A 57,671-nucleotide genomic window follows, 5' to 3' on the forward strand; every position below is an offset into this window, starting at 1 on the left:
ATGATGAGACATGCAGGCTCGAACCACTCCAAAACCCCTTCGGGCCAAAAGTGTTACCCATGTCTCCGATATAAACCGTAACCTATGTGTCCGGAATGGACCTCGATGTCTACGGTCAGGTGCTCAGGGTTCGCACCCGCGACAAGGACCCAGCCAATTGGGCCAAGACGGAATTCCGCCTCGGCTGCGCGTTGATGATGTCAGGCAAGCTGGCCTCTGACGATCAACTGCTGCAGCAATCGGTCGACGCGCTGCGGGCGGCGCTCGACGGGCAGACGAAAGGCGGTGATGTCACGGAGATCGGCCAGACGCGCCGCGTGCTCGGCCAGACCCTGTCGATCCTGGGCGACAATACATCCAACCTGGACTTGCTGGCGCAAGCAGCCGACATGCTGGAAGCCGCGCTCCCCGCCTACTCCAAGGACGCCGACCCGGAGGAGTGGGCCAATATCAATTACGACCTCGGCTTTGCCCTCTACAGCCAGGGCCGGATTGGTGGCGACGCCACGTTCTACGCCAAGGCCGTGGAGAGCTTCGAGACGGCAGCGCGGATCTACGACGGTTTTCCCGACCGCATGCAATGGGCGCGCACCAAGGGCGATATCGGCAATGCCTTGCTGATGGCCGCGGACGGCAAGGACGTCGAGTTGCTCACCCTCGCGATTGCCGCCTATGACGCAGCGCTCAGCGTGGTAACGCGCGAGAATGCGCTGGCTGTCTGGGAGAACAATCAGAACAATCTCGCCGGCGGGCTGTCGAGTCTTGGTTACTGGGCGAACGATGTCGGCAAGCTGAAACGAGCCGCTCAGATCTACCGCGACCTCGCCACGGTGCGAACGATCACCCGCGATCCCGGTCTCTGGATCACCAATCAGACCAGTCTCGCGCAGACGCTGAGCATGATCGCGGCCCGCGAGCCTTCGGCGGAATTGTATGAGGAGGCGGTTGCCGTCAACCGGGCGCTTGCCGAGCAGATCGGTCGCGAGCGCGATCCCGAACGTTGGGCCAATGCACGCAACGAGATGGGCTATGCCTTGACCATGGCCGGCCGCGCCGAAAACAATGTCGCGCATTTCGAGGAGGCGGTGTTGGTCCTGCGCGAGGCGATCGTGGTGCAAAAGAAGATCAATTCGGTGCCGGCCGTCGCCTTCACGCAGGACAGCCTGTGCGACGTGCTGGTCGATCTGGGCGCCGCCCACAAGGACAAGGCGATGGCACAGGAAGCGATCGCCGCATGCCAGGACGCGCTCGTTGTCTTCCGCGCGCGTAAGATGGACGATCTCGCCGCCGGTTCCGAAAAGAACCTCGCCGAGGCACAGGCGTTGCTGGCCGAGTTGCATTAATCCGAGCCCGCGCTCCCGGATGCGGGCGAATGGTGGGCACGCCAGCGTTCACGCTGTTGCGCAAGCAGATGTCACCGGCTCGCCATGGCATGACAGAGATGCGATGTGGCAGTATCGGCTTGTGCGCCGGTCGCCACCCGTCATTCAGGACGACAGGTAATCATATTCCGTTGGAGCGCCAGATGACCCTATTCACCCGCCGCGGGCTTCTGAAAACGGCTGCGGTTGCCGGCGGTGGCGGCGTCGGGCTGGCAGCAATGACCAGGCTCAGCGGTTGGGCAGCTGTCACACCTGAGCCGGTGGTGCTCAAGACGGCAAAGATCCAGGCCAGGTTCATGGATATCGGCCAGACCCGCGATGTGCTGACTTATGGAGAGGCCGGAATGCCGCCGGTGCTCAGGATGAAAAAGGGCGAGCCTTTCGCCGCCCGCCTCGTCAACGGCATCGACGATCCGACGACGATCCACTGGCACGGCATTCGCGTTCCAAACAAGATGGACGGCGTCCCCTTCCTGGTTCAGCCCTACGTCTACACCGGCGATCATTTCGACTACGCCTTCACCCCGCCCGACGCCGGCACCTTCTGGTATCACCCGCATTGCAACACGCTGGAGCAGATGGGCCATGGCCTCACCGGCGTGATCGTGGTCGAGAACCCCAACGATCCAAAATTCGACGCCGAAGCCGTCGTCAATCTGCGCGACTGGCGCCTCGGCGACGACGCGCAGTTCATCCAGCAATTCCGGCCGCGCGATGCCGCAAAAACCGGAACCTATGGCACGGTGCGCACCGCCAACTGGCTCGACCAGCCGCAATTCGACGCGCCGGCCGGCGGGTTGGTGCGGCTGCGGGTCGCCATCACCGATGTCACCCGCATCTACGCTTTTCGCGTCGAGGGTGGGGAGGCCGCGGTCATCGCGCTGGACGGCAATCCGGTGCCGCAGCGTTTTGCGCCCGATGCCTTGCTGCTCGGACCGGGGCAGCGCATGGAGCTCGCCATCCGCATGCCTGACCAGGAGGGCGCGATCGTCAGCCTGGGCGACATCAGGGGCACCAAACCCAAGGTCCTCGCCACCTTGCGCGCCACCGGAAGCTCGCTTAAGCGCGACCTGAGCGACCTCGCACCGCTGGAAGCGAACCCGGTGCCGGAGGTGGATCTCGCCAGCGCGAAACACATCGCGCTCTCGCTCAGCGCCACCGCGGAAAACGTGCCGAGCGACAGCATATGTGGCACGCTCGGCTACTCCTTCTGGGCCATCAACAAGGTGCCGTGGCCCGGCGACACGCCGGATCCGACCGCGCCTTTGGCCGAGCTGAAGCTCGGCCAAAGCTATGTCATCGACCTGGAAAACCTGACGCCGCAATCGCATCCCATGCATCTGCACGGCATGAGCTTCAAGGTGCTGTCGTCTTCGACGCGCCAGGTTCAGCCGGTCATCTCCGACACCTATCTCATGCAGCCCAACGAGAAGGTTCAGCTCGGTTTCGTCGCCGACAATCCCGGCGACTGGCTGCTGCACTGCCACATCATCGAACATCAGAAAACCGGCATGACGAGCTATATCAGGGTGGTTTGACGCCGAGGCGGGTCAATCAGCCTCTACCGGGGTTGGCCTCACCGGCCGGGCCTGTTGCCGGAGAAATTGCCGGTGTTCGCCGGTTTCGTTGGCAAAGCGGGGCCGTTCCCTGCTATTCCCGCCTGCAATCAAGAAGCCGTGGACACGCTTGCATGACCAATGTCGCCCTGACCGGACTGGCCCGCGATCTCGCCAGGCGCGCCGCCGAGGGCCGCCCGGTGCGCATCGGCGTCATCGGCTCCGGCGAAATGGGCACCGACCTGGTCACGCAAGGCATGCTGATGCCCGGCATCTCGGTCGCGGCCATCTCGACACGCCGCCCGCACACCGCCCGTGACGCCATCCGCATCGCCTATGGCGATGAGGCGATGGCGGTCGAGGCGGACAGGGGCTCGAAAGTCACCGCGGCGATCGAGGCGGGCAAAATCGCCATTACCACGAACGAGATGCTGGTCACCAATCCGCTGATCGACGTCGTCATAGACGCCACCGGCAAGCCTGGTGTCGCCGCCGATTTCGACTTGAAGGCGATGGAGCACGGCAAGCACCTGGTGATGATGAATGTCGAGGCCGACGTCACGATCGGCTGCTACCTCAAGCAGCAGGCAGACCGGCTCGGCGTCGTCTATTCGGTCGGCGCCGGCGACGAGCCGTCGAGCTGCATGGAGCTGATCGAGTTTGCCTCCGCGCTCGGCTACACCATCGTCTCGGCTGGCAAGGGCAAGAACAACCCGCTCAACCACGATGCCGTTCCGGATGACTATCGCGAGGAAGCCCTTCGCCGCAACATGAACCCGCGCATGCTGGTCGAGTTCGTAGACGGCTCGAAAACCATGGTCGAGATGTGCGCCATCGCCAACGCCACCGGGCTGGTGCCCGATGTGCCGGGCATGCACGGCCCAAAGGCCGACCGCGATCAGCTGGCCAAGGTGCTCATCCCGAAGGCGGATGGCGGCATCCTGTCGAAGAAGGGCGTTGTCGACTACACCATCGGCAAGGGCGTGGCGCCCGGCGTGTTCGTCATCGTCGAGGCGACGCATCCGCGCATCGTCGAGCGCATGGACGACCTGCACATAGGCCACGGCCCCTACTACAGCTTCTTCCGGCCGTATCATCTGACCTCGCTGGAAGTGCCGCTGACGGCGGCCCGTATCATGCTCTACGGCCGCCCCGACATGGTGCCGCTGCCGAAGCCGGTGGCCGAAGTCTGCGCGGTGGCCAAGCGCGATCTCGCCACGGGCGAGACCTTCGATGCCATCGGCGAGACTTGCTACCGCTCCTGGACCATGACCGTCGAAGAGGCGCGCGCCAATCTGGCAGTGCCGGTCGGCCTGCTCGAAGGCGGCAAGGTGCTGAAACCGGTGAGGAAGGGCGAACTGCTCACCGCCGACAATGCTACGCCCGACCGCACTACCAGGCTGTTCGCTTTGCGTAAGCTGCAGGATGATATGCTCTACGGGGCTGAGATGGCATGAACAGGCCAGCTCTCTGGCTTTGTCATGACAAGATCACTATATTGTAGTGACAGCGAACGGAGGCTTCCAGAATGAATCTCCAGATCAGAGACCCGCGCGCCCGTGACCTCGCCCGGCAGCTTGCCGAAAAGCGAAAGATTTCATTGACCGAAGCGGTGATCGAAGCGCTCGAATCCGAACTTCAGCGCGAACGTGAACAGGTTCCGCTGGCTGAGCGGCTGGCCGCCATATCGAACGATCTGAAGGCCAAGGCGGGAGGCGGCGGCAGGGATTTGACTAGGGATGAGATCGACGAGATGTGGGGACATTCCTGATGTTCATCGACACCTCGGTGGTGATCGCTGTCCTCGCCGGAGAGGAAGACGCCGCCGATTGGAGCCGCCGGATCGGGCAGGCCTCGATACGGATCACATCTCCGCTGGTCGTGCTCGAAGCGGCGATGCGGCTTTCATCGAAGTTGGTGGTGGAGCCGCTCTTCGCCGAAAAGGCGATAGAGGACTTCCTGCGTGAGGCCGAGATCGAGGTGGTTCCGATCGAAATCGGTGATGCCAAGCTCGCGATCCAGGCTTTTTCGAACTATGGCAAAGGTCGCGGCCACCCGGCTCAGCTCAATCTCGCTGACTGCCTGTCATATGCCTCGGCAAAAAGCTGTGGGATGCCCTTGCTCTACAAAGGGAAAGACTTTTCCCACACCGATCTGGCCTGATCCTACTGCCCCAGTTCCACGATTCGGCCAGCAGCTTCGTCAGCCGCTCCCGCCCAGCAGGCCAAATGCTGCCGCGCTCGCGCCATGGGCTGTTGACCTGCTCGCGCAACACGCCTGATCATTGCGCTCGTGCTGACGACGCAGACCATCGGCTGCCATTGTATGATCCATTCATATAGTCTGTCTTTTTGATCCGGGTTTTTCAAACGATGCCGAGATGCCAATCTCCGAACGATCAGTTGAACCCCATTGAGGTTGAAATCTTGCAAACCATTTGGACAAGACGCGAAACAATGAAAACCCTTCTGGCAACGGGCATGGTTGCCATGCTTCAGCCTCTGGCTTTTGCAGCCAAGGCCGTCGCCAAGCTGGAATGGACCTATTTTCAGGCTGACGAGAAGGGTTTCCGCCGCACGCCGGTGCTGCTGACCGGTGAGAAGGAAGCCATCCTCCTCGATGGCGGATTTACGCTGTCGGATGGCCGTGCGGTCGCGGATGCGATCAAGGCGACGGGCAAGACTCTGACCACGATCTACGTCAGCTGCAGCGACCCTGACTATTATTTCGGCCTGCGTCCCGTCGCGGATGAATTCCCCGGCGCCAAGATCATCGCGGCCGCTGCGACGGTGGCTGCCATCAAAGCCAATGTGCAAGCCAAGCTGGATGTCTGGGGCCCGCAGCTCAAGGACAATGGACCGAAGGTCCTGGCGGATGTCGTCATTCCCGAGGCATCCGATATCACCTCACTTGAAATCGAAGGAAACAAGATCGAGATCGTCACCGTCGCCGATCTGAAAGACCGGCGGTATCTCTGGGTGCCCAGCCTTGAAGCGGTGTTCGGCGGCGTGCTGATCTCGTCCGGCGTACATGTCTGGGTTGCCGACGAGCCAACCGTAGACGACCGCAAGAAATGGATTGCCGCGCTCAACGAAATCGCGTCCCGCAAACCCAACATCGTGGTGCCGTCCCATCAGGTAGCCGGTGCACCGGACGGTCTGGCGGCCGTGGAATTCACCCGCGCCTACCTCGAAGCTTTCAATAAGGAAGCCGAAAAAGCGAAATCCAGCGTCGAGCTGATTGCAGCGATGAAGCGGCGCTATCCCGATCTTCTTGACGTCTCGTCCCTGGAACTGGGCGCAAAGGTCGCCAAGGGTGAGATGAAGTGGGGCTGATACGGCCCCGCGAGCGTCTCGGCTACTTCCCCAATTCCACCGACCGCAGCCGCGCGGCTTCCACCGCCTCGGTCAGCAGCTTCGTCAGCCGGTCTTCGCCCATCAGCACGGCAAGGGCGGCTGCCGTGGTTCCGTTGGGGCTGGTCACCTGCTGGCGCAGGACGCCGGGCTCCTCGCCGCTTTCGGCAGCGAGTGCAGCAGCGCCATAGACGGTCTGCATGGCAAGCAGCCTGGCGGTCTCGGTCGGCAGCCCGGCCTTCTCGGCTGCAACCGTAAGCGCCTCGATGAAATGGAAGATGTAGGCCGGACCGGACCCCGAAACCGCCGTCACCGCGTCCATCAGGCCTTCGTCGTCGATCGTCGTCACCACACCGCTCGCCGACAGCAGCTCGGCAACGAAACGCCTGATGTCGTCGGTCACCAGCGGGTTGGAATAGACCACCATCATGCCCTTGCCGATCGCGGCCGGCGTGTTGGGCATGCAGCGGATAACAGGCGCGAGATGGCCGAGTATGTGCTCGAAGGTGGCGACCGGCGTGCCCGCGGCGATGCTGACGAAGGTAGTCCTGCCGTCGCCGAAGCGCTTATAGGCGGCGGTGACGTCGCGGATCACCTGCGGCTTGACGGCGATGACGACGAGGTCGGGCTCTGCGTCGGCGGGGATCCCGTTCGCGTCCGCGGCGACACTGCAACCGAGGTGCTCGGCGCGCTTGCGCAATTCGGCATTGGGCTCGACCACGAACACGGCTTGCGGGGCAAGCTTGCCGGATTTCAGCCAGCCCGCAAGCATGGCGTAACCCATATTGCCGCAACCGGCGAGAACAAGCCTGATCGTCATTGAGAGCCCTCCGAGACAAGGGTTCTCCTTAGACGCTAGCGGGCAGACGGGAAAGCCCCTCAAGGGGTGCTGGATCAGGCCAGCCGGTCAAGGTCGCCGGCGCACCGCGATCGGCCGCAGCGACACTTGCTGCAAGCCAAGCACGCCGAGCACGAAGAACAGCCACACCGGGTCGCCGCGATGGAAGAAGAAGCTTTCCAGGAACGCGTTCAGCGCCGTGAACAGCACCACCATCATGAAGAAGTCACCGAGATAGATGTTCTCCTTGCGCGGCGGGATGCGCATGTAGTCGCGCAGCGGCGCGATCAGGAAAGTGTAGACGGCAACGCACAGCGCCGGGATGCCCATCAGCACCGCAATGTCGAGATAGCCGTCATGGCCATGCACGATCGTCCGGATGTCCCAGGCCCGGTCGAAGGGCTGGTCCTGGCTGAGCAGCAGCGGCGTGCCCCAGAAGCTTTCATAGCCGTAGCCGGTCCAGGGCTTCTTCGCCAGCATCTCGCCGGAGAACTCCCACAGCGTCGCGCGCCCGGTATAGGTGAGGTCGGGGAAATAGGTGGCCGCCAGCTCCTTCACCGGCGGGATGAAGACGATGCCTAAGGTGCCGATGGCCGTCGCAATGATCGCCAGTGCAAACAGGATCGGCGTGCCGAACCGCATGCCGATCAGGCCCGGCAGCACGACGATCAGGATCGAGAACGGCACCAGGCCGGCCGTCGTCTTGGATCCGGTGTGCAGCATGAAGATCATCGCCGCGCCGAAGATCGCCACGCCCCAGAATTTCTGGCCGCGCCGGAAGAGATAGAGGCCGGCGAAGCTGAAGCAGGCCATGATTGGTCCGGCAATGTTCTTGTGGGCGAACACACCACGCCACAGGCCGGCATGTTCGGGCTCCTGCGAATCGGCCGTATGCAGGGCCTCATGCGGAAAGACGATGAGGCCGATATAGGACAGGCCGATAACGACGATCGCGCAGAATATGATGACTTTCGAAAAACTGTCGGCGTCGCGCGGCAGCACCAGCACCGTCGCTATCGTCAAAACGCCAAGCAGCGTGAAGAAGGCCGCGCGCATGGCCGAGGACGGGTCGGTCGCGTTGATGACCGAAAGCATGAAAAAGCCGAGCATCAGAATCCAGGACGGGCTGAGCAGCGAGCGCACCACCTTGGGGTCGGCGAACGTCAGCAGTGAGAAGATCGAAATGGCGCCGAGCGAACTGAAGCCGAGCTGGTTGACGATGTCGCCGCCGTCGCCGGTCAGTTCCGCGCCTGCCGGCTGAAACGGCCGGAACGACACGATGACGACGGCAAACAACAGCGCGGCAATCGCCGTCGCCACGCCGTCGCGGGTGACGATGCCGCCCAGCAGCAGCTCGTCAGTTCTTCTCAGGCTGCCTGTATTGCTCATTGGCGTATCCGAATTCGGCAAGCACGCGGCCGAGCGAGACATAGACGGGGTAAAGCGCCGTCGACAGCGATCCTGTCCGCGCCAATTTGATTGCGCCGCGCACGGGCGAGGCTATCAGCAGCGCCAGGCTTTTTGCAAACACCTTGGCGCCGGCGAATGGCGTGCCGGCGCGCTTCTTCTTTTCGACCAGCGTCGAGATTATACCGTTGCGTAAGGATCGGGCGCGGATCCAGTCAGCCTCGACGCGCCGGGCCGGAACGCCTTCGCGCACCTTTGCCTCGGCGCACCAGCCAAGCACGAAACCTTTCTGCGCCGAGCGGCTGAGGAAGTCGGAATCGCCGCCGCCCATGAAGTTGAACCGCAGGTCGAGGAAGGGTGGCCCCATGATGGTGAGCACATTGCGCCCGACCAGAAGGTTGCCCGAGGAATAGAGTGCGGCCACGCGCCCGGTCTGGCGATAGGGCGGCGCAAACACCGGGTGCTCGGCCCATTTGGCGTGAGCAGGATCGGTAAACACCGGCACTTGCGGGCCACCGACAATGTCGGCGCCAAGCGTCTCCGCCGTCCTGCACATGCGCTCCAGCCAGTCCGCGTCGGCGATCTCGTCATCGTCGATGACCAGCAAATGGCGGAAATCCGGAAAATGCAGGATCGCCGTCTGCCAGCCAGCATTGTAGGCACTGCAATTGCCCCGCTCATGCGCGATGATGACCATGCCCTTCATATCGTCGCGTTCGAACAGCGGCACGGCCGCCTGGGCGCCCTCACGCGCCTCGGCCTCGTTTTCGATGACGATGACGGCGAAGCGCCGGCTGGTTTGCTGTGCCTTGAGCGACGCCAGCGTTTCGAGCAGCAGTTGCGGCCGCTTGAAGGTCGGCAGCGTGACGACGGCTTCCATCGTCTCTGCGGCGAGCCCCGGAGAGCGTCCCGCAATCGATACCGAACCGTCCGATGGCAAAGGGATCATCCGCTCCAGCCGCATGTTTTGAATCTGGCTTTCGATAACACCGCGACGATAACGTTTCGTTAATCACCTTTCGCAGCGGCGCCTGCCGGTCCGCGCCTTTCAGCCGTTGCGTTGCGTGATTTAATCAAGGGTTCACCCAGCTTTGCTAGTGGCTGACGCCTGGATAGGTGAGATGCATCTGCTGTTCGCCACATCGATCGTGCCCGACGGCGCTCTCGCTTCGGGCTATGAGATCGCCAATGCTGCGATCATCGCCGCCTTGCGGCGCGCCGGCGTGCGCGTCACCGTCATCGGCTTCATCTGGCCGGGCAAGGCGCCCAGCGACCCCGAAAACACCATCGTGCTCGGCGCCGTCGACGTGCGCACGGAAAGCGCCTCGGCGCGGCAGAAGCTCGCCTGGCTTGGCAAGGCGGTGCTGTCAGGGCTCACCTTCGCTTCCGTGAAGCTGCGCGCGGTTTCCGACAGCGAAGTCCGTGCCGCGATCGAGCGCGCCGGTCCCTTCGACGGCTATGTCCTGAATTCGGTGCAGTTCGCCGGCGCCTTTGAAAAACTGTTCGCCGACCGTCCCTCGATTTTCGTCGCCCACAATGTCGAACATGGTTCGGCCAAAGAGAATGCGGCAGCAGCAAACAGTCGCTTCCAGCGCCTGCTGTTTGCCCGCGAGGCCAGGCTGCTCAAGACCATGGAGGAGCGGCTCTGCCGCCGGGCTCGCTTCGTCTTCACGCTGGCCGAGGAAGACCGCGCCGCACTCGGCGTTGCCAGCGACGACCGCTCGGCGGTGCTGCCGCTGGTGACCACTGCCACGGCGCCAAAGCCGGTCAAGCCGCGCCGCGTCGATTGCGACGCGGCGCTGATCGGCACTTGGACCTGGCAGCCGAACCGCATCGGCCTCGACTGGTTCCTGGAAAAAGTCGTGCCGCATCTTCGCCGGAGCTTTCGCATCAGGGTCGCCGGCAACATGCCGTCGGATATCACCTCTGCCCATCCCGGTGTCGAATTTGTCGGCCGCGTGCCCGACGCCCAGGATTTCGTGCGCGGCGCCGCCGTCATTCCACTGATCAGCACCGCAGGCAGCGGCGTTCAGCTCAAGACCATCGAAACCTTCGAACTCGGCCTGCCGTCGGTCGCCACCAGCCGTTCGCTGCGCGGCATCGATCATCGCCCGGCAAATTGTTTCATCACCGACGATCCGGCCGCCTTCGCCGGCGCGCTGGAGGCAGCGGCGGCCGATGTCAAGGATGTCGATGGCAGCGCCTTTCACCGCCGGCAGATCAAGGCACTGGATGCCGCCATCAGGCTCGGCCTGGAAAAGCTTGGGCCGGTGGGGAAGGAGGTGTTTGCATGAACATGCACACCGCCCGCGCCGCCTTCGGGCTCGATACGCTGAAGACGATCCTTGGCATTTCGGTCCTTGCCATCGGCTGGGATGACGCGATCGCGCTGCTCGCTCGTCTGATTGCCGAGCGGCGCTTCACCAAGGTCAGTTTTCTCAATGCTCACAACGCCAACATCGCCTCTACCGATCCGGTCTTTGCCGAGGCGCTCGACGATTTCCTCATCCTGCCTGACGGCGTTGGCGTCGATCTGGCGGCAAAGCTGCTCTACGGCGCGCCGTTCCCGGACAATCTCAACGGCACTGATCTCATTCCGGCCTTTCTGCAGGCATCGGCGAGGCCGCTGACCGTCGGGTTGCTTGGCGCCACCCGCGCCAACGCCGAGGCGGCGTCGGTCAGGCTAGCCGCTCTGGCGGTGCAGCACGAATTCGTCGTCATCCATGACGGCTATTTCTCCCCCGCCGAAGAGCAGGCGATCGTCGATCGCATCGAGGCATTGCGGCCCGACGTGCTGCTTGTGGCCATGGGCGTGCCGCGCCAGGAATTGTGGATCGCCCGTCATATCGATGCCCGCCACTGCACGCTGCCGATCGCCGTCGGCGCGCTGCTCGATTTTCTCTCCGGCACGGTGCCGCGGGCGCCTCTGTGGATGCGCCAGCTGAGGCTCGAATGGTTGTTCCGTCTGTGCATCGAGCCCGGCCGGCTGTGGCGCCGCTACGTCGTCGGCAATCCGGTGTTCCTGCTGCGTGTCGTCAGGCAGAAATTCTCGCGTCGGCCCGAGCCCGCCGGAGAGTTGCGGTGAACAGCCGCGTCGTGCCGAGCCCTGCAGCCGAGACCGGTGCCCTGCCGCAAACGCCGACGGCGGCGGTGGTGACCGCCAGCTATGCGCCGGATTTCGAACGCTGCCGCCTGTTGTGCGAGACCTTCGACCGCCATGTCTCCGGCGTGGCGCATCATTACATTCTGGTCGAGCACCGCGACGTGGCGCTGTTTCGCCAGTTGGAAAACGACCGCCGCAGCATTGTCGACGAGCGCGACCTGCTACCGCGCTGGCTGCGTGTGTTCGACGATCCGATGAGCCTCTTTCGCCGTCGCATCTGGCTCAGTCTCAAGACCCAGCCGCTGCGCGGCTGGCATGTGCAGCAGCTGCGCCGCATCGCCATCGCTGCGCATGCCGGAGAGGACGTGCTGGTCTTCTGCGATTCCGACGTCGCCTTCCTCAAGCCATTCGATCTGAGCGCCTTCTGGCGCGACGGCAAGGTGCGGCTGTTCCGGCGCGACGGCGTGCTGTCGAGCGACGGTCACGACGAGCATCGCATCTGGTCGCGCAATGCGGCCTCGGCGATTGGTATCGATGCATCCGAGGTTTCGAACCACGACTATATTTCGACGCTGATCGCCTGGCGCCGTCAGACCGTGACGGCGATGTGCGCCGAGATCGAGAAGGTGCACGCGCGCGGCTGGGTCGAGGTCATCGCTTCAGTGCGCCGGTTCTCCGAATGCATGATCTATGGCCGCTATGTCGACGATGTGCTGGGGGGCGCCGGCCATTTCCACGGCTCGGAGGAATTCTGCCGCGTGCATTGGACCGGGGAGGCGCTGTCGGATGACGAATTCCGCAGCTTCGTCGCCGCTATGGCACCGGGGCAGGTGGCGATCGGCATGCAATCCTTCATCGGCACCGATATCGGCCGCATCCGCCGCCTGATCGGATTGGCTTAGATTGCCTTGGCGGGCTTGCGCAGCGCCGAATAGGTCAGCAGCGCCGAGGCGAGATAGAGCAGCAGGAAGACGACATTGAGCGATACGACAAGCCTGGGCGTGTCGGCAATCGTGGTCAGCACATAGGTCAACAGCACCGCCTTCAGCCCCGCCAGCAGGCCGAGGTTGAGCGCCCTGAGCGCGGTCTGGCCGCGCGCGAACAGCAGCTCGGCCTGGTATTCGACCAGGTTGCGCAGTCCCGGCACGCCGATTGCCAATGCCACCAAGGGCGACGCCTCGGCGACATTCCGGCCAAGTGCATTGGGGAAGAAATGCAGCACGATGCCGAGTGCGGCCAGCGCCAATGTCGACACCAGGAACACGCCGGCTTCGATACCGCTCTTGACCCGCAGTCGCGACAACAGCTCCGGCGCCCGCATCATCCTCTGCACCAACATCATCGAGAAGGTGCGGATCGGTATTGCCGTCAGGTCGACCAGCCGCATGATGATGGCATAGATACCGGCCAGATGCGGCCCGCCGATCGCCAGCACGAGCAGCTTGTCGAATTCCGACTGCAGGTAGAACAGCACTTCGGCTCCGGCAACATAGATCGAATCGGCAAGCCGCCTGAGATAGAGCTCGGTGCGCAGCCTCAGCCGCTGGCGTGGATAATAGAAGCCGAAGGCCAGCAGCAGCGAGGCGGCGTTGGCGCCGATGTAGAACAACGACCAGATCCAGACGCTGTGCTGGCCCGACAGCATGAACAGCACGGCGCCCAGCGCGCGGAACGCCGTGGCCACGATCGACAGCACGGCGGCGCGGCCGAATTTGCCGAGCCCGTTGTTGACGATCAGCACCACCTCGACCGGCCGCCACAAAAGCGCCTCTGCAAAGACGATTGCGGCAAAGACGGCCAGCGGAACGGTGCTGGCGAAGAAGATCAGGTAGACGCCCCACGAGGCGGCCGCCAGCAGCGGCAGGGACACGGCGCCAAGCAAAAGGAAGCCGGCGGTGAAGGTGCCGATCAGATTGGGGCGGATGGTGGCTGTGCGGTAAAGCGCCGAGATGAAGCCGAAGGCGAGGATGCGCGACAGCATGACGCCGGCCGCCGAGGCGGTGGCGAACATGCCGAACTCGGCAATCGACAGCGTGTTCGCAAGTGCAATGAAATAGGCGAGCGAGAACACCAGCCGCCCGCCGGCGCCGCTGATCGCTGAAAGATAGTCGCGAACCAGCCCCCGTCTTTCGGCAAGGAAGGTGCCGATGCGGGCGAGTGTCCGCCTTTGCGGTATGTCGCTGGCCTGCGTCATATCTAGGAAAGCCGTAAGCCGGAAAGCTTAACGTGCGGTTCTGACGCCATTTTACAGATCCCGGCAATGCGTGGCGAAGCGAGAAACTTTCACTTGCAGACTTCGGAAATTAACCTTTTGTTTCCCATGCCTGTTTAGCGTGACTTAACGATTGGCCGACCGCCGCTCCCGCGCCGTCGAAGGTAAAGTTTCGAGACAATGGTCGACAGGGAAAACCGTGAAGACTGGAGGCGCGAGCGCTCCCTCCTGGCGCTCGGCAAAGCCGTGCGCGGCGATGAGGCGGCGGATGCGTCGGCGGTCTCCATCGGTGACCGGGCCGATCCGTCATGGCGCGATGATGCCGCCACGCGTCACCGCATAGCCCGCTCGCAACGCGAGGCGCGGTCGAATCCGGCGCCAACGTCACCGCCCGAGCCGCCGCAGTTCCAGGCCGACGGCGAACCCGTTTCGGCCGCCAGCGCGCGTGAGGAGCCTGTTTCCGGCCGGCGTCAGGAGCCTAGCTCCCGCGCGGCCTATGAGCCCCGCTCTTTCCACGAGCAGCGACCGGACCGCGACGACGATGACGGGCAGGAATGGAAGCCGCTGATCGATCCGCTCCAGGTCGTCCGCGGCATTACTCGTTCCAAGTTGCTGATCGTCTCGACGACGATATTGGGCACAGTGCTCGGCGTCGCCGTCGCCGTTTCGACACCGAAGAAATACGAAGCCACCACACAGATGGTCATCGAGCCAGGCGACCTGAAGCTTTCCGACAACGATCTCACCCAACCGGTCGGGCAGCCCGATGCGGCGCTGGCTGTTGTCGAAACCCGCATCAAGATGGTGACATCCGGCAGGGTCCTCGACAAGGTCGTGGCCGATCTCAATCTCGTCGACGATCCGGAATTCAACGGACAGGGCTCTGGCGGCCTTGGCGTCCTGTCGCTCATTCGCTCGATACTGTCGCGCCAGGATGGCCTTGGCGGCGGCGGTGAAGTGCGCCGCCAGGCGCTGGCGGTCGGCAATCTGGCCAAGAGCCTGTCGGTTGAGCGCAGCGGCAAGAGCTTTGTCGTTTCCATCAGCGCCACCACTCAAAGCGCCGACAAATCGGCGGAGATAGCCAATAGGACCAGGGACGTTTTCCAGCAGGAGGCGGCCCAATACCAGTTCGGGATGGCCGGGCGCGCGACGGACCAGCTGACGGCCAAGCTCGATGACCTGCGCAAGAATGTCGAGACAGCGGAGCGCAAGGTCGAGGATTTCAGGGCCACGCATGATCTCGTCGACGCGCAGGGCCATCTGATCAGCGACGACCAGATGCTGAAGCTCAACGAGCAGCTCTCAGTCACCCGGGCCCGTACGCTGGAACTCAATGCCCGGGCCGCGTCGGCGCGTTCGCTGGACGTCAATTCGGTCATCAACGGCACCTTGCCGGAAGAAATCAATTCCAACACGATGAGCGAACTGCGCGCGCAATATGCAGTTTTGAAGCAGGAGGCCGACCGCGCCGCCGTGCGTCTGGGACCGCGTCATCCCGAATACCAGGCGCTCAGTGCCCAGCTCGACGGCTCGCGCGAGCGCATCGCAGGCGAACTGCGCCGCATCGCCTCGTCGCTGCAGGTCGACTTGAAGCGCTCGGTCCAGCTTGAGCAGGATCTCGCTTCCCGCCTGGCTCAGGCAAAGGTCCAGAGCGGCGACGTCAACAGCGATCTGGTCAGCCTGCGCGAACTGGAGCGTGATGCCACGGCCAAACGCTCCGTCTACGAACAGTACCTTCTGCGCGCCAAGGAGATCGGCGAACAGCAAAACATCAACACCACCAACATCAATCTGATGACCCCCGCGCAACCGCCGCTCGACCCCAACGGACCGTCGCGGGCTGTAATAGCGATGGCCGGCCTGCTGCTCGGGCTTGCTTCGGGCATCGGTGTCGGCGCCATGCGCGGCGCCTTTGCCAGCCTGCGCGGCGCTGCCAATTCGCGTTCGCGCGGCAGAATGGACGAGCGCCGCCCTCCGGTCGAGGACAAGGTCTATCGCGCGCCGCTGCCTGTGGCGCCGCCACCGGCAGCACCTCCGGTGTTGCCGACCGCGGCCGCTCCCGCCCGGAGCCCAGGTCTGTTCGACGGACTGTTCTCGGCGATGCGCAAAGCCGCGCCGGGTAGCGGGACGTCAGGCGAACCCGTCGAGACCTACCGCGCCCAACCAGCCGCCGAATATACAAGGCCGGTGCAGGAGCCTGTGGGCTATCGCCAGCCGGACTTCCGGAACGAGGTTCCGCACGCCAATTCCCCTGCGCAGCAGCCTGGCTACGCGCAGCCTCGTCAGCCGGCTGACTATGCCTATTCGCAGGCTCAGCCGATGCCCGCGGCGTCCGGGCCGTGGTCTTCTCCGCAGCCCGCTGGGGCGGCGCCGGAAGACCAGCAGGCGCAAATCGACGATATCCGCGCCAGCCTGCGCGAATTTCGCGAAGCGGTGCGCGAACTCACCGAAAGCCGTTCGCACCGCCGCTATTTCTGAGCAATTCCAGGAAAAGTGTGAAACGGTTTTCCCGGGAAAAGCGCGTAGCGCGCTTTCCCTTGGGAATTGCGTCAAAACAAGAAATAGAGCGGTTCAGCCTTTCCGTGAAAGGATGAGTCGCTCTGAGCCCGTCAGCACAGAATAAAAGCTGCCGGTTTCGAGTTTACGGCATGTGACGGCGCTTTGACGGGATTGCTTAGGCCAAATTTCGTGACAATGCCGCGCAGCATGGCGCCCAAAAAGCGCTGCCGTCGGGCTTTACCCGAATGGGCGGAACGTTTGGAACAACGACATGCACGAAGCAACGTTCAAGGCGCGCGCCGCGCCTTGGCTGGAATGATGTCGAGGATGGTTCATGGCCGAAGTGATTGACGGAAAGATCGTCGCCGCAGACGTGGTTCAGAAGGTCAAGGCCTTGACCGAGGACCTGGTCGCCAAGGGAAAGGCCCAGCCCGGCTTAGCGGTGGTCATCGTCGGCGAGGATCCGGCAAGCCAGGTCTATGTCGCGTCGAAGTCGCGCACCGCCAAGGAATGCGGCTTTCATTCGCTGCAGCACACGCTGCCGGCCGACACGTCCGAAGCGGCACTGCTGAAGATCATCGGCGAACTCAACGCCGATCCGGCCATCAACGGCATTCTGGTGCAGCTGCCGCTTCCCGCCCATATCGATGCCGGCAAGATCATCCAGGCCATCGCACCGCAAAAGGATGTCGACGGCTTTCATTTCATCAATGTCGGCAAGCTCGGCACCGGCGAACTCGAAACAGCCTTCGTGCCCTGCACGCCGGCCGGCTCCATGCTTTTGATCGAACGCGTGCGCGGCAAGGATCTTTCCGGCCTCAACGCGGTCGTCGTCGGCCGCTCCAACATCGTCGGCAAGCCGATGGCAAATCTGTTGCTTGCCGCCAACTGCACCGTCACCATCGCCCACAGCCGCACCAAGGATCTGCCGGCACTGGCCCGCACAGCCGACATTCTGGTTGCCGCCGTCGGCCGGCCCGAAATGATCAAGGGCGACTGGGTCAAGCCCGGCGCCACCGTGATCGATGTCGGGATTAACCGCATTGCCGCACCCGAGAAGGGCGAAGGCAAAACCCGCCTCGTCGGCGATGTAGCCTATGCCGAAGCGGCCAAGGCCGCCGGCGCCATTACCCCCGTGCCCGGCGGTGTCGGACCGATGACCATTGCCATGCTGATGGCCAATACGTTAGCCTCAGCCTACCTTGCGGCCGGCTTGAAGCGGCCTTCCTTCTGACCCAGAAAGCAGCTTCTTTGCCGAACCTTACTATACCTTCTGAACGGCCGGTCGTGGATGATCCCGTTCAAGGGGGCCGGCAATTCGCGTTCCTGCTGGTCGACAAGTTTTCGATGTTTTCGTTGGCAGCGGCGATCGATACCTTCCGCTCGGCCAACCGCTTGCTCGGCCGCGATTTCTATGGTTGGACGACGGTCTCGGCCGACGGCGATCCCGTCATGGCCTCCAACGGCCTGCCGCTCAAGATCGACTATGCCGTCGCCGATTTGCCACCGGTCGATATCCTGTTCGTGTCGGTGGGCCTGTCGGTCGAGTTCCCCGGCAAGAGCAAGGTGCTGGCGGCGCTGCGCAGCTGGGGCCGGCGCGGCAATGCGCTCGGCGCGCTGTCGGTGGGCTCTTACCTCCTGGCCGAAGCCGGTCAGCTCGAAGGCTATCGCTGCACCATCCATTGGGAAAACCGCGCCGGCTTCGTCGAGCGCTTTCCCGACATCAATTGCACCGGCAACGTCTTCGAGATCGACCGCAAGCGCTACACCTGCGCCGGCGGCACCACCTCGATCGACCTGATGCTGGAGATCGTGCGTGGCGACTTCGGCTCGAACCTCGCCAACGGCGTTGCCAACCAGTTCCAGCATGAGCGCATCCGCTCCGCCGGCGACCGCCAGCGCGTCGGGCCGGAGCGCGACCTGACCGGCAAGTCGGAGAAGCTAAGGCGCATCGTCGAACTGATGGCCGACCATCTCGACGAGCCGCTATCAGCCGTGCAGCTTGCTAAATCGGCGGGCCTGTCGGTGCGCCAGGTCGAGCGCTTGTTCCTGCGCCATTTGAGCGTCACGCCCGGCCGTTACTACATGCGGCTCAGGCTTGAGCGGGCGCGCGAACTGCTGCGCCAGACCAACATGCCGATCCTCGACGTGGCCATTGCCACCGGCTTTACCTCGCACTCCTATTTCGCGCAGAGCTATCGGCTGCAGTTTGGCCGTCCGCCTTCCGAAGAGCGGCGCACCACCTACTGATTTCGTGTTACCAGCTCTGCCGGCGCCGATCCTGTTACACTGCAACCGTTAGAAGCATGATCCCAAAAAGTGGGTGCCGGTTTTGGAAAAGATCGTGCTCCAACAAAGGGTTAGATCATGATGAGATTTCATCCAAATCTCATCATGATCTAGTAACCCGCTCCAGGCTTGTGTCCGGACGCGCTGTCAAATAGCTTCCGGCGCGGATCAGAGGGCGGCCTCAAGGAGATTTCGATGGCGGGACTTTTGCGGAGCGTAGCTGCGGCGCTGCTCCTTTTGTCGATGACTTCGCTCGGCTTTGCCGCCAACAAGGTTATCATCATTCTTGACGCTTCAGGCTCGATGTGGGCCCAAATCGACGGCAAGCCGAAGCTCGAGATCGCGCGCGAATCGCTGAGGACCGTGCTGCAGTCGGTCCCGGGCGACGACGAGATCGGCTTCATGGCCTATGGCCACCGCGAAAAGGGCAGCTGCGACGACATCGAACTGATCGTGCCGCCGCAAGCCGGCTCGGCCAGCGCCATTTCGGCCGCTGCCGACAGCCTGAAATTCCTCGGCAAGACGCCGCTGACCGCAGCCGTCAAGCAGGCGGCCGAAGCTCTGAAATACACCGAGGACAAGGCGACCGTGGTTCTCATCACCGATGGGCTTGAAACCTGCGAAGGTGACCCGTGCGCGCTGGGCAAGGAACTGGAGGCCTCAGGCGTCGATTTCACCGTCGACGTCGTCGGCTTCGGCCTGACCGCTGACGAGGGCAAGCAGATCGCCTGCCTTGCCGACAACACCGGCGGCAAATATATCCAGGCCTCGGACGAGAAGGCGCTGCAGGAAGCACTGGTCGAAACCGTCGCCGCGCCGGCTCCGGCGCCGGCACCCGAACCCGCTCCGGCGCCTGCCCCTGAACCGGCAAAGCCCGAATTCAATTTCATCCCGAGCGTGGTCATGGCGGAAGGCGGCGATCCGATCACCGACGGCAATGCCTGGGAGGTCTACAAGGCCAAGGCCGATGGCACGCGCGGCGAGGCCGTCACCACCCAGTACAACAACTACGAGGCCAATCTCGAGCCGGGCGACTATGTCGTCGTCGCGCGCGCCGACGAAGCTCGGGCGGAACAGAAGGTCAAGATCGAGGCGGGCCAGGTCTACAAGCCGCTCTTCACCTTGAACGCCGGCACCATGCTCATCCATCCGAAGCCAAGCCAGGGCGCCGAGATCAGTGACGAAGCCCATGTCGACTTCGCCTTCCCGGGCGGCAGCACCACCCACTATGGCGACACCAGGATCATCGTGCCGGCTGGTGAGCAGAAGGTGACGGTTGCGATCGGCAGCGGCTCGGTGACCGAGAACATCCAGCTCGCCGCCGGGCAGACTGTGGAAAAAGACATAGTCGTCGGCGTCGGCCATGCCGCCGTCAACGCCTACTACACTGCAGGTGGCGACAAGGCCGACTCCTCGGGCATCAGCGTCCAGATCGTCAAGGCCAAGAAAAAGATCGACGGCTCGCGTGACGATGTCGCCCACTCCTATGGGCCCGACAGCAAATTCTGGCTGCCGCCGGACGATTATGTCGCGGTCACCTCGCTTGAGCTCGCAACCGTCGAGCAGCCTTTCAGCGTCAAGGTTGGCGACGTCAAGGACGTCAAGGTGACGCTCGATGCCGGCGTGCTGGTGATGTCGGCGCCGGGCGCCTATTCGATCGAGGTGCTGTCGTCGAAGAAGGATATCCAGGGCAACCGCAAGGCGCTCGGCCTGAACTATGGCGACACCTGGCAGCAGACTATCCCGGCCGGCGACTATGTCGTCCTCCGCCACATGTCCGATCAAGGCCATGACAAGGAAATGCCGGTGACGGTCAAGGCCGGCGAACGGAGCGAGATTACGGTTCAGCCGTAATCGCCATCCATCCCTCACCAAAGGGCGGCCTCAAACCGAGCTCGAGCCGCCTTTTTTACAAAATAGGCAATGATGCCTCAGGCCGTGCCGAAAGCACTGGCGCCGTGGTCGGCGCGGCCGACCAGCTGGCGGAAACCAGCGAACAGCTCGCGGCCGAAACCGAACTCGTTGCCGATGAGATCGATGTCGGCCGTGCGGCGCAGCGCGAGCTCGGGCCCCGGCACCAGCACTTCCAGCGTGCCGGCATCGGCGTCGAGCCGGATGATGTCGCCGTCATGGATCCTGGCGATCGGCCCTTCCTCGACCGCTTCCGGCGTTACATGGATCGCCGCCGGCACCTTGCCGGAAGCGCCAGACATGCGCCCGTCCGTGACCAGCGCGACGCGCTGGCCACGATCCTGCAGGATGCCGAGCACGGTGGTCAGCTTGTGCAGTTCCGGCATGCCGTTTGCCTTCGGGCCCTGGAAGCGGATGACGGCGATGAAGTCGCCGGTCAGCGTGCCGGCCTTGAAGGCTTCGTTCAGTCCCTGCTGGCTGTCGAACACCTTGGCCGGCGCCTCGATGACGCGGCGTTCCGGCTTCACGGCGGACGTCTTGATGACGGCGTGGCCGAGATTGCCGGCGAGCACTTTCAGGCCGCCGGTCGGCTGGAAGGCCTTCTTGAACGGCGCCAGCACCTTCTCGTCGCCGCTCTGCAGCGGCGAGGCTTCACGCACGACGCCGCCATCTTCGCCGAGCCGGGCCTCGACCGCATAGGGCCTCAGGCCTTCGCCCCATACCGTCTGCACATCCTCATGCAGGATGCCTTCGTCGAGCAATTCGCGGATCAGGAAGCCGAGCCCGCCGGCGGCATGGAAATGGTTCACGTCGGCAAGCCCGTTCGGATAGACGCGCGCGAGAAGCGGCACCGCTTCCGACAGGTCGGAAATGTCCTGCCAGGTAAGCGTGATGCCGGCCGCCGCGGCCATGGCGATGAGATGGATGGTGTGGTTGGTAGAGCCGCCGGTGGCGTGCAGGCCGACGACGCCATTGACGAAAGAGCGCTCGTCGATCATGCGGCCTACCGGCGTGTAGGCGTTGCCGAGCGCGGTGATCGCCAGGGCTCGCCTGGTCGCCTCGCGCGTCAGCGCGTCGCGCAGCGGCGTGCCTGGATTGACGAAGGACGCGCCGGGCGTATGCAGGCCCATGATCTCCATCAGCATCTGGTTGGAATTGGCGGTGCCATAGAAGGTGCAGGTGCCCGGCCCGTGATAGGATTTGGACTCCGCTTCGAGCAGTTCTGCGCGTCCGGCCTTGCCCTCGGCATAGAGCTGGCGAACCTTGGCCTTCTCGTCATTGGGCAGGCCCGTCGTCATCGGCCCGGCCGGCACGAACACCGCCGGCAGATGGCCGAAGGTGAGGGCTGCAATCACCAGCCCCGGCACGATCTTGTCGCAGACGCCGAGATAGACGGCGGCGTCGAACATGTTGTGCGACAGGCCGATCGCCGCCGACATGGCGATGACGTCGCGCGAAAACAGCGACAGCTCCATGCCGGGCTGTCCCTGGGTCACGCCGTCGCACATGGCGGGCACGCCGCCGGCCACTTGCGCGATGCCGCCAACTTCCTTCGCGGCTTCCTTGATCAGCGCCGGGAAGGTTTCGAAGGGGTGATGCGCCGACAGCATGTCATTGTAGGAGGTGATGATGCCGAGGTTCGGCACCTTGTCGGCGCCGAGCGCCAGCTTTTCAGACGGGCTGCAGACGGCAAAGCCATGCGCGAGGTTGCCGCAAGACAGGACGCTGCGGTTGGCGGTGCGGCTGGAGGCCTCGGCGATGCGGCCGAGATAGCGCTCGCGGCCGGCTTTCGAGCGTTGGCGGATGCGTTCCGTGATGGCTTCGATGTCGCGTCTGGCTGTCATGGTCGGTCCTTTCGAGCCCCGGAAGAACGTCCTCCACCGTCTGACGGGACTGCTTTGCGTGAAATCAGGGTGCCCAGAACACCTCTACCGGGGTGGGTGCCGCTTCGAGCACTTTGCGGATGGGCTTTTTCGCACCCGGTCCCATCGCACCGTCGAAGGCGGTGCGCTTGTCCTCGCCTTCTATATGCAGCGCGATGAAGCCGGCGTCGACGATCCGCGCCAGCGGCAGCGTCAACCGGGGTTCGCCGGCGCTTGCCGCGTGAACCGGCAGCACGATCCTTGATGAGGCCGGGTCGAGCAAATCGCCGAGATTCTCGGCGTCGGGAAAGAACGAGGCGGTGTGGCCGTCGCCGCCCATGCCGAGCACGACGACATCGAGGGGCCAGGGCAGAGCCTTCAGCGCCGCATCGTCGGCCGCCGCGGCGGTCTCGATGCTTGCCGCCTCATGGTAGAGCGGCACGAAGTGCGCGGCAGCCGCCTTGTTCTGCAGCAGGTTGGCCGCGACCAGCCCCGCATTCGAGCGCGGCGAGGAGGCCGGCACGAACCGTTCGTCGACCAGCGTCACCGTCACCTTGTTCCAGGCGATCGGAATGGCCGAAAGTGCTGCAAAGAACTTTGCCGGCGTGGTGCCGCCGGAAACGGCAAGCAGGGCCGTGCCGCGCTCGTCGATGGCCTTGGTCAGGCGCGCCGCGACATTGCCGGCAAGGGCTGCCGCCAGGTCCTGGCGCCCGGCAAAGCCGTTCCAGTTATAGACGGGCTCGCTCAATTGCTTTCGTGCCATGTCCGCCCGTCGCGTTCGATCAGCGCAATCGAGGCCGAGGGACCCCATGTGCCGGCCGTATAGCCTTGCGCCTCCTGCCTGGCGCTTTCCCAGGCGTTCTGGATCGGGTCAATCCACTTCCATGCCGCCTCGACCTCGTCGCGGCGCATGAACAGCGTCTGGTTGCCGCGGATAACATCCATGATCAGCCGTTCATAGGCGTCCGGCGCGCGACCGTCGAAAGATGTTGCAAAGCTCATGTCGAGCGGAATCTGGCGCAGCCGCATGCCGCCCGGGCCTGGATCCTTGATCATGATGAACTGCTTGACGCCTTCGTCGGGCTGCAGCCGGATCACCAGTTGGTTGGCTGAGATCGGCCCGGCGCTGTCGCCGAAGATCGAATGCGGGATCGGCTTGAACTCGATGACGATTTCCGAAACGCGGGTCGCCAGCCTTTTGCCGGTCCGGAGATAGAACGGCACGCCGGCCCAGCGCCAATTGCCGATCTCGGCCTTGATGGCGACGAAGGTCTCGGTGGAGCTGTCTTTGCCGAGTTCCTCGACATAGCCTTTCACCGCGCCGCCTGCAGAGGCGCCGGCGCGGTACTGCCCGCGCACGGTGTGCTTGGGTGCCTCATTGCCGTTGATGCGCTTCAGCGCCCGCAGCACCTTCAGCTTCTCGTCGCGCACGGCATCGGCATCCATCGACGATGGCGCCTCCATGGCAACCAGGCAGAGCAGCTGCAGCATGTGGTTCTGCACCATGTCGCGCAGCGCGCCGGCCTTGTCGTAGTAGGTGACGCGGTCTTCAAGACCGACGGTCTCGGCCACCGTGATCTGCACATGGTCGATATGGGCAGAATTCCAAAGCGGCTCATAGAGCGCGTTGGCAAAGCGCAACGCCATCAGGTTCTGCACCGTCTCCTTTCCGAGATAGTGGTCGATGCGGAAGATCTGGCTTTCGTGGAAGTCGTCTCCAACCACGTCGTTGAGCTTGCGCGCCGAATCGAGGTCGCGGCCGATCGGCTTCTCCAGCACGATGCGTGAATTCGGCGTGATGAGATTGTGGGCTTTCAGCTGGTGCGAGATGTCGCCGAACAGCGCCGGCGCCACCGCCAGATAGAAAGCGCGGATGCGGTCGCTTTCGCCGATCGCCTTTTTCAGCTTGTCGAAGCCGGCACCAGTCGTCGCGTCGGCCGATACGTAGGACAGCCGGGCAAGAAATGTCTTGAGTTCCTCGGCGTCGATGTCGGCCGGCTTAACATGCTGGGAAATCGCCTGCTTGGCGAAAGCCTGGAATTCCTCGTCGCTCATCTTGGAGCGCGAGGTGCCGATGATGCGGGTCGGCTCGGAAAACTGGTGGTCGCGCTGGCGGTGGTACAGCGAGGGCAGCAGCTTGCGTTCCGACAGGTCGCCGGTGCCACCGAAAATGATGAAGTCGAAAGGCTCGACGGGAATGATCTGGCTGGTCATGGTCTGTCCGCTTTGACGCCGCTCGCTGTGACGCGGCAGGATATAATCTAATCGATTTAAACTATCCAGTGCCATGGTGTCACATCGAGGCCAAATCACTGCATATTGATTCGCTCCAAATGTGCCTTGACACTGGCTGCCACCCGGAGGCTTTTCGTCAAGCGATGGTCCCGGGGCTTTCGCGCCTGCAACATAAAGCGGGAATGTGACGAAAGCTAATGCGTGTCGCCCAGAAGTGCGAAGCGGTTCTGGGAGACAGACACGCATCAAACAAAAAGGAAAATGCGCTTGCGAGGTGGGTCTTCAATGAGCGGAAAAAGCATGCGTCTGGAAAACAAGGTTGCCGTCATCACGGGTGCTGCGTCAGGTTTCGGCGAAGGCATGGCCAGGCGCTTTGCCGAAGAGGGCGCCAAGGTCGTCGTCGCCGACCTCAACGCCAAGGGCGCGGAGCGCGTTGCAGCAGAGATCGGCCAGGCCGCGATCTGGACCCAGACCGACGTTTCGCAGCGTTCCGAATTCGACGAGATGGTCTATGCCGCAAAAAGCGCCTTCGGCCGCATCGATATCATGGTCAACAATGCCGGCTACACCCATCGCAATGGCGACATGCTCGACGTCGACGAGGCGACCTTCGACCTGATCACTTCAGTCAACATGAAGGCGATCTATCACGCCGCACTTGCCGTGGTGCCGATCATGGAGCGGCAGGGCGGCGGCGTCATCCTGACCACGGCTTCGACCGCCGGTCTGCGGCCGCGGCCGGGGCTCACCTGGTACAATGCCTCGAAGGGCTGGGCGATCACCGCGACCAAGTCGATGGCGGTCGAACTCGCGCCCAAGAACATCCGCGTGAACTGCCTTTGCCCGGTCGCCGGCGAGACCGGCATGCTGGAGAAATTCATGGGCACTGACACGCCGGAGATCCGCGAGAAATTCCGTGCCTCGATACCGCTCGGCCGTCTGTCGACGCCGCTCGATATCGCCAACGCTGCGCTTTGGCTTGCGTCGGACGAAGCCGCCTTCATCACCGGTGTGGCGCTGGAGGTCGACGGCGGCCGCTGCATTTGAGCAATTCGGGAAGTACCTCGCTGTTCGCAATGCATGGCAGACAGAGCAATGTCGGCAAGAGTTCGCATCGGTGCGCCGGCCGGCCGAGGAACGAACAGTTGACGTCGTCACGCCGGACCCCAGTTTGACTTCTCGATCCCCCGAAAGGCATAACGGATCGTGGATAGTGTTGGCGGGTGATGAAGATCAGGCAGCAGAAAAGTCGCTACGATCTGGGATGGCGGCTGCGGCTTTACCTGGCCAAGCGTGCGCGGGCGCGAAGCAAGGCAATTTTCATCGGTGTTACCGGAAGCTCCGGCAAGACGACGGCGGGAAGCCTGCTTGGACACATCCTGGCTGGCCAGGGTTCGGTCCACACACAGGTTCTGGCCAACACTATGAAACTGTTGGTCTCGACCCTATCCAGGCGAATGGGAAAGGGCGGCAAAACCGACTACGTCGTCTTCGAGGCTGCTGCATTCGGCCCGGATACAATGAAGCCCATGGCCGAGTTGCTTCGCCCCGACGTGGCTGTTGTCACAATGGTCCGGCTGGAGCATCGGGCCAGTTTCAAGACTGTGGAAAACGTCGCTCGAGAAAAGAGCGCCCTAGTCGCGGCGCTGGAGCCGGGCGGCTTCGCGATGCTCAATGCCGATGACCCTCTTGTGATGGGCATGGCCTCGGCGAGCTATTGCCGTTCCGTCACATTCGGCACATCGGAGCAGGCGGATTATCGCGTCAGCGATATCGAGGCAGCCTATCCCAAGCCGTTGCGGTTCTCGCTCCACTGGCGCGGCGGTGTGCTCGATATCGAGACGTCGTTCCCCGGCCAGCATTTCTGGCTGCCGACGTCAGCGGCGGTTGCATCCGCTCTTGAACTGGGCGTGCCTGCGCAGATGGTCAAGGACAGAACCGCGACGTTCCAGCCTCTGGAAAATCGCGGCCAGGTGCTCGTCCCCGCGGGCGGCCCCCACTTCATCGTGGATGCCGCAAAGGCGCCCTGGCATTCGCTGAGCCTTGCCTTCGACATGGTAGCCGGATCGACATTCGGGCGAAAACGTATCGTTCTTGGCCAGCTATCGGATTTTTCCGGCTCGAATAACAGATATGCCCAAGCCTACAGCAGCGCGCGCGAGATTGCAGACCAGGTGATTTATGCCGGCGATCATGCCCATCGCTCCAAGGCGAACCAGGCAGATCGCGACAGCGGCCGCTTCATCGAATTGCGCACGGCCAGGGAAGTGTCGGACTACATCGCCCAAACCGCGCAGCCTGACGAGTTGATCCTGCTCAAGAGCTCGTCCAATCTGCACCTCGAGCGTGTCGCTCTTGCCTGGACCCACGACGTCCAGTGCTGGGTTTCGGTATGCGGCAAGACCGAGGGATGCGAGCAATGCGGCCTCTATGAAGTGCCGTTTGAGCAGCACCGTGAGTTTGTGGCGCAGAGAAAATCGAAGCGCCGCAAGCACAGACTGCTGCGGCTCCTCGGCCGCTAGAATCTTTGGCTGAAGCACGCCAGCGCCCGTTTGACTCTGGAACTTGGCACGACGCATATTAGGCTGGGCTAAAAGCTGGCGGGGTGTGAAACTGGAATTGCTGAAAATTCGCAAGGACTTGGGCTGGGCGCTGCGACGGCTGCAGGCGCGCTGGGTGCGGGCGCGTAACAAAGCGACGTTCATCGGCATTACCGGCAGCTCCGGCAAATCCACATCCACCAGCCTGCTTGCACACATACTGGCCGCCCAAGGCAAGGTGCATCTACAGGCCCAGGCCAATACAATGCCTGCGCTCATCCGAACGCTTTACAAGCGCCTGAGGAAGGCCGGCAAAGTCGATTACGTCGTTTTCGAAGCCGGCGCTTCCGACTTCGGCACGATCAGCGCCATGGCGCAGATGCTGAAGCCGAGTGTGGCGGTGGTTACGATGATCCGTCTGGAGCATTTCGGCAAGTTCAAGACTCTGGAAGCTGTGGCGGGAGAGAAGCGGGCGCTGGTCGGGGCACTCCAACCTGATGGACTTGCGGTTCTCAATTGCGATGACCCACTGGTGATCGGCATGGCGTCTGGCGCGAAATGCCGGATTGCGACCTTCGGCCAGTCCGGCGAGGCAGACTACCGCGTGAGTGACGTGCATGCCGCGTATCCGGAATTGCTGCGGTTCACCCTTCATTGGCGCGGTGGCAGCCTGAATATTCAAGCGCCTTTTCCCGGCGAGCAATTCTGGCTGCCGACTGCAGCGGCCATGGCCGCCGCCTTGGAACTTGGCGTCCCGCCAGAGCAAGTCGTAGCAAGAACGGCATCGTTTGCACCACTGCCCAACCGCTCTACGGTGCAAGAGGTATCCGCGGGTCCGAAATTCCTGGTCGATACGGCCAAAGCGCCCTGGCATTCGCTCAACATTGCTCTGGAGATGATTGCAAAGGCCAAGGCCGCTCGCAAGCGCATTGTGCTTGGGCAGATATCCGACTACGCCGGCTCGTCGAGGAAATACGGCAGTGCGTACAAGATCGCTCGCGAAATCGCCGATGAGGTCATCTACACGGGCGGCAATGCGCATCGCTCGCGCGCCAGCCAGGCCGACCGCGACAGCGGCCGTTTCATTGAGCTTCGCACTGCCAAGGAAGTTTCGGATCACATCAAACAGACGGCAGTCCCAGGAGAACTGATTCTGCTGAAAAGTTCGTCCAACCTTCATCTGGAAAGGATCGCGCTCGCCTGGACGCACGATGTGAAATGCTGGACCCCGCTATGCGGCAGGTCAGAAAGCTGCCAAATGTGCGGCCTCTATGAGGTGCCGTTCGAGGAACACCGGGATTTCCTGGCGAAGCGCAAACTTGCTCGCAGGAGACACCGTTTCAGGTGGTTGCTCGGCGGCTGACCAGATCTGGCGGCTTGTGTCTCAAGCCCCGGTCTTGATGTAGCTCTTGTAGATCCAGCCGCGCTTGCCGTTGTAGACGATCTGGCACCATTTCTTGCAACTCACCACCTGCACCGACGACTTGGCGGGCACGGTGCCCATGGCGGCGGCGTTTTTCTGCGGACCGCTGCGCATTGTCACCGTCCTGAGGATGCGTCCGGTGCCGGCGGCAGCAGCCACCTTCTGTGGCTTGGCCTTGGCCTGGGTATCGTTCGTTGCGGCGGAAGATTGCTCGTCTGGAAGTTGCGGTTTTGGCGTCGGTATGGCGGCGGTTTCCGCGTCGTCGTCATTGGCGGGAGCAGCGACCTTTGACAACTGCGTCGTGGCGTCGCCCTGGGCCGCCGGTTCTTCGAATGCCGCGGCATCGGACGGTTTGGCGGCAGCCTGCTCGGTAGGCGCCTGATCGGATGGCGTCGCGGCAGGGTCGCTGTTGGATTGCGGCGCAGTCCAGCGCGGATCGTTGGCCGACAGCGGCGGCATCGCAGCCCCACCCACAGCGACCGTCGATGAAACCGCGTCGCCCTTGCGCGCGGCTTGTGGCGCCGCTACCGCGGTAGCCGTCGCCGCGACCGGGGCAATCTTGGTCGTCTTGACCGGAAAAGTCGGAACGTTCTGCTGTGTGCTGGCGATCGCTTGCCGGTCGTTGGCCGGCAATGCCAGCCAAAGCGCTATGCCCGCCACACCAAGCAGCGCTGCGGTGCCGACCGCGGCGATCACCAGATGCGAATTCGTGCGCACCCCCTGCCAGAAGGAGGGCCGCATGTCATAACCGAATTGCATGGCGAAGCGCCGACGTTCCGGCGCGCCGAAACTGAAGGGCTCGTTCACTCTTGCCACCTCCAAAAGATGAGCCGGTGTTCTTTCGATCGGCGCCGGCAGCCCGGCATTCGATCGGCATCGGTCCCAACAACAAAGCGGGCAGGCCCGCAGAAATCCCCGTTCAATCGCCCAGAACCGGCATCCTTTGCCCTTGATTGTGGCATCAGTGCGCCCTCAGGGGAATTGTGCGCTCTTGTTAAGGATTCTGCAACGTCTCGCTGCGGCAACCAACAGCTCAATAGAATCAGCTCAGTACCAGCCATGGCTGATATGAGATACTTTCCCTATATTCGGTCCCTCAGGGCAAACCAGTTCAGTGCCAAGAACAATAATGGCGTTCTAAATCGCCGGCCGCCGGGAAAAGCCGGGATGTTCAGGTCCTCGATCAGCTTCAGTCTGTCGCGGTTGCCGGCGACGGTCTGGGCATAGAGCTTGCCGAAGAAGTTCGACAGCATCACGCCGTGGCCGGAATAGCCTCCGGCCGAGATCACATTGGGCATCACCTCGCGCACGAACGGTTTCCTGGGCATGGTGATGCCGACATAGCCGCCCCAGCCATGGGTGATCTCGACATCGCTCAGTTCCGGATAAAGCTCGGCTATCTGCCGGCGGATATGGACATGGATGTCCTTCGGATCGTTGACGCCATAGACCTCGCGCCCGCCGAACAGCAGCCTTCCATCCCTGGATTTGCGGAAATAACGCACGACGAAACGCGAATCGTCGACCGCCTCGCCGCCCGGCAGCACTTTCGAATCGACGCCCAGCGGCACCGTCGCGCCGATGAAGGAACCGATGGGCATGATGTGCGCGGCACTCACCGGCTCGAGCGTGCCGCCATAGGCATTTACACCGATCAGGCATTTCTGGGCGGTGATGGTTCCTCTCGAAGTCGTCACCCTGACCTTGCCGCCGCTGGAGGTAACACCGGTCGATAGTGTCTGCTCGAACAGTTGCGCGCCGGCCGCTGCCGCCACCTTTGCCGTGCCGATCACCAGCTTCATCGGGTGGATGTGTCCGGTGCCGGTGTCGCGGGTGCCGCCGAAGTAGCGTGTGGAGCCCAGCCGTTCGGCCGTTTCCCTGGCATCCATGAAGGCGATGTGCGGATAATTGAAGCGGCCGGCCATGATCTCGGCATGTGCCTTGTAGTCGTCGAGATAACGCGGCTTGTGCGCCACGGACAACTGGCCCGGCATATAGTCGATGTCGATCTGGTTGACGGCGGCGAATTCGAGCAGGTGCGCTTTCGCCTCTTCGGCAAGGTCGAACAGCGCCTTGGCGCGGGAGAAGCCGTATTCGGCCTCCATCTCTTCGGCCCAGGCGCGCTGGCCCGTGCCGAGCTGGCCGCCATTGCGCCCTGAAGCGCCGTCGCCGAAGCGATGCGCTTCGATCAGAACGACGTCGGCTCCCGCCTTGGCCAAATGAGCGGCCGCCGACAGCCCGGTGAAGCCACCGCCGACGACGACGACGTCGCAGCTGCGGTCGCCGTCCAGGGCAGGGTACTCAGCGCGTGGTCCGGCTGTGTCTTCGTACCAGGAGCGACCGGGGGAGATAGGTGATTGGTAAGGCATGGGGACACCAGCCAATGGTGAATGGTGAATGGTGAATGGCTGCGAGACGCACGTCGTCTGCGCTCATCCATCCAATATGAAACTACTCAGCATTCACTATTCACCATTCACACGACGAAGTCGCCGCTCACACGTTGAGCAACAGATACTCCCGCTCCCACGGGCTGATCACTTCCATGAAGGTCTCGAACTCCGCCCGCTTGATCGCTGCATAGGTTGCGGCAAAGGACTTGCCCAAAAGGGCGCACAGCTCCTCGTCGCCCTCGAACAGGTCGACGGCTTCGAGCAGGCCGCGCGGCAGGTCGATCTCATCGGCGTTTGCGGTGGTCAGCACCGGAGGCTCGGCCTTGATCTTGTTGGTGATGCCGATCAGCCCGCAGGCAAGTGAGGCCGCCAGCGCCAGATAGGGGTTGGCGTCGGAAGACGGGATGCGGTTTTCGACACGCCGCGCCGCCGGATCCGAGCGCGGCACGCGGAACGCCGTGGTGCGGTTGTCATAGCCCCATTTGTTGTTGACCGGCGCCGAGGCCGACTGCGTCAGCCGGCGGTAGGAATTGACGTAAGGGGCAAACATCACCAGCGCGTTCGGCACATGCTTCTGCATGCCGCCGATGAAATGGAAGAAGTCGTCGGTTTCCGAGCCGTCCTTCGCCGAAAAGATATTCAGCCCGGTCTTCTTGTCGATGATCGACTGGTGGATGTGCATGGCAGAACCTGGCTGGCCCTGGATCGGCTTGGCCATGAAGGTGGCATAGATCTCATGCTTCAGCGCTGCCTCGCGGATGGTGCGTTTGAACATGAACACCTGGTCGGCGAGCTCGACCGGATCGCCGTGACGCAGATTGATCTCGAGCTGGCCGGCGCCTTCCTCGTGGATCAGCGTGTCGATCTCCAGGCCCTGGCTTTCGGAGAAATGGTAGATGTCGTCGATCAGTTCGTCGAACTCGTTGACGCCGGCGATCGAATAGCCGGCGCCGCCGCCGATTGCCCGTCCGGAACGCCCGACGGGTGGGGTCAGCGGATAATCGGGGTCGGGGTTCTTGCGCACCAGATAGAATTCGATCTCGGGCGCCACCACCGGCTTCAGCCCGCGCTTGTCGTAGGCTGCTACCACGCGCTTCAGGACGTTGCGCGGCGTGAACTCGACCGAACGGCCATCCTGATGGACGAGGTCGCAGATGACGGCGGCCGTCGGGTCTTCTTCCCACGGCACCACGGTCAACGTCGACAGATCCGGCATCAGCTTCAGGTCGCCATCATCCTCCGGATAGTGGAAACCGTTGCCGTCCTCGGGATAGCCGCCCGAAATCGTCGTCATGAACACTGCCGATGGCAGCGCCAGCGAGGTGTTGGAAGTGAATTTCTTCGACGGCATCATCTTGCCGCGCGCGACGCCAGCCTGATCAGGCGTGATGCATTCTATGTCTTCGATGCCGCGCCATTCCAGCCAAGCGCTGACTTCCTTCCAGTTCTTCACGCCGCGTTGATTTTTCACGAAGGCAGGCGTTCGGACGCGTCCTCCGCGGGTCGACGGACGGACTTCCTTTTTCGCAGGCGGCATCATTCACCAGTTTGGGTTGCAATTATCACAGTATAGCTGTTGCCGGTGATGGAAGGGAAGGGGAGCTGCCTGTCTTCGCCTTCCTGGTTGAAAATCGCGCCACGCAGATTAGGGTCAACCTCCCGCAGATCGAGCAGCAGAAGACACCGTATGCCAGGCAAATTGACCACGATCGGCTTCGACGCCGACGATACCCTATGGCAGAACGAACAGTTCTTCCGCCTGACCGAGAAGCATTTTGCAACCCTACTCGCCGACCATGGCGAGGCCGAGCACATTTCGGCACGGCTGCTGGAGGCCGAGAAGCGCAACCTTGCCGTCTACGGCTTCGGCATCAAGGGCTTTACCTTGTCGATGATCGAGACGGCAATACAAGTGACCGAGGGCCGTGTGCCGGGGTCGACCATCGCCGAAATCCTTGCCGCCGGCCGCGACATGCTGGGACATCCGGTCGAGGCTTTGCCGCATGCGCGTGAGACCGTGGAAAGGCTCGCCGGCGCCTACCATCTGGTGCTGATCACCAAGGGCGATCTGTTCGACCAGGAGCGGAAGCTGGCGGCGTCCGGCCTTGGCGACCTGTTCGATGCCGTCGAGATCGTCAGCGACAAGAGCGCCGCCACCTATGCCAGGATCTTTGGCCGTCACGGCAGCCCGCAGACCAGCATGATGGTCGGCAATTCGCTCAAGTCGGACGTGGTGCCGGCCATCGAGGCCGGCAGCTGGGGTGTGTATGTGCCGCACGAGCTGACCTGGGTGCTCGAACACGTCGAGCCGCCGGTCGAGGCACCGCGTTTTCGTCAGCTTGTCGATCTTGGCGAACTGCCGGCTTTGATCGAGAGCATCGGCAAGGAACGCTGACCGCCCCGCACGTGTTCGGGCGGATTGCGATCAGCCGCGCCCGAGGCTGATCAGCCGGTCGACCACCGGCTGCAGCCTTTCGGTGGTGATCGGCTTGGTTACCACCACATCGACCACGCTCGACAGGCCCAGGCTGTCGGGCGTGCCGGTCTTGGTTGAAAGCAGGATCACCTTGGGGAGCGACCGCCCAGATGTCCGCCGCAAGGCGTCGATGGCCGCCATTAGCGCGCGGCAGTCCTCGTTGTCGGGGCCGCCATCGAGAACGACGGCGCCCGGAATGAGGGTTCGCAATGTCTTGGCCGCCATTTCGGGCGACTCGGAGATCGGCTTCAGTCCGGACTTCTCGACGATCTTCGACACCACCACCCGGTTGATCGGCGATTTTCCAACGACCAGCACGTGGGAGAAATCCGTTGATATCTCGGAGTTCGCGTCCCTGCTTGACGAATTCAGATGTTTGGCGGTGTCGGTCTCGCGGTTCACAGGGCACATGGGCGGGGCGGGCACTCGGCGCTGCTTCAATGCAGGGTTGAAATCCGAGAGCCAATTGGCGTGAGATCGCCCGCCATGTCAAGCTGAAATGACGGACCTGCGAAATATAGCCGGAAATATTAAACCTCGGAGACAAGGTCTGTTTTCGAACTGTAGTTAAGTTTACGCTCAAAAGCGAAAGTCACCCGCGCTGAAAACCCGCGGGTGACGTTGAAATCGGCCAGTGAGCGACGGGGCCCATAGGTTCCACAAGCACAAAGCTTCCGTAAGGGAAGATCAGCCGTGACTCTTCTGCGTGACGATCACCGGGATCAGCAGGTCGCCCCAATTGCCGTCGCCGCCATGATGCCGGGCCGAGCGCACCAGTTCCACCGAGACGCCGGCCTCCACTGCCTTCATCACCGATTGATTGAGCCGGTGCAGGTCGTTGGCCAGCATGCGGATGGTCGCCTGTTGGTCGACACTCATCGTGGTGGACTGTTCTTCTGCACGTTCCTTGACGCGGCTTATCGATGCCATTTTCTTCTCCCTTGCCCTTCGGGCGTTTCCTCTGTTGGATATGTCGATCGGTTCATTCCGCTGCCGGCTTGAACTGGACGTGCTCGGTCGATTCATGCATGGCGGTGGTCGACGACTGGCCGCCGCTAATTGCCATCGACACGGCGTCGAAATAGCCGGTGCCGACCTCGCGCTGGTGCTTGGTCGCGGTGTAGCCGTGGACTTCGGCCGCGAACTCGGCTTCCTGCAACTCGGAATAGGCCGCCATCTGCCGCGCCTTGTAGCCGCGGGCCAGCTCGAACATGCCGAAATTGAGCTGGTGGAACCCGGCCAATGTGATGAACTGGAACTTGTAGCCCATGGCGCCGAGCTCGCGCTGGAACTTGGCGATCGTCGCGTCGTCGAGGTTCTTCTTCCAGTTGAACGACGGCGAGCAATTATAGGCGAGCAGCTTGCCCGGATGATGCCTGCGCACGCCTTCGGCGAATTTCTTGGCCTGCGCCAGATCGGGCTTGGATGTTTCGCACCAGATCAGGTCGGCATGCGGCGCATAGGCAATGGCGCGCGCGATGCACGGTTCGATGCCGTTCCTGACCTGGTAGAAGCCTTCAACCGTGCGGCCGGCATCGTAGTCGACGAAAGGCTGGTCGCGCTCGTCAATGTCGGAGGTCAGAAGCTTTGCCGCTTCCGCATCGGTGCGTGCCACGACTAGCGTCGGCGTGCCCATCACGTCGGCCGCCAGACGCGCCGCGTTGAGGTTGCGGATATGCGCGGCGGTCGGGATCAGCACTTTGCCGCCGAGATGGCCGCACTTCTTCTCAGAGGCCAGCTGGTCCTCATAGTGGACGCCGGCAGCGCCGGCCTCGATGAACGCCTTCATGATCTCGAAGGCGTTGAGCGGTCCGCCGAAGCCGGCCTCGGCATCGGCGACGATCGGCGCGAACCAGGTGTCGACCGACAGGCCGTTGCCTTCCGAGGTCTCGATCTGATCGGCGCGCTGCAGCGTGCGGTTGATGCGCTTGACCAGTTCGGGCGCCGCATTGGCGGGATAGAGCGACTGGTCCGGATACATGGCCGACGCGGTGTTGGCGTCGGCGGCGACCTGCCACCCCGAAAGATAGATTGCCTTCAGCCCGGCACGCACCTGCTGCATCGCCTGGTTGCCCGACATGGCGCCGAGTGCATTGACGAAGTCTTCCTCGTGGATGAGCTTCCACAGCCGGTTGGCGCCCATTTCGGCAAGACTCTGGCGTATCTGGACCGACCCGCGCAGCCGCTTCACATCGTCGGGCGAATAGGCTCGTTCGATGCCGTCGAAGCGGCCTTCGGGCGCGGATGGGACAAGATTGTAAAAATCAGTCATTGGTCACTCCAGATCAATCGATGCCAGTGTCTTGAAACGCCGCGCCCTGGGATGGTGTGCGTCGTCTGTGTGTGACATCATTTACATTGCGCCGCGACGAGAGCGAGGAAAACCGCCATTTCCGGTAGAAAATAAGAGAAAACCTGTGTTGTGTTTGACTGCTTGCCGCTGTAAATCTGTCATGATTGTAAAAAGATGGTGCGCCGTTCATCGCTCGCAAGTCGTGTAAATTCCTGTCAAGGAAAGCCGATGGCCGACCAGAAGATATTCGCCGGGCCGCGCATCCGCCGCATCCGCATCGCCAAAGGCCTGACCCAGACGGCGATGGCCGAGGGGCTCGGCATCTCGCCGTCCTATCTCAACCTGATCGAGCGCAACCAGCGGCCGCTGACGGTGCAACTGATCCTGAAGCTGGCCTCTGTCTACAAGGTCGACCCGCATGAATTGCAGGGTGAGGCGAGAGGGTCGATCTCGGCCTTGAAGGAAGTGTTCGGCGACCCGCTGCTTGCCGGTGAGCTGCCGGGCGACCAGGAACTGATCGAACTGGCCGAGGCAGCCCCCAACGCATCGGCTGCGATGATAAAACTGTTTCGCGCTTACCGCGAGCAGGCCGAGCGGCTGTCCGATCTCAACGAGCTTCTGGCGCGCGAGGGCCGCGCCACGGCGCTGTCCGGTGCGCGGCTGCCGATCGACGAAGTGCACGAGATTTTCGAGCGCCGGCCGAACCATTTTGCAGCACTGGAGGAAGAGGCCGAGGCCTTCACCTCGATGCTCGACCCCGGCGACGATCTGTTCGGCGCGCTGAAGGCGTGGCTGAAGCGCGAGTATGGCATCGTCGTCAAGGTTCTGCCGGTCGCCACCATGCCAAACTGGCGCCGCCGTTATGACCGTCATTCGCAGCGTCTTTTTCTATCGGAGCGGCTGTCGCCGTTCGACCAGTTGCGCGAAGTCGCCATGGAGGCCTGCCTGATCCGCATGACGGTCGCGATCGCCGGCGAAATTCAGGCGCTGAAGCTCGGTACGGACGAAGCCCGCCGGCTCGCCCGCTTCGAGTTCGGCCGCTACGCCGCCCATGCCTTGATGATGCCCTATCAGGCCTTTCATGCCGCCGCCGTGCGGGCTCGTTACGACATCGATGTGCTGCGCTCGCGTTTCGGCGTCTCCTTCGAACAGGCGGCGAACCGCCTGACCATGCTGCAGCGTCCTGGCTTGACCGGAGTGCCGTTCTTCATGCTCGAGGTCGACAATGCCGGCAACCGCTTCCGCAAGGTCGGCGGCCAGGGCTTTCCGCAAAGCCGCTTTGGCGGCGGCTGCCCGAAACTGCCGGTCCATGCCGCTTTCGCTTCGCCTGGCCAGATCCTGGTCGAGGCGGTGGAAATGCCCGACGGCGCCGAGTTCCTCTGCATCGCACGCACGCTCGAGGGGCCGCAGGGTTCGTTCTCCGAGCGCCCCCGCCGCACCGCGCTGCTGTTGGGCTGCGATATCGGCTTTCGCGACGAGAGCGTCTATGGCGCCGGGCTGCCGGCAAAGGCCGGACAGGGCGCCGCCACGCCGGTCGGTCCCGCTTGCCGGCTGTGCGAACGCATCGGCTGCCTCGCCCGCGCCGAGCCGCCGGTGACCCGTCCGCTGGGCCTGGACGAGATGGCGACGGGCCTGAGCGCCTTCGATTTCCAGTGATGCTTCTCGGGCTGGAGGTCGCGGAAGACCGCAGCTGTTTGCGCTAAGCAATAGAGCGCGGCCCGAACCATCGCCGAACCAAATATTGATTAAGCATCGGCGCTGCGCTATCGAAGGTGAGCTGCAGGGCAGCCAAGGGGGGATGGCTTATGAACAGGAAAGCTTTGTGGCTTGGCGTGGCGCTTGCCCTTTTGGCGGGGCCTGTTCTGGCAGAAAAATCCTCGGAATTCTTCAAGGACTATCAACAGTATAGTGACGACGGCAAGGCATTCCTGGACAAGATCGATCCAAAGACCGGCGCGGTCGACCTTCCCGAAGGCATCCATCTCGATCTCAAGGACAAGTTCTATTTTCTGGGCAAGAAGGACGCGACGTCCGTCCTGACCGAGGCCTGGGGCAATCCGCCTGATACCGCGTCCGAAGCAATCGGCATGATCTTCCCGGCCAAGTACGAGCCCATCGCCGGCAACGGTTGGGGCATCGAATTGCGCTATGAAAAGATCGGCCATGTCGATGACGCCGACGCCGCATCCATCGACTACACCGAATTGCTGAGCAGCATGCAGGCGGACACATTGTCGGCCAACGATCAGCGGGTGAAGGACGGCTTTCCCCCGATCAAGCTGATCGGCTGGGCCTCGCCGCCGGTCTATGATTTCGTCCACAAGCGGCTGCACTGGGCCAAGGAGCTGCAGTTCGGAGACGATACCGTCCACACGCTCAATTACGACGTCCGTTTCCTCGGCCGGGAAGGCGTCTTCGTGATGAGCTACATCGCTACGGTCGAACAATTGCCGGAGATCAAGCAGAGCCTGGACGAAGTGCTGGGCGTGGCGGACTTCAACACCGGCAAGAAATACACCGATTTTCTGCCCGGCACCGACACGGTCGCCGCGGTTGGCATTGGCGGCCTCATCGCCGGAAAACTCGCGGCAAAGGCCGGCCTGATTGCGGTCGCGCTCATCGCCCTGAAAAAGTTCGGCATTCTGCTGCTGGTACCGTTGGCCGGTCTTTGGCGCTTTATCCGCGGCAACAAGGGCATGTCCTAGAAACGGCGGTGTTTGCCCGTATGGCTGCCGGTTGGCGGTGCGCCAAAGGGAATGCCGGGCTGGATCACGTCCGGCGGTAGCCTATGCGCTAGGCGAATACGGCACGTTTCTGTCGTCCATTGTGCATCATGCCGCCCCGAGATAGCCGACAGTCGCACCCCATGACCGATACCGCATCTTCTGCAATCGCCGCACCGCCGATCGTCTCGCCGCGCGAAGAGCGGGTCGGCTTGCTGCTGGTGTTCCTGTCGGCGCTGATGTGGAGCTTTGGCGGCACCATCGCCCGCTTCATTGACACCGCTGACAGTTGGACGGTGGTGTTCTGGCGCTCGCTGTGGGCGGCTGTGTTCCTGATTTGCTTCATGGCCTGGCGCGACGGCTGGCGCGGCATGTTGCGGCTGTTTCGCGACATGGGCCTGCCCGGCCTTGCCGTGGCCGTCTGTTTCGCCACGGCGTCGACGTGCTTCGTTGTCGCGCTCGCCTACACCACCGTTGCCAATATCCTGTTGATGCAGGCCGGTGTGCCGCTGCTGGCGGCATTGCTTGCCTGGGTGCTGTTTCGCGAACGCGTCGCCGTCGCGACCTGGGTGGCGATCGCCGCCGTCATCGCCGGCGTCGCCATCATGGTGTCGGAATCGCTCGACGGCGCCGTATCGCCCATCGGCGACGGGCTGTCGCTGCTGATTGCCGTCATGTTCTCGATTGCCACCGTCATCACCCGGCGCTTCGCCCATGTGCGCATGACGCCGGCGACGTGCCTCGGCACGATGCTGGCAGCGGCTTTCGCCGCATCGCAAGCCACGCAGTTTGCCACGTCGGCCCACGACATGGCTTTCCTGTTTGCCTTCGGCGTCATCAATCTCGGCCTCGGCCTTGCCTTCTTCGCCACCGGCGCGAGGCTGGTTCCGGCGGCGATCGCAGCACTCCTCGGCACGTTCGAGCCGATCCTCGGACCGATCTGGGTCTGGCTCGTTCATGGCGAGGTGCCCTCGGTGCGCACCATCATCGGCGGCGCGGTGGTGGTCGCCGCGCTGCTCGTCCATATCGCGCTTGAATTCAAGCGCCAGGCGAGGCCTGCACGGCCGGGGACCACCGGCCTGCCATCCCCAAATTGACCCGCCTTTCCCTTGGTTGAGCCCGTCTTCCCTAATTACGCCCGTCTTTCCCCAATTAGCGAAGCCGCACGCCCTATTGACCGAGCTTCCCCGCGCGGGCCATTGACAACCTTGCTGCGGCACGGGCAGGCTGGGGGCACGGCAACAACAAGACAGGCTTATCTTGCCAAGTGTCCCCGCCGGTCGGACCAAGACCGGACCACAGCGTCGTATCCCTGCCCGCGCCGCGGCGAAAGCCTCTGACGGCGTCAGCGCGCCCGCCATGCGGGCACACAGAGCCATCATCTGCCGCTCGTCGAACCGCCCGGACGGCGCTGGCAGTTCATGCTTGTGGCTGCCCGGAAAGCTCAATACTCTGAAGCAAATGCCCAATCGCGCTCGAACAGCGACGACTTGGCGAAGGAACACTCATCAAAGGAGAACAGCATGATCCGCAAAGCGCTCTGGCTTTCGGCAACCTCGGCATTTCTGACGCTTTTCGCCGTCGGCGGCCATGCCGAGGACCGCGTCGTCAACGTCTTCAACTGGTCGGATTACATCGACAGTTCGATCATTGACGACTTCACCAAGGAGACCGGCATCAAGGTCGTCTACGACACCTTCGATTCCAATGAAATCCTCGAGACCAAGCTGCTTGCCGGCGGCAGCGGCTATGACGTCGTCGTGCCCAGCGGCAACTTCCTGGCCCGCCAGATCCAGGCCGGCGTGTTCCAGAAGCTGGACAAGTCGAAGCTGCCCAACATTTCCAACATGTGGGACACGGTTTCGGAGCGCACCGCCAAATACGATCCGGGCAACGAATATTCGATCAACTACATGTGGGGCACGGTCGGCATCGGCTACAACATCAAGAAGGTGAAGGCAGCACTCGGCACCGACAAGATCGACAGCTGGGATGTGTTCTTCAATCCCGACAGCCTGGCCAAGCTGAAGGACTGCGGCGTCTATGTGCTGGACTCGCCGGCCGACATCATCCCGGCGGCGCTCAAATATCTCGGCCTCGATCCGAACAGCACCTCACCTGACGACATCGCCAAGGCCGAGGAGACGTTGCTGAAGGTGCGGCCGTATATCCGCAAATTCCATTCGTCCGAATACATCAACGCGCTCGCCAACGGCGATATCTGTTTGGCGGTCGGCTGGTCGGGTGACGTCTTCCAGGCACGCAACCGCGCGGTCGAGGCCAAGCAAGGCGTCGAGATCGGCTATTCCGTGCCCAAGGAAGGCGCCCAGATGTGGTTCGACCAGATGGCGATTCCCGCCGATGCGCCGCATGCCGCCGAGGCACTCGAATTACTCAACTACATGATGAAGCCGGAAGTGATCGCCAAGTCGTCCAACTATGTGCTGTACGCCAACGGCAACAAGGCTTCGCAGCAGTTCGTCGACAAGGCGCTGCTGGATGATCCGGCGGTCTATCCGGACGCCGAGACCTTGAAAAAGCTCTATACGGTCCAGCCCTACGATCCCAAGACCCAGCGCCTGATCACGCGCAGCTGGACCAAGATCGTCACCGGCCAGTAAGCAATGCGACATGGTCCCGGCAGTCATCTGCCGGGACCATTCTTCTCTGGGGCAAGAAGCAAAAAAAACAGGACGGAGTGGGACATGAAATCGCTTGGCAGCATCCGCAGGGATTTCGCGCCATGGAACGACCCGAACGCCAAGCCATATATCCAATTCGAGAATGTCACCAAGAAGTTCGGTGACTTCACCGCCGTCAACAATCTGTCGCTGACCATTTTCGAGCGCGAGTTCTTCGCCCTGCTCGGCGCGTCGGGCTGCGGAAAGTCGACGTTGCTGCGGATGCTTGCCGGCTTCGAGGAGCCCACCGCCGGCCGTATCCTTCTCGACGGCCAGGATTTGCGCGGCATCCCGCCCTATCGCCGCCCGGTCAACATGATGTTCCAGTCCTATGCGCTGTTCCCGCATATGAGCGTGGAAAAGAACATTGCCTTCGGCCTCAAGCAGGAAGGCATGCCGGCGCCGGATATCGAAAAGCGCGTCGCCGAGATGCTGAAGCTGGTCAAGCTCGAGCAGTTCGCCAAGCGCAAGCCGCACCAGCTCTCCGGCGGGCAGCGCCAGCGCGTCGCACTCGCCCGCTCGGTCGCCAAGCGGCCGAAAGTGCTGCTGCTCGACGAACCGCTCGGCGCGCTCGACAAGAAGCTGCGCGAGGAAACGCAGTTCGAGCTGATGGACCTGCAGCAAAATCTCGGGCTCACTTTCGTCGTCGTCACCCACGACCAGGAAGAGGCGATGACCATGGCCGACCGCATCGCCATCATCGACAAGGGCGAGGTGATGCAGGTGGCGACGCCGGCGGAAGTCTATGAAGCCCCCAGTTCGCGCTTCGTTGCCCACTTCGTCGGCAATGTGAACATGTTCGAGGGCAAGGTCGCCGAGCGTGCGGCAAACACCACGCGCATCACCGGCGCGACAGGGGCCCAGATCGTCGTCGAAAACAGCACCGATACAAAGGCCGGTTCCGACATCGTCTTCGCCATCAGGCCGGAGAAGATCAAGGTGTCGTCGACGAAACCGGCCGACGCCGTCAATGCGCTTGAGGGCGAGGTCTACGACGTTGCCTATCTCGGCGACATGACCGTCTACCACATCCGGCTGGATGACGGGCAGATCATCAGGGCAAGCGCGCTCAACGCGGCGCGAGTCACCGAGGACCCGCTGACCTGGAACGACCGCGCCTGGGTCTCCTTCCGGCCGGATGCCGGCGTCGTGCTGACACGGTAGGGGGCGGCCATGTCCAACATTGCACTCACCGACGCCGGTCCATCGGCCGCGGCCAAACCGTTCCTGATGCGGCTCGGTGCCGGCTTCGTCAGCCGGCTCGTCATCATCGTGCCTTATCTCTGGCTGCTGTTCTTCTTCTTCATCCCGTTCATCATCGTCTTCAAGATTTCGCTGTCGCAGTCGGCGATCGCCATGCCGCCCTACACGCCGGCGCTCGATTTCAGGGACGGCATGTCCGGGTTCTTTGTCCGCTTCCGCGAACTCAGCGTCGACAATTATGTCTGGCTAACGCAGGACGCGCTTTACTTCAAAGCCTACGTGACCAGTGTTATCATCGCTGCTGTCTCGACGATCCTGACCTTGCTCGTCGGCTTCCCGATCGCCTACGGCATGGCCCGCGCGCCGGCGACGATCCGTCCGACCTTGCTGATGCTGGTTATCCTGCCGTTCTGGACGTCGTTCCTGATCCGCGTCTATGCCTGGATCGGCATCCTCAAGCCCGAGGGTCTGCTCAATCAGCTGCTGTTGTCGCTGCACATCATCAATCAGCCACTGATCATCCTCAACACTTACACGGCGATCTTCATCGGCATCGTCTATTCCTACCTGCCATTCATGGTGCTGCCGCTCTATTCGTCGCTGGAAAAGATGGATTACTCGCTGATCGAGGCGGCAAAGGATCTCGGCTGCCCGCCGACATCAGCCTTCTGGAAGATCACGTTCCCGCTGTCGCTGCCCGGGGTCATCGCCGGCTGCCTGCTGGTGTTCATTCCAGCGGTTGGCGAGTTCGTCATTCCCGATCTGCTCGGCGGCTCGCAGACGCTGATGATCGGCAAGACCTTGTGGAATGAATTCTTCGCCAACCGTGACTGGCCGGTGTCGTCGGCCGTCGCCGTCATCCTGCTGCTGCTCCTGATCGTGCCGATCATGCTCTTCCAGCAGGCCCAGGCACGCGCCCAGGAGCAGGACAAATGAACGCCACCTGGAGCCGCTTCAACGTCACCTCGGTCGTGCTGGGCTTTGCCTTTCTCTATCTGCCGATCGTGCTGCTCATCGTCTTCTCCTTCAACGAGTCGAAGCTGGTCACCGTCTGGGGCGGCTTCTCGACCAAATGGTATGCCTCGCTGTTCCACAATCAGGGGCTGATGGACGCCACCTGGGTGACCGCGCGTGTGGGTGTCATCTCCGCCACTGTGGCAACCGTGCTCGGCACGCTGGCAGCACTGACCTTGACCCGCTACACCCGCTTCCGCGGCCGCATCCTGTTTTCCGGCATGGTGTTTGCGCCGCTGGTCATGCCGGAAGTCATCACCGGCCTGTCGCTGTTGCTGCTGTTCGTTGCCGTCGGTCTCGACCGTGGCTTCCTGACCGTGACGCTTGCTCACATCACCTTGACCATGTGCTTCGTGGCTGTCGTCGTGCAGTCGCGCCTGGTGTCGTTCGATCGTTCGCTGGAAGAAGCTGCCTTGGACCTCGGCGCAACGCCGGTAAAGACCTTCTTTCAGATCACGCTGCCGGTCATCATGCCGGCCATCGTCTCCGGCTGGATGCTGGCCTTCACCCTGTCGCTTGACGACCTGGTCATCGCCTCCTTCACCTCCGGGCCTGGCGCCACCACGCTGCCGATGAAGATCTACAGCCAGGTGCGTCTCGGCGTGACGCCGGAAATCAACGCCGCCTGCACCATCCTGATCGCCGTCGTGGCGGTAGGCGTCATCATCGCTTCGGTCGCCAACAAGCGGCGTGAGGTGCAACGCCAGCTCGACGAACAGGCCGCGCAGCGCGGTTGATTGCGTCAAACGAGGGATAGGGCGATCCCGGTAAGGGTCCGCCTATTCGCCTGAGACGCCGCGGCTGATCGGCGAGATGAACGGCGTGCTCCAGGTGCCGCCGACGAAGAATGACGACTGGTTGGATCCCTGCTGGCCATTGACCGGTGCCGCTGCCGGGTCGGCCTGGGTGACACCCCCCGAAAGCGCCAGCCCGCGTCCGCCGTAAGAGGCGATGCCGGACAGCCAGACCTTGTATTTCGCCGAATTGGCCTCGGCCTTGTCCAGCCTTGCCACACCCTTCGAGATGGTGGCCTTGAGCTCGGCGCCGTCCATCGGCAGTGTCCCGTCCGAGACGTCGTCGAGCGCGAAGAAGCCGCCCTGTTCCGTGTGCTTCAGAAATGCCGGCAAATTGAGCCCGCTCAGCGCGCCAGGCCCGAACGTCGCAGAGACCGAGCCGTCCGCGTTCTCGAAGATCGAGTCCCAGGATTTGCCCGGCCCTTTGAGAATGACCGAGACAGTGCCGGTGCTGGCCGGCACCAGCCGCGTCATTCCGGCCGCGGTGCCGAAAGCGGCGCCGTCAATGTCGGAGGCGAGCAGCCGGATCTCGACCTGCGAGCCCTCCGGTTTGCGGTCGAAACGCAGGCTACTTTGCACGTTGCCGCCAAAGGCCGACGCATCGGAGATATCGAAGACGGCAAGCCCGTTCTTCACCTGCGCCGTGGCGGCGACGTCGGCAAGCTGGATTGCGCCGGCCGAGGCATGCGCCGCTGACAGCCTCAGATCGAGATTGATCCGGTCGGCGAAGCTGGTGTCGATTTCGCCGGGACCGGTCTCGCCGGTCGGCGCCAGCGGCGTGAAGGCCGAAAACAGCGACCTGAGGTCGAGCGTATCGAAGGCGAGTGTGCCTGATATCACCGGCAAGGCGTCGCCGAACGAAAAATCCAGCGCCCCCATTCCCGGGTTGTTGTCGAGCGTCACCGCGGTGTTTTCGAATTTGACGCGGCCGGCGGTCGCCGTGATCTTGCTCGAAATCGAGACCGAACCGATCGCCGTACCAGGAGCAATGCCGGCCTGCGACCATTCCAGCACGCGCCGCAGCGAGGGCGCGGCGAATTTCGCCTGGCCATCGAAATAGGCGTTTTGCGACATGCTGGCCGTGCCGTCGAACGAGAAGCTGGCCGGCGCTGCCTTGAACGAAAACGTGACCGGTGCGGCGCCGCCGGCAAACAGCACCAGCGGCTTGGGCGAGGCGGCATCGACGGTGACGCTCTCGCCGCGCCAGATTCCGGTCGCCGACAAGGTCGCGTTGCTGTTCATCGCTGCCCAGCTCGCCTGGCCGGACAGGCTGGTCAGCAATTCGACGTCCTTGCCGCCGACGGAGGCGACCATGCGGCCGTCCCTGAATTCCACGGTGCCGAACGGATCGGCGGGCAGCTTGCTCAGATCCGGCTTCGTCGGATCGGCGTTGACCACGCCGCGCGCCGTGTCGATCGAGCGGGTGATGCGTCCGCCCGTTGGCATGGCGGGCAGGAATATGCCGTTTGCGGCGCGCTGGACCCGGATCGTCGGCCGCACCAGCCGCGCCGTCGAAAACACCACATCGCCCTGCAGCGCCGCCATGGCCGAAAGGTCGACCTCGACCCGTTCGGCCTCGATCACCGGCGGCGCGTCGGTCTCGGTCCACTGCGACAGCGTGACGTCGCTCAATATGGCGCGGAACTTCGGCCACACCTCGATGCGCGGCGAACCGGCGATGGTGACCCTGAAACCGCTCCACGCGCTCATTTCCCAGGCGATGCGATCGCGCACGATCCGGGTCGAGGCAAACAGCGGCAGAGCGGCGACGACCAGCGCGATGACGAGCACGGCAACGCCGATCGCCCATATTCCGCGCCGGATCAAAGGTGATGGCATATTGCCCCGGTTGCTTTCATTCCGATAAAAATCGCCTGACGGGTGTAACCGCCAGTTGTCACCACGCCTTCCAGTCGTCACTACGACTTAGGGCTGAGGCATTTCAAGTCTTTATGGCCCGGCGATGGCAATTGCGAACATATGGCCGAGTTTTAGCGGAACAAAATCTTGCTCTGCCGCACGGTGGTAGGCATAAGCGATGCAGCTTCAGCCTGCTACGAGGCGCGGCGTTTTTGGGACAGCGGCGCCTGTAAAGCTGAGGCTAGTGCATGTCGCCCGGAAGAGTGCAGCGGTTCCGGGACAACGACGTGCATCAAAACAAAAGCATATCTATCTTGCGACGCGACGGGCTTCAAGGAGGATCGATCATGGCTGCCGAAGCACCGCTCTGGACTCCGACGCAAGAGCAGATCGACGCAGCACCACTGACCGCGTTCATGAAGGCAGCAGCGGCCAAAAGCGGCACATCCTTCACCTCCTACGCCGAACTGCACCGCTGGTCGGTCGAGGATCGCGAGGGCTTCTGGAGCCTGCTGTGGGACTTTTGCGGCATTGTCGGCGACAAAGGGACCGATGGGACGGTGCTCGTCGATGGCGACAAGATGCCCGGCGCATCGTTCTTTCCCGATGCGACGCTGAACTTCGCCGAGAACCTGCTGAAGAAGACCGGTTCCGGTGACGCGATCGTCTTTCGCGGCGAGGGCAAGATCGAGCGGCGGCTGTCGTGGAGCGAACTGCACCAGCTGACTTCGCGCTTTCAGCAGCTTTTCCTGTCGCTCAAGGTAAAAAAGGGCGACCGCATCGCGGCGATGATGCCCAACATGCCGGAAACCGTCGCCGCCATGCTGGCGGCCGCCTCCATCGGCGCGGTCTGGTCGTCCTGTTCCCCCGATTTCGGCGAGCAGGGCGTGCTCGACCGTTTCGGCCAGATCGAGCCGGTCATATTCATTGCGCCGGACGGCTATTGGTACAATGGCAAGGCAATCGAGGTAGCTGACAAGATCGCTGCCGTTGCGGCGAAGCTCGAAACCGTCCGCAAGGTCCTGATCGTCGACTATCTCGGTACCTCGCGCGATATCGCAGCGATCATCGACAAGGCCGTGGCGCTCGAAGAGGCGCTGTTACCCTTTACCGCCAAAGCGGTCACGTTCGAGCGGCTGCCGTTCGCGCATCCGCTCTACATCCTGTTCTCGTCAGGTACCACCGGCATTCCCAAATGCATCGTCCATTCGGCCGGCCGCACGCTGGTCCAGCATGTCAAGGAACACCGGCTGCATGCCGGACTCATCGAAGGCGACCGCTTCTTCTACTTCACCACCTGCGGCTGGATGATGTGGAACTGGCTGGTGTCGGGCCTGGCCTCGGGCGCCACGCTGCTGCTCTATGACGGCTCGCCCTTCCACCCCGACGGCAATGTGCTGTTCAGCTTCGCAGATGCCGAGAAGATGACCTTTTTCGGCACCTCGGCCAAATTCATCGATTCCGTACGCAAGGCCGGGCTCAAGCCGATCCGCAGCCATGATCTGTCGAGTGTGCGGGCTATTTCCTCCACCGGCTCACCGTTGTCGCCGGAGGATTTCCGCTTCGTCTATGACGGCATCAAGAAGGACGTACATCTCGCCTCGGTTTCCGGCGGCACCGACATCGTCTCCTGTTTCGTGCTCGGCGTACCGACGCAACCGGTCTGGACCGGCGAGATCCAGGGTCCCGGCCTCGGCCTTGCCGTCGATGTATGGGACGATGACGGCAAGCCGATCCGCGAGCAAAGGGGTGAGCTGGTCTGCACAAAAGCGTTCCCGTCGATGCCGATCGGCTTCTGGAACGATCCTGAGGGCAAGAGATACCAGGCCGCCTATTTCGAGCGCTTCGACAATGTTTGGTGCCACGGCGACTTCGCCGAATGGACCGCGCATGGCGGCATGATCATCCACGGCCGTTCTGACGCGACGCTCAATCCGGGCGGTGTGCGCATCGGCACGGCGGAGATCTACAATCAGGTCGAACAGATGCCGGAGATCCTTGAGGCGCTGTGCATCGGTCAGGATTTCGACAATGACGTGCGCGTCGTGCTGTTCGTGCGGCTGGCCGCCGGCGTGACGCTGGACGAGAATCTGGAAAAGCGCATTCGTTCCAAGATCCGCAGCGGCGCCAGCCCGCGCCACGTGCCGGCAAGGATCGTCGCCGTCAGCGACATTCCGCGCACCAAATCGGGCAAGATCACCGAGCTTGCAGTGCGCGACGTGGTGCATGGCCGCGCCATCAAGAACAAAGAAGCGTTGGCCAATCCAGAGGCGCTGGAGCTGTTCAGGAACCTGCCGCAGCTGGCTGAGTGACGCGGCCGGTATGGTTAACCAGATATGTCGGTCGAATTTACCTAGATTTCATGAGTGGTACACATTCGTAAATTTTTTGGACGGCCGGTAAGGAGTTGTTAAGGCCCGGCGTCGATAGTCGCACGTAACTTGAGGGAGAAATCCCGTTCCTCGTCCCCTGAGGATCAGATTCGCTCAAGCCCCGTTGTGACAGCAAATCCCATTTAAGGCGTCCTGTTGGACGCCTTTTCTTTGTCCGGGATTCTCGCCCGGAAATCGCCGGCCTATTCGGCCAGCACCCGCGTCGACGGGAAGGCGACCTCGACCAGCGTCCCTTCGCCTGGCGTCGAGGTGATGGTGAAGCGGGCGCGGTTGGCTTCCACCATCGCCTTGGTCAGCGGCAGGCCGAGACCGGTGCCGTCGCCACGCCCGCGCTTCAGCGCATTGATCTGCTTGAACGGCTTCAGCGCCTGCTCGATCTCGGCATGGCTCATGCCAATGCCGGTATCGCGCACCCGCATGACAACGTCGCCGGAGGTTTCATAGGCGGTCGACACGATCACCTGTCCGCCGGCTTGCGTATAGCGAATGGCATTGGACAGGATGTTGAGCGCGATCTGGCGCACGCTTCTGAGGTCGGCGACCACTTCGGGCAGTCGCGAGGCGAAGCTGGAGCGGATGATGACACGCTCGCGGTTGGCCTGCGGCTGCATCATCGCCACCGTCTCGGCCAGCGTATCGTTGAGCGACACCGCCTCGTAGTCCATTTCCTGCTGGCCGGCCTCGATCTTCGAAATGTCGAGGAGGTCATTGACGAGATCGAGCACATGGTTGCCCGAGCGGTTGATGTCTCTGAGATAGTCGCGGTAGCGGTCATTGGCTACCGGGCCGAACTTCTCGTCCACCATCAGCTCGGAAAAGCCGATAATGGCGTTGAGCGGCGTGCGGATCTCGTGGCTGATGCGGGCGAGGAAATCGGTCTTCTGCGAGGAGGCGCGCTCGGCCACCGCGCGCGCCTGGGTCAGATCCTCTTCGGCCCGCTTCCACTGCGTGATGTCGCGCACCACGGCGCAGAAGCCGCTGTCATTGGGCAGCCTGCCGATGGTCATGAACAGCGGGATGAAGCGCCCTTGCGCCTCGCGCCCGATCACCTCGCGGCCATCGTTCATCACACTCGCCACGCCGGGCTCGGACAGGCCGTTCAGATAGTCGCGCGCCGCGCGCTGGCTTTCGATGGCAAACAGCGAGGCGAACGGTTTACCGGTGACGTCGTCGCTGTCGAAGCCGAACAGCGCCTCGGCCGGCCGGCTGATCGAGCGGATGTCGCCGTCGCGGCCGATCAACACCACACCATCGGTCGCGGTGTCGATGATGGTGCGCATCTCGGCAATGCGCGCTTTGAGTTCGGAGACATCGGGCTGCGTCTGCTCCTCGGCTGCGAGATGCGCAACCATCGGCGGCTCGTTATCGCCGGTACGTCGCACCACCAGCATCAGCGCCTTGCCGGCGCGCCACGGCACCGAACGCAAAATGGCTTCGATCGGAAATTCCTGGCCCTCGCGCGTCTTCAGTTTGAGTGTGTGGTCGCTTTCGCCGGCCATTTCTGAATAGGGATCGGCAAACAGCGCGTCGAGCCCGCCGGCGTCGCTCAGGTCCTCAAGCGTGTCATAGCCGGTCAGGCCGAGGAATTCCTCATTGGCGTAATGAAGCTCGTCGCCCGAATGGATGAGCAGCGGCACCGGCAGCTTGCCGAGGATCGACGTGTCAGGGGCCTTGTGTTCATCTCCGGCCGAGAATGCCGAAGGCATGAACCCCTCAAGCTTGAGCGGCGGCACTTTCAGGCGCTGTGGTTCTGCCGGCACTGTGTCCGCATCGCCGGCCTTGTCCCCGTCTTCCACGGCGGAATCGGTCGCCTCGTCGGACGGCGCCCAATCCTCATTGTCCTCGGCATCGCGGAAGTCGGCCGACGTCATGCTGTCGTCTTCACCGGCATTGGCCGGCGTCTCGGCAACAACCGGCTGTGGCTCTGCGGCCTCGACGATCTCTTGGGCTTGCGTATCATCCGGTTCGGAAGCCGGCGCAAGTTCGTCGTTGGACGACGTTGCTTCCGTACTGTCTTCGGTGACGGAGCCTGGTTCGGGATCGGCATAGTCGAGCAGGGAGCGCGACACTGTCGGCGCCTTCGCCTCGCCTGCTTCGCTGTCCGCAAGGCCGTCGTCCGGCTGCTCGCCGTCAAGCCGCGTCAGGTCCTTTTCGTCCTCGGCATCGCTTTCCGGCGGTTCGGCCTCAGCCGTTTCGCTTTCGGGTGCGGCTGCCGATGGTTCAGCCACGGCAGCCGGGCCGGCTTCGTCCGGACTCGAGACCTCGGCGGGTTGTCGGGCTGGCGCGGCTGTTTCAGGCTGGTCCGCCTCGACATGATCCGGCTTGGGCTCATCTGCCTTGGCCTGGTCTGGCATTACCTGATCCGGATTGGCCGGTTCGGCCTGCTTGGCAGTCTCCGGCTGCTCCGGCGGGGGATTGTCCTTCTTCAGCCGCTCGCCGATTTCGCGGAAAGCGCTGCGCTCCAGCGTCGACAGGCCCCTCTCGCTTGTCGGCTGCTTGTCGTTGGCGGGCTGCCGATGCTCGGCCAGCCGGATGACCTTGTCGGCAAAACGACGTTCCTGCTTCGGCACGATGGTCAGTGCCGGCACTTCGCCCTCGAACGGATCGGCCGCCTTGGGAGCTTCCGCCACGGGCTGTTCCGGGGCCGGCTCGGCTGCTGCCGCTGGCGCGCCATTGGGGACCAGCGCCATGCCGATTGCTTCCGGATCGACCACCGCATCGCCGGCGCGGGCGACGCCGAAACCACGAAAACCTTCGAAGGCGCGGCTGCGGCCATAGACAGGCAGTGCTGCCAGATCGACCGGTATCTTCAGGTCGGAGCCGGCAACCGGCCACAGTACCGAGCGGCCCGACCAGGTGTCGCGCCGTTCAAGCAGGCCCGCGATCTCGCCCGAGGCGTCGAGGCCGAAAATTGTCGCGACGTCCTTGAAGCGGCGGCCGATCACGTCGGCGGCGGCTTTGCCGACAATGTCGCCGAATTCCGGCGACAGCGTGCTGAACTTGCCCTCGGCGTCGGTGCGCCAGACGAAGCGCAGCGGCGGCGCCGAGCGGTCGACCTCACGTTTGGCGGGAGGCGTAGCCGGTGGGGCTGCGTCAGACGGCAGGGCGGGCGCAGCGGCACTGCTGTCCAACTGCGCACTCTCGGCCGGGGAAACAGAGTCCGGCTCGGCCTGCGCCGGGCTGTCCGGCTCGCCCGCCTGCGGCTCTTCGCCGGCATGGAAGTACCAATGATCATGTTGCGCCGGCGCGCTGTCATTCGCCGCCTGCTCGCGGCCGGTCGTCTGCTCGCGATGGTCCGCCTTTGTATCGGTTGACGCCGAAGCATCATGCTCGGTGGCAGCCGGACCTGTCTCCCCGACATCAGGCGCGGCCGCGAGTGGGGCGCCCTGATTCCCGCTTGCGGTGGGGTGGTCAGCCACCGCATCCACCGTTACCGCGTTCTCCGCGGCGGCTTGCGCCGGGCCATCGTCGACCTGCGCTGCAGCAGGTTCGGCATCCAGCTCGCCGACAGGATTTTCCTCACCGAGCTGATCCTCGTCGATGACCACCAGCAGATGCCTGGACTCGGTCAGGCGCGCGAAGCCGGCCGGATAGGACGTGGCGCCGCCGGGGACCAGCCGCTTGACGATGCGGTCGTCCTGGCTCGCCACGTCGGCGACAAGCGCGGCCAGCGTCTCAGGCCGGATGGCGAGCGCGCCAAAGCCATCCGAAGCCGCCTCGACAGTGCCGGCGGCGTCGACAAAGGCGATGAAATGGCCGTCTTCGGTAAAGCCGCTGATGGCGCGGGCCGCAATGTCGGCAGCACTGCGCGAGCCGGCCTGCGCTGCCGGCACCACCAGCATAATGGCGCTTTCGCCGTCCGGCATAGTCACCGCACTGGCCAGGAAGCCGACGGCGCGGCTGGTGATGCCGGTCGCCAGCCGTACCGTAATGGCGCGGTCGCTGCCGATCTGCGGGAAGCCCGCGGTCGCCATGATCTGGCGCCTGGCGATCAGCGGCAGCTGAGCCGAGGCGCCGATGATGGCCTCGATATCGGGATAGCCGAACACCGCAGCGCCCGGGCCGTTGGCCCAGATCACCTGTTCGAGGTCGGCCGACAGAATCGCGATCGCGTCGCCGGCGGCGAAGCGCTGGCGAACCGCATCAAGCACGGCGACATCGAGGAAAGAGTAGTTCTCGGAAGGCATGCGCTTGGCGGACCCTTTCGGTGAAACCTCTTGGCGAACCCCTCTTGGCGAACCTACAAGGCGGGCAATTTGCAGTTAACGCTTTGTTAATAAAAGCCCGCGCGGCGAAGGTCCACAAGCCATGGCGGGAAGCAGGTGGAATCTCTGGCCACTTGGTTAACAGCCTCTCGGAATGTCCCTGGATAACCTCTTGGGTGACGCATGGGAAGAAATTTATGGTGCACTGCAACAAAGATATTGCATCGCACAAAAAAACCGCTATATTGCCATCATACATGAACGAGACGGCTTTTTGTCAAAGCCGCTACCCCGAAAGGATGGAAAATGACCAAGGCCAAGACCGCTGAGACCATCGAAAACGTCGAATTCCCGAGCTTCGACGCTTCCAAGGCAACCGACCAGATCCGCGCTTTCGCCGAAAAGGGCGTCGAGCAGTCGAAGGAAGCCTACTCCAAGCTGAAGACCGGCGCCGAAGAGACCCAGAAAGTCCTGGAATCGACCTTCGAGACTGCCAAGACCGTTTCCAGCGACCTGTCGCTCAAGACCATCGCCGCTCTGCGCGCCAATGCCGAAGCCGGCTTCTCGCATCTCGAGGCCCTCATCGGCGCCAAGTCGCTGTCGGAAGTGGTCGAACTGCAGACCGCCTTCCTGCGCAAGCGCGTCGAGACCACCGTCGAGCAGGCCAAGGACTTCCAGGCTGTTGCTTCGAAGGCTGCCGAAGACGTCTCCAAGCCGGTCAAGACCGCTTTCGAGAAGGCCCTGAAGGACATCAAGGCCGCCTAATAATTGCGCACAACTCTGCGATGCATCAAAACGTCGCATTTCGTCAGACAAATAGGTGTGCGATAGAGTTGTCCAGATGAATACCCGGCGAGTGGAACCTCCTCCCTCTGCTCTCCGGGGTGACCAGCCAGCACCTCCTCCCGCTGGCTCGTAACAGGAAAAGGCCGGCACCTCCTCCCGCCGGCCTTTTTCTTTTGCCGAAGAAACCGGCGCCTGTTGGCAGAACCGGCTTTGCGTTATCAAAAGCCTTGAATTAGTCTCTGATAGACCGTATTGGACGCATCGCCGAACGACAGAGCGGATCTCGGAGAATGAATTTTCACCACGACCTGGCTCAGGCGAACGTGCCGTTGTAGCTCAGATGGTTAGAGCGCCGGATTGTGGATCCGGAGGTCGCTGGTTCGATCCCAGCCAACGGTACCATTAACCTTCCCGATAAGTATTAAATTCATTGGAAAACTTTGGCGAACGCTTCGTCTTGGTTGCGCTTTGATGCTGGGCGAAAATCCACACGGGGCGCGCGCCCGATACCGCCAAGCGATCAAGCGCGCCGAATCAATGGGGTTCGTTTATCGGTCGCTTGCCGAGATTCTGGTCGCCGAGCCGCTCGACACGATCCTGCAGAGGGTCGAGCGCACGATCGGAGCACCCGCCACATCACCATCGTAAGTCAGCGATCTGCGCCTGGGCGGCGGAAACGCCAAACGCTTGCAGTAGCTTAAGGCACAGATACTCGTTCTCGACGCTGTTGGAGAGATCGATGCCGGTTCGGCAGCCGGCCGATCTGCGGCTTCAGGAGATGGGTGGTCGCTGCCGTCCCGATGGGTTGAACCAGCCTCCGTCCTTGCTCACGCTCAGCTACAGCGTGTCGCGATCAATTAGCCTCGTATCCGGCAGCCTTGAAGAAGTTTCTGCATTCAGCTGGCTCGAACAGGTGGCAGATATCGCCGAGAGCTTGGCAGAGTGCGTCTTGTTCACAAAGCGAGGCGAAACGCGGAAATGGCGCGCTGCCTCGCGGTGACCATGCCCCTCATCGACATACGCAACAACACGCTGACGCAACTCAAGCGGTAGCGGCTTGCCCATCGCGGTCTCCTTTCAACCGCGAAGGCGTCGTAGCGTTTGGTCGGGGATGATGGTTTTGAAAAGCCCAGCCGAGTCGATTGGATGCATCGTCCGTTTTTCACAGGATGGACAACGCCTGGGATCAGTTTTACGAGTCAGCCCAACCAGCGGAGATGTTCGCGTCCCCAAATGAACAAGATGGACACTCAAAACAGCAAGGGCGGCGACGAGCGCTCGACCGCCACCAGCCTTCTGCGGCTCGGCATACGGTTGAAACTCTCCCGGCAGACGCGTGGGCTGACCTTGAAGGCGCTAGCTGCCGCCGCGAACTGCTCTGAAAGCCTGCTTTCCAAGGTCGAGAACGGCAAGGTCTCGCCCTCGCTTCCCATGCTGCACCGGCTTGTCGAGGTGCTTGGCACCAACATTGGCTGGATGTTCGAGGAATCCGATGGTGAGGAAGGCATCGTCTTTCGGGCTGGATCGCGGCCGTTGATCGCGCTCGATCCGCTTCGGCGCGGCGAAGGCATTTCGCTCGAGCGCGTCATTCCGTATTCGCCCGGCCATCTCCTGCAGTGCAACATCCATCACATCGAGGCGGGAGGTGAGAGCGCCGGCCCGATCCAGCACGCTGGCGAGGAAGTCGGCTACCTCCTGGAAGGTGCGATCGAATTGATGGTCGGCGAAAAGACGTTTCGCCTGTCGGCCGGCGATTCCTTCGTCTTCAATTCCGAACTGCCGCACTGGTACCGCAATGTCGGCGACGAACGCGCCAGCATTTTCTGGGTGAACACGCCGGCAACATTCTGATCGGGCGAGCCCCTCATTTCTCTTCGTTGATGCCAATTCAAGTCACTTGACAAGAAATCAAGCATCTTGAAATATGCTCTGCGCTCAGGCGCCAGGTGAGCCCGATCAAGGGCCTTTTCGAGAAAACCAAGGGGAACCGGAATGCGTCTTACCAAGATCCTTTCAGGCTGCGCCGCAGCCATCGCCATGACCCTCGCCCTCGGCTCTGCTTCCGCCATGGCCGAGACCTATGCGCTGGTGACCATCAACCAGCAGGCCCTGTTCTTCAACCAGATCAATGACGGCGCAACGGCTGCCGCAAAGGCTGCCGGCGTGGACCTCGTCATCTTCAACGCCAACAATGTACCAAGCGCGCAGAACGACGCCATCGAGAACTACATCACCCAGAAGGTCGACGGCATCATTCTCGTCGCCATCGATGTCAACGGTGTGAAGCCGGCCATCACCGCGGCCAAAGCCGCCGGCATTCCGGTCATCGCCATTGACGCGCAGATCCCAAATGGCGACAACGTCGCCTTCGTCGGCGTTGACAACACCAAGGCAGGCGAGGATATCGGCAAGTTCTACGCCGAATACGTGAAGACTAAGCTGAGCGGCACCGCCAAGATCGGCGTCGTTGGCGCGCTCAATTCGTTTATCCAGAACCAGCGCCTCGACGGCTTCAAGAAGGCTGTCACCGACAGCGGCCAGAAGGTCACCTTCCTCGACACGGTCGACGGCCAGAACGTCCAGGACGTCGCCCTGTCCGCCTCCGAAAACCTGATGACCGCCAATCCTGACATGACGACGCTTTACGCGACCGGCGAGCCGGCTCTGCTCGGCGCGGTTTCCGCCGTCTCCAGCCAGGCCCGTACGGGCGACGTCAAGGTGTTCGGCTGGGACCTGACCAAGTCGGCGGTGCAGGGTCTCGAAGAGGGCTGGGTGGTCGCTGTCGTCCAGCAGGATCCGGCCGGTGAAGGCAAGGCTGCCATCGAAGCTTTCGTCAAGCTCAAGAAGGGCGAGAAGATTGACCCGATCATCAACGTTCCGATCACCATCGTGACCAAGGAAAATGTCGGCCAATTCAAGGACATGTTCAAGTAGTATCCTCCCCGGACCGCTGGGCTGCGCATTGACCCGAGGGTTGCCTGCGCAGCCCGGCGACCAATTGAACATGTCGCGCCCAGAGAATTGGAACCATGATGAGCGATGGCGAGACCTACCGCGTCAGGATGACCGGTATTTCCAAACGGTACGGCCCTATCCAGACGCTGGACGATGTCTCGCTGAACCTGAAGCCTGGCGAAGTGCTCGGTCTGGTCGGCGACAATGGCGCCGGCAAATCCACCTTGAGCAAGGTGCTGTCCGGTGCGGTCATTCCTGATGCCGGCACCATCGAGATCAATGGCAAGGCGGTGTCTTTCTCGTCGCCGGCCGATGCCCGCGCCGCGCGGGTGGAGATGGTCTACCAGGACCTTTCGCTCTGCGACACGGTGGATGTGGCGGGCAATCTCTTCCTCGGCCGCGAGCCGCGTCGCCGCGTTCTCGGCGTCCCCTTTCTCGACAACAAGCGCATGCATGGCGAGACGCGCCAGATGCTCGACCGGCTCGGCATCGTCATTGCCGATACCAAGCTCAAGGTCGAAAACCTCTCCGGTGGGCAGCGCCAGTCGATCGCCATCGGCCGCGCGGCTTCCTTCGATCCGTCGGTGCTGATCATGGACGAGCCGACGGCCGCCCTTGCGGTAGCGGAAGTCGAGGCGGTTCTGGAACTCATCCGCGCCGTCAGCGCCCGGGGCGTCAGCGTCATCCTCATCACCCATCGCCTGCAGGATCTGTTCCTGGTCTGCGATCGTATCCAGGTCATGTACGAAGGCCGCAAAGTCGCCGAGCGCAAGATCGGCGAGACCAGCATCGAGGAGGTCGTCAACCTGATCGTCGGCCGCAAATTCACCGCGCGCTCGGCCCGCGCAAGCCGCGATGAGGGGGTCCAACCATGAACGTTACCTCCGCCGGTGCTGGCGCCTCGCCCAAACGCGCTCACAACAGCACGTGGAAGGATGTGGCGTTAGCCAATGGCAGCGTCGTCTCGATTGCGCTGTTCTTCATCGTCGTCTGCGTGGTCTTCTCGCTGATCACCGGTTCCTTCCTGACGACGCCCAATCTGCTCAACATCGCGCGCCAGTCTGCGCCGCTGCTGATCGTTGCGGCCGCGATGACCTTCGTCATCACCACCGGCGGCATCGACCTCTCGGTCGGCTCCGTGCTGGCGCTGACGGCAACGCTGTCGGCGGTTTTCCTGCAGGCCGACCTGCCATGGCCGCTGGTCGTCATCGCCATGCTGGCGCTTGGTGCTGCGATCGGCGCCTTGCACGGCTTCTTCATCGCCTACGAGCGGATACCGCCCTTC

General features: G+C 62.8%; 47 protein-coding genes and 1 tRNA gene (1 of these 48 running past the window's edge). 32 read left to right on the top strand and 16 right to left on the bottom strand.

Going from position 1 to position 57,671, the window contains the following annotated elements; translation table 11 throughout:
* The first annotated feature begins 95 nt into the window (after positions 1–95).
* From NKH38_RS27660 to NKH38_RS27685, 6 genes are all read left to right on the top strand, one after another.
* Complete coding sequence (locus tag NKH38_RS27660) at positions 96–1,343, top strand: hypothetical protein (RefSeq protein WP_352764574.1); 1,248 nt, start codon at positions 96–98, stop codon at positions 1,341–1,343.
* Positions 1,344–1,525: 182 nt separating this feature from the next.
* Complete coding sequence (locus NKH38_RS27665) at positions 1,526–2,920, top strand: multicopper oxidase family protein (RefSeq protein WP_352638754.1); 1,395 nt, start codon at positions 1,526–1,528, stop codon at positions 2,918–2,920.
* 152 nt (positions 2,921–3,072) lie between these two features.
* Positions 3,073–4,395 (top strand): NAD(P)H-dependent oxidoreductase, encoded by a 1,323-nt coding sequence (locus NKH38_RS27670; protein WP_352514675.1) that lies wholly within the window; start codon positions 3,073–3,075, stop codon positions 4,393–4,395.
* A 71-nt stretch (positions 4,396–4,466) separates the two neighbouring features.
* Positions 4,467–4,709 carry a type II toxin-antitoxin system VapB family antitoxin gene (locus NKH38_RS27675; RefSeq protein ID WP_352764570.1) on the top strand — a complete coding sequence of 81 codons (243 nt, stop codon included), beginning with the start codon at positions 4,467–4,469 and terminating at the stop codon, positions 4,707–4,709.
* The gene (locus NKH38_RS27680; RefSeq protein ID WP_352764568.1) at positions 4,709–5,101 is read left to right on the top strand and encodes a type II toxin-antitoxin system VapC family toxin; all 393 of its coding nucleotides are present in this window, start codon (positions 4,709–4,711) and stop codon (positions 5,099–5,101) included. Before NKH38_RS27675 ends, NKH38_RS27680 begins: the two co-directional genes overlap by 1 nt.
* A 272-nt stretch (positions 5,102–5,373) precedes the next feature.
* On the top strand, positions 5,374–6,273 hold the full coding sequence (locus NKH38_RS27685) for an MBL fold metallo-hydrolase (protein ID WP_352764582.1): 900 nt from the start codon (positions 5,374–5,376) through the stop codon (positions 6,271–6,273).
* 22 nt (positions 6,274–6,295) lie between these two features.
* Here NKH38_RS27685 and proC read toward each other — a convergent pair whose 3' ends face one another.
* The 3 genes from proC to NKH38_RS27700 all read right to left on the bottom strand — a co-directional run bounded on the left by proC (position 6,296) and on the right by NKH38_RS27700 (position 9,485).
* On the bottom strand, positions 6,296–7,111 hold the full coding sequence (proC, locus tag NKH38_RS27690) for a pyrroline-5-carboxylate reductase (RefSeq protein WP_023669294.1): 816 nt from the start codon (positions 7,109–7,111) through the stop codon (positions 6,296–6,298).
* A gap of 87 nt (positions 7,112–7,198) precedes the next feature.
* Positions 7,199–8,518 carry an O-antigen ligase family protein gene (locus NKH38_RS27695; protein ID WP_352764564.1) on the bottom strand — a complete coding sequence of 440 codons (1,320 nt, stop codon included), beginning with the start codon at positions 8,516–8,518 and terminating at the stop codon, positions 7,199–7,201.
* A complete protein-coding gene (locus NKH38_RS27700) occupies positions 8,487–9,485 on the bottom strand; it encodes a glycosyltransferase family 2 protein (RefSeq protein ID WP_352764561.1) in 999 nt (332 codons plus the stop codon). The genes NKH38_RS27695 and NKH38_RS27700 overlap by 32 nt, the downstream gene beginning before the upstream one ends.
* A 172-nt stretch (positions 9,486–9,657) precedes the next feature.
* On the opposite strand from NKH38_RS27700, the gene NKH38_RS27705 reads away from it, so the two are divergent.
* The 3 genes from NKH38_RS27705 to NKH38_RS27715 are packed head-to-tail and all read left to right on the top strand — an operon-like array spanning position 9,658 to position 12,541.
* Entirely contained in the window at positions 9,658–10,830 is a 1,173-nt protein-coding gene (locus tag NKH38_RS27705) for a glycosyltransferase (protein WP_352764558.1), read from the top strand.
* Positions 10,827–11,621 (top strand): WecB/TagA/CpsF family glycosyltransferase, encoded by a 795-nt coding sequence (locus NKH38_RS27710; protein WP_023669298.1) that lies wholly within the window; start codon positions 10,827–10,829, stop codon positions 11,619–11,621. The genes NKH38_RS27705 and NKH38_RS27710 overlap by 4 nt, the downstream gene beginning before the upstream one ends.
* Positions 11,618–12,541 (top strand): DUF6492 family protein, encoded by a 924-nt coding sequence (locus NKH38_RS27715; protein ID WP_023689339.1) that lies wholly within the window; start codon positions 11,618–11,620, stop codon positions 12,539–12,541. Before NKH38_RS27710 ends, NKH38_RS27715 begins: the two co-directional genes overlap by 4 nt.
* On the opposite strand, the gene NKH38_RS27720 is transcribed toward NKH38_RS27715, so the two are convergent.
* A complete protein-coding gene (locus NKH38_RS27720) occupies positions 12,538–13,833 on the bottom strand; it encodes a lipopolysaccharide biosynthesis protein (RefSeq protein ID WP_352764553.1) in 1,296 nt (431 codons plus the stop codon). The genes NKH38_RS27715 and NKH38_RS27720 overlap by 4 nt on opposite strands.
* Positions 13,834–14,031: 198 nt before the next feature.
* Between NKH38_RS27720 and NKH38_RS27725 the strand changes: the two genes are divergently transcribed.
* From NKH38_RS27725 to NKH38_RS27740, 4 genes are all read left to right on the top strand, one after another.
* Entirely contained in the window at positions 14,032–16,329 is a 2,298-nt protein-coding gene (locus NKH38_RS27725; RefSeq protein ID WP_352764551.1) for a GumC family protein, read from the top strand.
* A gap of 355 nt (positions 16,330–16,684) precedes the next feature.
* Positions 16,685–17,584: a bifunctional methylenetetrahydrofolate dehydrogenase/methenyltetrahydrofolate cyclohydrolase FolD gene (gene folD, locus NKH38_RS27730; protein WP_023669302.1), complete on the top strand. Its 900-nt coding sequence runs from the start codon at positions 16,685–16,687 to the stop codon at positions 17,582–17,584.
* 17 nt (positions 17,585–17,601) lie between these two features.
* Positions 17,602–18,600: a GlxA family transcriptional regulator gene (locus NKH38_RS27735; protein WP_032888631.1), complete on the top strand. Its 999-nt coding sequence runs from the start codon at positions 17,602–17,604 to the stop codon at positions 18,598–18,600.
* Between the two features lie 234 nt (positions 18,601–18,834).
* A complete protein-coding gene (locus NKH38_RS27740; protein ID WP_352764548.1) occupies positions 18,835–20,493 on the top strand; it encodes a vWA domain-containing protein in 1,659 nt (552 codons plus the stop codon).
* A 77-nt stretch (positions 20,494–20,570) separates the two neighbouring features.
* Here NKH38_RS27740 and edd read toward each other — a convergent pair whose 3' ends face one another.
* From edd to zwf, 3 genes are all read right to left on the bottom strand, one after another.
* The gene (edd, locus tag NKH38_RS27745; RefSeq protein WP_352764545.1) at positions 20,571–22,394 is read right to left on the bottom strand and encodes a phosphogluconate dehydratase; all 1,824 of its coding nucleotides are present in this window, start codon (positions 22,392–22,394) and stop codon (positions 20,571–20,573) included.
* Positions 22,395–22,458: 64 nt separating this feature from the next.
* On the bottom strand, positions 22,459–23,175 hold the full coding sequence (gene pgl, locus NKH38_RS27750; RefSeq protein WP_023669306.1) for a 6-phosphogluconolactonase: 717 nt from the start codon (positions 23,173–23,175) through the stop codon (positions 22,459–22,461).
* A complete protein-coding gene (gene zwf, locus NKH38_RS27755; RefSeq protein WP_023669307.1) occupies positions 23,157–24,626 on the bottom strand; it encodes a glucose-6-phosphate dehydrogenase in 1,470 nt (489 codons plus the stop codon). The genes pgl and zwf overlap by 19 nt, the downstream gene beginning before the upstream one ends.
* A gap of 321 nt (positions 24,627–24,947) precedes the next feature.
* Between zwf and NKH38_RS27760 the strand changes: the two genes are divergently transcribed.
* The 3 genes from NKH38_RS27760 (at position 24,948) to NKH38_RS27770 (ending at position 28,550) form a co-directional block, all read left to right on the top strand.
* Positions 24,948–25,694 (top strand): SDR family oxidoreductase, encoded by a 747-nt coding sequence (locus tag NKH38_RS27760; protein WP_027049416.1) that lies wholly within the window; start codon positions 24,948–24,950, stop codon positions 25,692–25,694.
* Positions 25,695–25,873: 179 nt separating this feature from the next.
* Positions 25,874–27,169, top strand: a complete 1,296-nt coding sequence (locus NKH38_RS27765; protein WP_023729062.1) for a Mur ligase family protein — start codon at positions 25,874–25,876, stop codon at positions 27,167–27,169.
* An 85-nt stretch (positions 27,170–27,254) separates the two neighbouring features.
* On the top strand, positions 27,255–28,550 hold the full coding sequence (locus tag NKH38_RS27770) for a Mur ligase family protein (RefSeq protein ID WP_352764542.1): 1,296 nt from the start codon (positions 27,255–27,257) through the stop codon (positions 28,548–28,550).
* A gap of 21 nt (positions 28,551–28,571) precedes the next feature.
* Here the strand turns inward: NKH38_RS27770 and NKH38_RS27775 are convergent, their stop codons facing one another.
* The 3 genes from NKH38_RS27775 to NKH38_RS27785 all read right to left on the bottom strand — a co-directional run bounded on the left by NKH38_RS27775 (position 28,572) and on the right by NKH38_RS27785 (position 32,543).
* Positions 28,572–29,417 carry an SH3 domain-containing protein gene (locus NKH38_RS27775; RefSeq protein ID WP_352764540.1) on the bottom strand — a complete coding sequence of 282 codons (846 nt, stop codon included), beginning with the start codon at positions 29,415–29,417 and terminating at the stop codon, positions 28,572–28,574.
* Positions 29,418–29,692: 275 nt separating this feature from the next.
* Positions 29,693–30,979, bottom strand: a complete 1,287-nt coding sequence (locus NKH38_RS27780; RefSeq protein ID WP_352764538.1) for an NAD(P)/FAD-dependent oxidoreductase — start codon at positions 30,977–30,979, stop codon at positions 29,693–29,695.
* Between the two features lie 127 nt (positions 30,980–31,106).
* A complete protein-coding gene (locus tag NKH38_RS27785) occupies positions 31,107–32,543 on the bottom strand; it encodes a glutamine synthetase family protein (protein WP_023669313.1) in 1,437 nt (478 codons plus the stop codon).
* Positions 32,544–32,690: 147 nt separating this feature from the next.
* On the opposite strand from NKH38_RS27785, the gene NKH38_RS27790 reads away from it, so the two are divergent.
* The gene (locus NKH38_RS27790; RefSeq protein ID WP_352764536.1) at positions 32,691–33,398 is read left to right on the top strand and encodes an HAD family hydrolase; all 708 of its coding nucleotides are present in this window, start codon (positions 32,691–32,693) and stop codon (positions 33,396–33,398) included.
* Between the two features lie 30 nt (positions 33,399–33,428).
* Here the strand turns inward: NKH38_RS27790 and NKH38_RS27795 are convergent, their stop codons facing one another.
* From NKH38_RS27795 to aceA, 3 genes are all read right to left on the bottom strand, one after another.
* Entirely contained in the window at positions 33,429–33,890 is a 462-nt protein-coding gene (locus NKH38_RS27795; protein ID WP_023669317.1) for a response regulator, read from the bottom strand.
* A 276-nt stretch (positions 33,891–34,166) separates the two neighbouring features.
* Positions 34,167–34,409 (bottom strand): SMc00767 family acetate metabolism repressor, encoded by a 243-nt coding sequence (locus NKH38_RS27800; RefSeq protein WP_023669318.1) that lies wholly within the window; start codon positions 34,407–34,409, stop codon positions 34,167–34,169.
* Positions 34,410–34,461: 52 nt separating this feature from the next.
* Positions 34,462–35,751: an isocitrate lyase gene (aceA, locus tag NKH38_RS27805; protein ID WP_023681876.1), complete on the bottom strand. Its 1,290-nt coding sequence runs from the start codon at positions 35,749–35,751 to the stop codon at positions 34,462–34,464.
* A gap of 249 nt (positions 35,752–36,000) precedes the next feature.
* Here aceA and NKH38_RS27810 point away from each other — a divergent pair, with 249 nt between their 5' ends.
* From NKH38_RS27810 to NKH38_RS27840, 7 genes are all read left to right on the top strand, one after another.
* Positions 36,001–37,428, top strand: a complete 1,428-nt coding sequence (locus NKH38_RS27810) for a helix-turn-helix domain-containing protein (protein WP_352764533.1) — start codon at positions 36,001–36,003, stop codon at positions 37,426–37,428.
* Between the two features lie 149 nt (positions 37,429–37,577).
* The gene (locus tag NKH38_RS27815; protein ID WP_031244436.1) at positions 37,578–38,477 is read left to right on the top strand and encodes a DUF2167 domain-containing protein; all 900 of its coding nucleotides are present in this window, start codon (positions 37,578–37,580) and stop codon (positions 38,475–38,477) included.
* A 161-nt stretch (positions 38,478–38,638) separates the two neighbouring features.
* The gene (locus tag NKH38_RS27820) at positions 38,639–39,592 is read left to right on the top strand and encodes a DMT family transporter (protein ID WP_352764530.1); all 954 of its coding nucleotides are present in this window, start codon (positions 38,639–38,641) and stop codon (positions 39,590–39,592) included.
* Positions 39,593–40,018: 426 nt separating this feature from the next.
* Positions 40,019–41,116 carry a polyamine ABC transporter substrate-binding protein gene (locus NKH38_RS27825; RefSeq protein WP_352764528.1) on the top strand — a complete coding sequence of 366 codons (1,098 nt, stop codon included), beginning with the start codon at positions 40,019–40,021 and terminating at the stop codon, positions 41,114–41,116.
* A gap of 84 nt (positions 41,117–41,200) precedes the next feature.
* Positions 41,201–42,340, top strand: a complete 1,140-nt coding sequence (locus NKH38_RS27830; protein ID WP_352764526.1) for an ABC transporter ATP-binding protein — start codon at positions 41,201–41,203, stop codon at positions 42,338–42,340.
* A gap of 9 nt (positions 42,341–42,349) precedes the next feature.
* Positions 42,350–43,315 (top strand): ABC transporter permease subunit, encoded by a 966-nt coding sequence (locus NKH38_RS27835; protein ID WP_027049422.1) that lies wholly within the window; start codon positions 42,350–42,352, stop codon positions 43,313–43,315.
* Entirely contained in the window at positions 43,312–44,130 is an 819-nt protein-coding gene (locus NKH38_RS27840) for an ABC transporter permease (protein ID WP_023669326.1), read from the top strand. The genes NKH38_RS27835 and NKH38_RS27840 overlap by 4 nt, the downstream gene beginning before the upstream one ends.
* Before the next feature lie 42 nt (positions 44,131–44,172).
* Here the strand turns inward: NKH38_RS27840 and NKH38_RS27845 are convergent, their stop codons facing one another.
* On the bottom strand, positions 44,173–46,026 hold the full coding sequence (locus NKH38_RS27845; protein ID WP_352764524.1) for an AsmA family protein: 1,854 nt from the start codon (positions 46,024–46,026) through the stop codon (positions 44,173–44,175).
* A gap of 368 nt (positions 46,027–46,394) precedes the next feature.
* Here NKH38_RS27845 and NKH38_RS27850 point away from each other — a divergent pair, with 368 nt between their 5' ends.
* Entirely contained in the window at positions 46,395–48,359 is a 1,965-nt protein-coding gene (locus tag NKH38_RS27850; RefSeq protein WP_352764521.1) for an acetoacetate--CoA ligase, read from the top strand.
* Positions 48,360–48,622: 263 nt separating this feature from the next.
* Here the strand turns inward: NKH38_RS27850 and NKH38_RS27855 are convergent, their stop codons facing one another.
* Positions 48,623–52,627: a PAS domain S-box protein gene (locus NKH38_RS27855; RefSeq protein ID WP_352764518.1), complete on the bottom strand. Its 4,005-nt coding sequence runs from the start codon at positions 52,625–52,627 to the stop codon at positions 48,623–48,625.
* 324 nt (positions 52,628–52,951) lie between these two features.
* Between NKH38_RS27855 and NKH38_RS27860 the strand changes: the two genes are divergently transcribed.
* From NKH38_RS27860 to NKH38_RS27870, 3 genes are all read left to right on the top strand, one after another.
* Positions 52,952–53,410: a phasin gene (locus tag NKH38_RS27860; RefSeq protein WP_023669330.1), complete on the top strand. Its 459-nt coding sequence runs from the start codon at positions 52,952–52,954 to the stop codon at positions 53,408–53,410.
* A gap of 346 nt (positions 53,411–53,756) precedes the next feature.
* Positions 53,757–53,833 (top strand) — tRNA-His (locus NKH38_RS27865).
* A gap of 69 nt (positions 53,834–53,902) precedes the next feature.
* Complete coding sequence (locus NKH38_RS27870) at positions 53,903–54,079, top strand: hypothetical protein (protein ID WP_352904636.1); 177 nt, start codon at positions 53,903–53,905, stop codon at positions 54,077–54,079.
* Between the two features lie 189 nt (positions 54,080–54,268).
* Here NKH38_RS27870 and NKH38_RS27875 read toward each other — a convergent pair whose 3' ends face one another.
* A complete protein-coding gene (locus tag NKH38_RS27875) occupies positions 54,269–54,496 on the bottom strand; it encodes a hypothetical protein (RefSeq protein WP_352764515.1) in 228 nt (75 codons plus the stop codon).
* Between the two features lie 168 nt (positions 54,497–54,664).
* Here NKH38_RS27875 and NKH38_RS27880 point away from each other — a divergent pair, with 168 nt between their 5' ends.
* From NKH38_RS27880 to NKH38_RS27895, 4 genes are all read left to right on the top strand, one after another.
* Positions 54,665–55,282: a cupin domain-containing protein gene (locus tag NKH38_RS27880; RefSeq protein WP_023672469.1), complete on the top strand. Its 618-nt coding sequence runs from the start codon at positions 54,665–54,667 to the stop codon at positions 55,280–55,282.
* 141 nt (positions 55,283–55,423) lie between these two features.
* On the top strand, positions 55,424–56,365 hold the full coding sequence (locus tag NKH38_RS27885) for an ABC transporter substrate-binding protein (RefSeq protein ID WP_023701800.1): 942 nt from the start codon (positions 55,424–55,426) through the stop codon (positions 56,363–56,365).
* Between the two features lie 95 nt (positions 56,366–56,460).
* Positions 56,461–57,261, top strand: a complete 801-nt coding sequence (locus NKH38_RS27890) for an ATP-binding cassette domain-containing protein (RefSeq protein WP_502896657.1) — start codon at positions 56,461–56,463, stop codon at positions 57,259–57,261.
* A protein-coding gene (locus NKH38_RS27895) for an ABC transporter permease (RefSeq protein ID WP_352764512.1) crosses the window boundary here: on the top strand, positions 57,258–57,671 show its beginning. It continues 597 nt past the right edge of the window; the window shows 414 of its 1,011 coding nt (coding positions 1–414); it begins with the start codon at positions 57,258–57,260; the stop codon falls past the right edge of the window. Before NKH38_RS27890 ends, NKH38_RS27895 begins: the two co-directional genes overlap by 4 nt.

This window comes from Mesorhizobium sp. M1078 (assembly GCF_040318615.1).
Lineage (GTDB): Bacteria > Pseudomonadota > Alphaproteobacteria > Rhizobiales > Rhizobiaceae > Mesorhizobium.

Coding starts and splice junctions, on each gene's coding strand:
- NKH38_RS27705 (WP_352764558.1), top strand. CDS start 9,658: ATGCATCTGCTGTTCGCCACATCGATCGTGCCCGACGGCGCTCTCGCT.
- NKH38_RS27795 (WP_023669317.1), bottom strand. CDS start 33,890: ATGTGCCCTGTGAACCGCGAGACCGACACCGCCAAACATCTGAATTCG.
- NKH38_RS27860 (WP_023669330.1), top strand. CDS start 52,952: ATGACCAAGGCCAAGACCGCTGAGACCATCGAAAACGTCGAATTCCCG.
- NKH38_RS27720 (WP_352764553.1), bottom strand. CDS start 13,833: ATGACGCAGGCCAGCGACATACCGCAAAGGCGGACACTCGCCCGCATC.
- NKH38_RS27820 (WP_352764530.1), top strand. CDS start 38,639: ATGACCGATACCGCATCTTCTGCAATCGCCGCACCGCCGATCGTCTCG.
- NKH38_RS27665 (WP_352638754.1), top strand. CDS start 1,526: ATGACCCTATTCACCCGCCGCGGGCTTCTGAAAACGGCTGCGGTTGCC.
- NKH38_RS27695 (WP_352764564.1), bottom strand. CDS start 8,518: ATGAGCAATACAGGCAGCCTGAGAAGAACTGACGAGCTGCTGCTGGGC.
- NKH38_RS27880 (WP_023672469.1), top strand. CDS start 54,665: ATGAACAAGATGGACACTCAAAACAGCAAGGGCGGCGACGAGCGCTCG.
- NKH38_RS27870 (WP_352904636.1), top strand. CDS start 53,903: ATGCTGGGCGAAAATCCACACGGGGCGCGCGCCCGATACCGCCAAGCG.
- NKH38_RS27815 (WP_031244436.1), top strand. CDS start 37,578: ATGAACAGGAAAGCTTTGTGGCTTGGCGTGGCGCTTGCCCTTTTGGCG.
- NKH38_RS27835 (WP_027049422.1), top strand. CDS start 42,350: ATGTCCAACATTGCACTCACCGACGCCGGTCCATCGGCCGCGGCCAAA.
- folD (WP_023669302.1), top strand. CDS start 16,685: ATGGCCGAAGTGATTGACGGAAAGATCGTCGCCGCAGACGTGGTTCAG.
- NKH38_RS27660 (WP_352764574.1), top strand. CDS start 96: ATGGACCTCGATGTCTACGGTCAGGTGCTCAGGGTTCGCACCCGCGAC.
- NKH38_RS27890 (WP_502896657.1), top strand. CDS start 56,461: ATGATGAGCGATGGCGAGACCTACCGCGTCAGGATGACCGGTATTTCC.
- proC (WP_023669294.1), bottom strand. CDS start 7,111: ATGACGATCAGGCTTGTTCTCGCCGGTTGCGGCAATATGGGTTACGCC.
- aceA (WP_023681876.1), bottom strand. CDS start 35,751: ATGACTGATTTTTACAATCTTGTCCCATCCGCGCCCGAAGGCCGCTTC.
- NKH38_RS27785 (WP_023669313.1), bottom strand. CDS start 32,543: ATGATGCCGCCTGCGAAAAAGGAAGTCCGTCCGTCGACCCGCGGAGGA.
- NKH38_RS27670 (WP_352514675.1), top strand. CDS start 3,073: ATGACCAATGTCGCCCTGACCGGACTGGCCCGCGATCTCGCCAGGCGC.
- pgl (WP_023669306.1), bottom strand. CDS start 23,175: ATGGCACGAAAGCAATTGAGCGAGCCCGTCTATAACTGGAACGGCTTT.
- NKH38_RS27825 (WP_352764528.1), top strand. CDS start 40,019: ATGATCCGCAAAGCGCTCTGGCTTTCGGCAACCTCGGCATTTCTGACG.
- NKH38_RS27885 (WP_023701800.1), top strand. CDS start 55,424: ATGCGTCTTACCAAGATCCTTTCAGGCTGCGCCGCAGCCATCGCCATG.
- NKH38_RS27875 (WP_352764515.1), bottom strand. CDS start 54,496: ATGGGCAAGCCGCTACCGCTTGAGTTGCGTCAGCGTGTTGTTGCGTAT.
- NKH38_RS27855 (WP_352764518.1), bottom strand. CDS start 52,627: ATGCCTTCCGAGAACTACTCTTTCCTCGATGTCGCCGTGCTTGATGCG.
- NKH38_RS27850 (WP_352764521.1), top strand. CDS start 46,395: ATGGCTGCCGAAGCACCGCTCTGGACTCCGACGCAAGAGCAGATCGAC.
- NKH38_RS27765 (WP_023729062.1), top strand. CDS start 25,874: ATGAAGATCAGGCAGCAGAAAAGTCGCTACGATCTGGGATGGCGGCTG.
- NKH38_RS27830 (WP_352764526.1), top strand. CDS start 41,201: ATGAAATCGCTTGGCAGCATCCGCAGGGATTTCGCGCCATGGAACGAC.
- NKH38_RS27810 (WP_352764533.1), top strand. CDS start 36,001: ATGGCCGACCAGAAGATATTCGCCGGGCCGCGCATCCGCCGCATCCGC.
- NKH38_RS27845 (WP_352764524.1), bottom strand. CDS start 46,026: ATGCCATCACCTTTGATCCGGCGCGGAATATGGGCGATCGGCGTTGCC.
- NKH38_RS27680 (WP_352764568.1), top strand. CDS start 4,709: ATGTTCATCGACACCTCGGTGGTGATCGCTGTCCTCGCCGGAGAGGAA.
- NKH38_RS27675 (WP_352764570.1), top strand. CDS start 4,467: ATGAATCTCCAGATCAGAGACCCGCGCGCCCGTGACCTCGCCCGGCAG.
- NKH38_RS27790 (WP_352764536.1), top strand. CDS start 32,691: ATGCCAGGCAAATTGACCACGATCGGCTTCGACGCCGACGATACCCTA.
- NKH38_RS27725 (WP_352764551.1), top strand. CDS start 14,032: ATGGTCGACAGGGAAAACCGTGAAGACTGGAGGCGCGAGCGCTCCCTC.
- NKH38_RS27780 (WP_352764538.1), bottom strand. CDS start 30,979: ATGCCTTACCAATCACCTATCTCCCCCGGTCGCTCCTGGTACGAAGAC.
- NKH38_RS27700 (WP_352764561.1), bottom strand. CDS start 9,485: ATGATCCCTTTGCCATCGGACGGTTCGGTATCGATTGCGGGACGCTCT.
- edd (WP_352764545.1), bottom strand. CDS start 22,394: ATGACAGCCAGACGCGACATCGAAGCCATCACGGAACGCATCCGCCAA.
- NKH38_RS27800 (WP_023669318.1), bottom strand. CDS start 34,409: ATGGCATCGATAAGCCGCGTCAAGGAACGTGCAGAAGAACAGTCCACC.
- NKH38_RS27740 (WP_352764548.1), top strand. CDS start 18,835: ATGGCGGGACTTTTGCGGAGCGTAGCTGCGGCGCTGCTCCTTTTGTCG.
- NKH38_RS27710 (WP_023669298.1), top strand. CDS start 10,827: ATGAACATGCACACCGCCCGCGCCGCCTTCGGGCTCGATACGCTGAAG.
- zwf (WP_023669307.1), bottom strand. CDS start 24,626: ATGACCAGCCAGATCATTCCCGTCGAGCCTTTCGACTTCATCATTTTC.
- NKH38_RS27760 (WP_027049416.1), top strand. CDS start 24,948: ATGCGTCTGGAAAACAAGGTTGCCGTCATCACGGGTGCTGCGTCAGGT.
- NKH38_RS27840 (WP_023669326.1), top strand. CDS start 43,312: ATGAACGCCACCTGGAGCCGCTTCAACGTCACCTCGGTCGTGCTGGGC.